Annotated in this window: 44 protein-coding genes and 4 pseudogenes (2 of these 48 only partly in view); 23 read left to right on the top strand and 25 right to left on the bottom strand. The window is 58.0% G+C overall.

From position 1 onward, the window contains the following. From BST95_RS12515 to BST95_RS12505, 3 genes are all read right to left on the bottom strand, one after another. Positions 1-717 carry the 5' portion of an HpcH/HpaI aldolase/citrate lyase family protein gene (locus BST95_RS12515; protein WP_169843932.1) on the bottom strand. The gene continues 159 nt to the left of window position 1, outside the view, so the window shows 717 of its 876 coding nt (coding positions 1-717); the start codon lies at positions 715-717; its stop codon lies off the left edge, out of view. Positions 718-847: 130 nt separating this feature from the next. Continuing rightward, positions 848-2,995, bottom strand: a complete 2,148-nt coding sequence (locus BST95_RS12510; RefSeq protein ID WP_084199858.1) for a 3-hydroxyacyl-CoA dehydrogenase NAD-binding domain-containing protein — start codon at positions 2,993-2,995, stop codon at positions 848-850. Between the two features lie 26 nt (positions 2,996-3,021). Beyond that, complete coding sequence (locus BST95_RS12505) at positions 3,022-4,230, bottom strand: acetyl-CoA C-acetyltransferase (RefSeq protein ID WP_084199856.1); 1,209 nt, start codon at positions 4,228-4,230, stop codon at positions 3,022-3,024. A 210-nt stretch (positions 4,231-4,440) separates the two neighbouring features. Here BST95_RS12505 and BST95_RS12500 point away from each other — a divergent pair, with 210 nt between their 5' ends. After that, complete coding sequence (locus tag BST95_RS12500) at positions 4,441-5,655, top strand: CaiB/BaiF CoA transferase family protein (protein WP_084199854.1); 1,215 nt, start codon at positions 4,441-4,443, stop codon at positions 5,653-5,655. Here BST95_RS12500 and BST95_RS12495 read toward each other — a convergent pair. Together BST95_RS12495 and BST95_RS12490 are read right to left on the bottom strand one after the other, a co-directional pair. Next, complete coding sequence (locus tag BST95_RS12495; RefSeq protein ID WP_084199852.1) at positions 5,652-6,929, bottom strand: AarF/UbiB family protein; 1,278 nt, start codon at positions 6,927-6,929, stop codon at positions 5,652-5,654. The genes BST95_RS12500 and BST95_RS12495 overlap by 4 nt on opposite strands. After that, on the bottom strand, positions 6,869-7,660 hold the full coding sequence (locus tag BST95_RS12490) for a hypothetical protein (RefSeq protein WP_084199850.1): 792 nt from the start codon (positions 7,658-7,660) through the stop codon (positions 6,869-6,871). The genes BST95_RS12495 and BST95_RS12490 overlap by 61 nt, the downstream gene beginning before the upstream one ends. A 272-nt stretch (positions 7,661-7,932) precedes the next feature. Between BST95_RS12490 and BST95_RS20155 the strand changes: the two genes are divergently transcribed. Continuing rightward, positions 7,933-9,501, top strand: a complete 1,569-nt coding sequence (locus tag BST95_RS20155) for a protein kinase domain-containing protein (protein WP_084199848.1) — start codon at positions 7,933-7,935, stop codon at positions 9,499-9,501. Continuing rightward, positions 9,423-9,950 (top strand): annotated as a pseudogene (locus BST95_RS21390) (tetratricopeptide repeat protein); the annotation flags it as partial. The gene BST95_RS20155 and the pseudogene BST95_RS21390, both read left to right, overlap by 79 nt. A gap of 144 nt (positions 9,951-10,094) precedes the next feature. Here the strand turns inward: BST95_RS21390 and BST95_RS21385 are convergent. Together BST95_RS21385 and BST95_RS20980 are read right to left on the bottom strand one after the other, a co-directional pair. Continuing rightward, the gene (locus BST95_RS21385) at positions 10,095-10,790 is read right to left on the bottom strand and encodes an enoyl-CoA hydratase-related protein (RefSeq protein ID WP_420866360.1); all 696 of its coding nucleotides are present in this window, start codon (positions 10,788-10,790) and stop codon (positions 10,095-10,097) included. Further along, complete coding sequence (locus tag BST95_RS20980; RefSeq protein ID WP_169843793.1) at positions 10,790-11,074, bottom strand: enoyl-CoA hydratase/isomerase family protein; 285 nt, start codon at positions 11,072-11,074, stop codon at positions 10,790-10,792. Before BST95_RS20980 ends, BST95_RS21385 begins: the two co-directional genes overlap by 1 nt. A gap of 126 nt (positions 11,075-11,200) precedes the next feature. Between BST95_RS20980 and BST95_RS12470 the strand changes: the two are divergent. From BST95_RS12470 to BST95_RS12440, 7 genes and pseudogenes are all read left to right on the top strand, one after another. Continuing rightward, positions 11,201-12,426, top strand: a pseudogene (locus tag BST95_RS12470) (acyl-CoA dehydrogenase family protein). Beyond that, entirely contained in the window at positions 12,426-13,205 is a 780-nt protein-coding gene (locus BST95_RS12465) for a glucose 1-dehydrogenase (protein WP_084199844.1), read from the top strand. Before BST95_RS12470 ends, BST95_RS12465 begins: the two are co-directional and overlap by 1 nt. A 62-nt stretch (positions 13,206-13,267) precedes the next feature. Next, the gene (locus BST95_RS12460) at positions 13,268-13,717 is read left to right on the top strand and encodes a hypothetical protein (protein WP_084199842.1); all 450 of its coding nucleotides are present in this window, start codon (positions 13,268-13,270) and stop codon (positions 13,715-13,717) included. A 427-nt stretch (positions 13,718-14,144) separates the two neighbouring features. Further along, positions 14,145-15,131, top strand: coding sequence for an FHA domain-containing protein (locus tag BST95_RS12455; RefSeq protein ID WP_084199840.1), 987 nt, complete (start codon positions 14,145-14,147; stop codon positions 15,129-15,131). A gap of 5 nt (positions 15,132-15,136) precedes the next feature. Further along, positions 15,137-17,515: a serine/threonine-protein kinase gene (locus BST95_RS12450; RefSeq protein ID WP_084199838.1), complete on the top strand. Its 2,379-nt coding sequence runs from the start codon at positions 15,137-15,139 to the stop codon at positions 17,513-17,515. Further along, the gene (locus BST95_RS12445) at positions 17,512-19,254 is read left to right on the top strand and encodes a SulP family inorganic anion transporter (protein ID WP_229801886.1); all 1,743 of its coding nucleotides are present in this window, start codon (positions 17,512-17,514) and stop codon (positions 19,252-19,254) included. The genes BST95_RS12450 and BST95_RS12445 overlap by 4 nt, the downstream gene beginning before the upstream one ends. 16 nt (positions 19,255-19,270) lie before the next feature. Beyond that, the gene (locus tag BST95_RS12440) at positions 19,271-19,477 is read left to right on the top strand and encodes a hypothetical protein (protein ID WP_084199836.1); all 207 of its coding nucleotides are present in this window, start codon (positions 19,271-19,273) and stop codon (positions 19,475-19,477) included. Between the two features lie 6 nt (positions 19,478-19,483). Here the strand turns inward: BST95_RS12440 and sohB are convergent, their stop codons facing one another. Both sohB and nudC read right to left on the bottom strand, forming a co-directional pair. Next, positions 19,484-20,539, bottom strand: coding sequence for a protease SohB (gene sohB / locus BST95_RS12435; RefSeq protein ID WP_084199834.1), 1,056 nt, complete (start codon positions 20,537-20,539; stop codon positions 19,484-19,486). 15 nt (positions 20,540-20,554) lie between these two features. Next, on the bottom strand, positions 20,555-21,370 hold the full coding sequence (nudC, locus tag BST95_RS12430; protein ID WP_084199832.1) for an NAD(+) diphosphatase: 816 nt from the start codon (positions 21,368-21,370) through the stop codon (positions 20,555-20,557). A 157-nt stretch (positions 21,371-21,527) separates the two neighbouring features. Between nudC and nhaB the strand changes: the two genes are divergently transcribed. Continuing rightward, positions 21,528-23,033 carry a sodium/proton antiporter NhaB gene (gene nhaB / locus BST95_RS12425; protein WP_066059068.1) on the top strand — a complete coding sequence of 502 codons (1,506 nt, stop codon included), beginning with the start codon at positions 21,528-21,530 and terminating at the stop codon, positions 23,031-23,033. An 18-nt stretch (positions 23,034-23,051) separates the two neighbouring features. Here the strand turns inward: nhaB and dnaQ are convergent, their stop codons facing one another. The 3 genes and pseudogenes from dnaQ to BST95_RS12410 form a co-directional block, all read right to left on the bottom strand. Continuing rightward, positions 23,052-23,768 carry a DNA polymerase III subunit epsilon gene (dnaQ, locus tag BST95_RS12420; protein ID WP_084199830.1) on the bottom strand — a complete coding sequence of 239 codons (717 nt, stop codon included), beginning with the start codon at positions 23,766-23,768 and terminating at the stop codon, positions 23,052-23,054. Positions 23,769-23,785: 17 nt separating this feature from the next. Then, positions 23,786-24,225: pseudogene (gene rnhA, locus BST95_RS12415) on the bottom strand (ribonuclease HI). Beyond that, positions 24,222-25,040: a class I SAM-dependent methyltransferase gene (locus BST95_RS12410; protein WP_084199828.1), complete on the bottom strand. Its 819-nt coding sequence runs from the start codon at positions 25,038-25,040 to the stop codon at positions 24,222-24,224. The pseudogene rnhA and the gene BST95_RS12410 overlap by 4 nt, the downstream one beginning before the upstream one ends. Before the next feature lie 83 nt (positions 25,041-25,123). On the opposite strand from BST95_RS12410, the gene gloB reads away from it, so the two are divergent. From gloB to BST95_RS12390, 4 genes are all read left to right on the top strand, one after another. After that, a complete protein-coding gene (gene gloB / locus BST95_RS12405; RefSeq protein ID WP_084199826.1) occupies positions 25,124-25,894 on the top strand; it encodes a hydroxyacylglutathione hydrolase in 771 nt (256 codons plus the stop codon). A 132-nt stretch (positions 25,895-26,026) separates the two neighbouring features. Beyond that, positions 26,027-27,334 carry a LysM peptidoglycan-binding domain-containing protein gene (locus BST95_RS12400; protein WP_229801887.1) on the top strand — a complete coding sequence of 436 codons (1,308 nt, stop codon included), beginning with the start codon at positions 26,027-26,029 and terminating at the stop codon, positions 27,332-27,334. Positions 27,335-27,339: 5 nt separating this feature from the next. Continuing rightward, the gene (locus tag BST95_RS12395; protein WP_146004167.1) at positions 27,340-28,452 is read left to right on the top strand and encodes a class I SAM-dependent methyltransferase; all 1,113 of its coding nucleotides are present in this window, start codon (positions 27,340-27,342) and stop codon (positions 28,450-28,452) included. Positions 28,453-28,538: 86 nt separating this feature from the next. Further along, positions 28,539-29,147: a hypothetical protein gene (locus BST95_RS12390; RefSeq protein ID WP_084199822.1), complete on the top strand. Its 609-nt coding sequence runs from the start codon at positions 28,539-28,541 to the stop codon at positions 29,145-29,147. A 25-nt stretch (positions 29,148-29,172) separates the two neighbouring features. Here BST95_RS12390 and BST95_RS12385 read toward each other — a convergent pair whose 3' ends face one another. Then, positions 29,173-29,895, bottom strand: coding sequence for an NAD-dependent deacylase (locus BST95_RS12385; protein ID WP_084199820.1), 723 nt, complete (start codon positions 29,893-29,895; stop codon positions 29,173-29,175). A 156-nt stretch (positions 29,896-30,051) separates the two neighbouring features. Here BST95_RS12385 and BST95_RS21380 point away from each other — a divergent pair. Next, positions 30,052-30,833 (top strand): annotated as a pseudogene (locus BST95_RS21380) (TIGR03619 family F420-dependent LLM class oxidoreductase). Here BST95_RS21380 and BST95_RS12375 read toward each other — a convergent pair. Further along, positions 30,826-34,179 carry a UvrD-helicase domain-containing protein gene (locus tag BST95_RS12375; protein ID WP_084199818.1) on the bottom strand — a complete coding sequence of 1,118 codons (3,354 nt, stop codon included), beginning with the start codon at positions 34,177-34,179 and terminating at the stop codon, positions 30,826-30,828. The pseudogene BST95_RS21380 and the gene BST95_RS12375 sit on opposite strands and share 8 nt — an antisense overlap. Next, complete coding sequence (locus tag BST95_RS12370; protein WP_084199816.1) at positions 34,176-36,857, bottom strand: PD-(D/E)XK nuclease family protein; 2,682 nt, start codon at positions 36,855-36,857, stop codon at positions 34,176-34,178. The genes BST95_RS12375 and BST95_RS12370 overlap by 4 nt, the downstream gene beginning before the upstream one ends. Positions 36,858-36,981: 124 nt before the next feature. Here BST95_RS12370 and BST95_RS12365 point away from each other — a divergent pair, with 124 nt between their 5' ends. After that, on the top strand, positions 36,982-38,058 hold the full coding sequence (locus BST95_RS12365) for a 3-deoxy-7-phosphoheptulonate synthase (RefSeq protein ID WP_084199814.1): 1,077 nt from the start codon (positions 36,982-36,984) through the stop codon (positions 38,056-38,058). 297 nt (positions 38,059-38,355) lie between these two features. On the opposite strand, the gene nfuA is transcribed toward BST95_RS12365, so the two are convergent. Further along, complete coding sequence (gene nfuA, locus BST95_RS12360; RefSeq protein WP_066059033.1) at positions 38,356-38,931, bottom strand: Fe-S biogenesis protein NfuA; 576 nt, start codon at positions 38,929-38,931, stop codon at positions 38,356-38,358. Between the two features lie 151 nt (positions 38,932-39,082). Here nfuA and metH point away from each other — a divergent pair, with 151 nt between their 5' ends. Continuing rightward, positions 39,083-42,769 (top strand): methionine synthase, encoded by a 3,687-nt coding sequence (gene metH / locus BST95_RS12355; RefSeq protein WP_084199812.1) that lies wholly within the window; start codon positions 39,083-39,085, stop codon positions 42,767-42,769. Positions 42,770-42,783: 14 nt separating this feature from the next. Further along, positions 42,784-43,014, top strand: coding sequence for a DUF2970 domain-containing protein (locus tag BST95_RS12350; protein WP_066059027.1), 231 nt, complete (start codon positions 42,784-42,786; stop codon positions 43,012-43,014). A gap of 28 nt (positions 43,015-43,042) precedes the next feature. Here BST95_RS12350 and BST95_RS20150 read toward each other — a convergent pair whose 3' ends face one another. Continuing rightward, positions 43,043-43,165, bottom strand: a complete 123-nt coding sequence (locus tag BST95_RS20150) for a methionine synthase (protein ID WP_189520390.1) — start codon at positions 43,163-43,165, stop codon at positions 43,043-43,045. Positions 43,166-43,372: 207 nt separating this feature from the next. Here BST95_RS20150 and BST95_RS12345 point away from each other — a divergent pair, with 207 nt between their 5' ends. The 3 genes from BST95_RS12345 (at position 43,373) to BST95_RS12335 (ending at position 46,734) form a co-directional block, all read left to right on the top strand. After that, positions 43,373-45,028: a nitrite/sulfite reductase gene (locus BST95_RS12345; protein WP_084199810.1), complete on the top strand. Its 1,656-nt coding sequence runs from the start codon at positions 43,373-43,375 to the stop codon at positions 45,026-45,028. Further along, the gene (locus BST95_RS12340) at positions 45,021-45,452 is read left to right on the top strand and encodes a DUF934 domain-containing protein (RefSeq protein WP_066059021.1); all 432 of its coding nucleotides are present in this window, start codon (positions 45,021-45,023) and stop codon (positions 45,450-45,452) included. Before BST95_RS12345 ends, BST95_RS12340 begins: the two co-directional genes overlap by 8 nt. Before the next feature lie 106 nt (positions 45,453-45,558). Continuing rightward, entirely contained in the window at positions 45,559-46,734 is a 1,176-nt protein-coding gene (locus BST95_RS12335) for a cation:proton antiporter domain-containing protein (RefSeq protein ID WP_084199808.1), read from the top strand. A gap of 240 nt (positions 46,735-46,974) precedes the next feature. On the opposite strand, the gene BST95_RS12330 is transcribed toward BST95_RS12335, so the two are convergent. Both BST95_RS12330 and BST95_RS12325 read right to left on the bottom strand, forming a co-directional pair. Beyond that, on the bottom strand, positions 46,975-47,904 hold the full coding sequence (locus tag BST95_RS12330) for an electron transfer flavoprotein subunit alpha/FixB family protein (RefSeq protein ID WP_084199806.1): 930 nt from the start codon (positions 47,902-47,904) through the stop codon (positions 46,975-46,977). Beyond that, positions 47,901-48,653 carry an electron transfer flavoprotein subunit beta/FixA family protein gene (locus BST95_RS12325; RefSeq protein ID WP_084199804.1) on the bottom strand — a complete coding sequence of 251 codons (753 nt, stop codon included), beginning with the start codon at positions 48,651-48,653 and terminating at the stop codon, positions 47,901-47,903. The genes BST95_RS12330 and BST95_RS12325 overlap by 4 nt, the downstream gene beginning before the upstream one ends. 326 nt (positions 48,654-48,979) lie before the next feature. Here BST95_RS12325 and BST95_RS12320 point away from each other — a divergent pair, with 326 nt between their 5' ends. Continuing rightward, a complete protein-coding gene (locus BST95_RS12320) occupies positions 48,980-50,635 on the top strand; it encodes an electron transfer flavoprotein-ubiquinone oxidoreductase (RefSeq protein ID WP_084199802.1) in 1,656 nt (551 codons plus the stop codon). A gap of 330 nt (positions 50,636-50,965) precedes the next feature. On the opposite strand, the gene cysG is transcribed toward BST95_RS12320, so the two are convergent. The 6 genes in view from cysG to BST95_RS12290 are tightly spaced (at most 32 nt apart) and all read right to left on the bottom strand, a layout consistent with a single transcriptional unit that may run on beyond the window. After that, positions 50,966-52,348, bottom strand: coding sequence for a siroheme synthase CysG (gene cysG, locus BST95_RS12315; protein ID WP_084199800.1), 1,383 nt, complete (start codon positions 52,346-52,348; stop codon positions 50,966-50,968). Then, positions 52,348-53,646, bottom strand: a complete 1,299-nt coding sequence (serS, locus tag BST95_RS12310; protein ID WP_084199798.1) for a serine--tRNA ligase — start codon at positions 53,644-53,646, stop codon at positions 52,348-52,350. Before serS ends, cysG begins: the two co-directional genes overlap by 1 nt. A 32-nt stretch (positions 53,647-53,678) precedes the next feature. Continuing rightward, on the bottom strand, positions 53,679-54,053 hold the full coding sequence (gene crcB / locus BST95_RS12305; protein ID WP_084199796.1) for a fluoride efflux transporter CrcB: 375 nt from the start codon (positions 54,051-54,053) through the stop codon (positions 53,679-53,681). An 18-nt stretch (positions 54,054-54,071) separates the two neighbouring features. Next, complete coding sequence (locus tag BST95_RS12300; protein WP_084199794.1) at positions 54,072-55,388, bottom strand: replication-associated recombination protein A; 1,317 nt, start codon at positions 55,386-55,388, stop codon at positions 54,072-54,074. Continuing rightward, complete coding sequence (gene lolA / locus BST95_RS12295; protein WP_084199793.1) at positions 55,378-56,007, bottom strand: outer membrane lipoprotein periplasmic chaperone LolA; 630 nt, start codon at positions 56,005-56,007, stop codon at positions 55,378-55,380. Before lolA ends, BST95_RS12300 begins: the two co-directional genes overlap by 11 nt. Before the next feature lie 3 nt (positions 56,008-56,010). Continuing rightward, a protein-coding gene (locus BST95_RS12290) for a DNA translocase FtsK (RefSeq protein ID WP_084201158.1) crosses the window boundary here: on the bottom strand, positions 56,011-57,671 show its 3' portion. The gene runs 625 nt beyond the window's last position; only the last 1,661 of its 2,286 coding nucleotides appear in the window; its start codon lies off the right edge, out of view; the stop codon is at positions 56,011-56,013.

Genomic DNA, 57,671 nt, shown 5'->3' with positions numbered 1-57,671 from the left:
TTCAGCATCGCTGGGTGCGAAAGCCGTGTTCGCTGCGGCCAGTTGTTTGGGGTGAATCAAACTCTTGCCATCAAAGCCGAGGTCTCGTCCCTGCTGACAGGCGAGCTGGAGTGCCTCATCGTTGTCGAGGTCCAGCGCAACGCCGTCGATCACATCCAGGCCATTCGCTCTGGCGGCATAAACACATAGATTCAGCGCGGCAATGAATCCCAGACGGTCCGGTGTGTGCCTGACCCTGGTGTCCTTGGCCAGATCAGAGGTGCCCAGCACAATACCCGCCAACCGCGGGTGCGCTGCAGCGACTTCACCTATATTCAGTATACAGGCAGGCGTTTCGGCCATTAGCCAGATGTCGATATTGCCATCACAACCGGCGCGGTCTACGGCTACAACGGCCTGTTCGACATCTGCAGCGGTAGATAGCTTGGGCAACAACAGACCTTGCGGTGGCGCACCACAGGCAGCAATCGCGGCGAGGTCATCAGCTGCCCAGGGCGAATCCATGGCATTGGTACGAGCAATGACTTCACGACAGCCGTAGCCACCCTCTTCCAGGGCCGCAACAACCTGTTCGCGAGCGACTTGCTTCGCTTCAGGAGCTACTGAATCTTCGAGGTCGAGAATTAGGCAGTCGGCTGGCAACTGGCGAGCCTTATCCAGAGCGCGCGGGTTGGAACCAGGCATATACAGCATGGATCGGCGGGGGCGTACAGGCATATTTTCTTCCAGGCTAGATAGACAATAGGCGCGAGTCCCGACGGCAACCAGTTCACTGTTGAACCGGCGCCGAAGGTCTGCGCGCGTACCATATCAAAGTAGCGTGTCGGGGACGAAGCCCCGCAGCGATCTATTCGAAAATTTCACCTGCAGCCAGCTTGTCCGCGACAATGGCGGGTGCTTTGAAGCGTTCGCCGTAGGCCGCTTCCAGCTCGGCGCAGCGGTCGATGAAGCGCTGCAAACCGTAGGTGTTCACGAACTGGATAAAGCCGCCGGTCCAGACCGGTGCGCCAATACCCATGATTGAGCCGATGTTGCCATCGGCCACACTGCGCAACACGCCTCCTTCCAGACACTTGAGCGACTCAATGACCTGGCGGAACAGCAGGCGATCCTTGATATCCTGGGCCGGAAGATCAGTTTCCGGCTTGTGGTAAAGGTCGAGTAGCGTTGGCCACAGCGAGCGACTGCCGTCCGCGGCGTACTCGTAAAAACCACCGCCGTGGTGGCGCCCGCCTCGTCCGTGATCATCGACCATAGTGGCAATGACTGCGCGGCCGACACTTCCGTCACCCCATTGATCGAGAACGCCCAGATCCGCGTGGGTTTGCCCTGCTTTTTTAGTGAGTTCCAGGCTGACTTCATCATGAACCTGCAATGGGCCTACAGGCATACCAATCGCCTTGCCAAGATTATCCACCTGGATGGGATGCACCCCGTCGACCAGCAGCTGCATACCCTCGTCGAGATAGGTGCCGAAAGTTCGGGAGGTGAAGAAGCCCAGTGAGTCGTTCACCACAATCGGTGTTTTGCGAATCTGTTTGCAGTAGTCAAACGCCTTGGCCAGGGTGACATCTCCGGTTTGCTCGCCACAGATGATTTCGACCAGTGGCATCTTGTCTACGGGTGAGAAAAAGTGAATGCCTATGAAGTTCTCAGGCTTGGTGGCGACCTCTGCCAACTGGGTAATGGGTAGCGTGGAGGTGTTGGAGCCCCAGATGCCGTCCTCGGCCATATATCCCTGCAGATCTTTGGTGATCGTGTGTTTGAGCTCCATGTTTTCGAACACCGCCTCAATCACAAGATCGCAGCCCTGCAAATCAGCATCCTCTGCGGTTGGCTTGATCAATGCGAGAATGGCGTCGGCCTTTGCCTGATCCATGCGTCCCTTGGCGACCCGTTTGGCCAGCAGCGTCTCGCTGTAAGCTTTACCCTGGTCTGCAGCTTCCTGACTAATGTCCTTGAGCACCACCTCGATTCCGGCCATGGCAGACACATAGGCGATGCCCTGCCCCATCATACCTGCGCCCAGTACGCCAACTTTAGTCGTCTTTTGAGGTTCGATATCTTGCGGTCTGCTGGCGCCTCCATTGACCTTGTTCATACCGAAGAAGAAGGTACTGATCTGGTTCTTGGCCTCAGGAGTGATGGCCAGCTCTGCCAGACCGCGGGATTCGACCACAAGGGCGGTATCGAGGTTGAGACGCGCTGCCTCTACCGCACAATCGAGAATTTTAATCGGTGCCGGCAGTAAGCCGCGGGTTTTCTGGAAAAGCATGGCTGGCGCGGCGGTAATCATCTGCGCATTGGCAGGGTGTGCCGCATTGCCACCGGGGATCTTGTGGCCTTTGACATCCCAGGGCTGTACCGCTGCAGCCTCATTGTCTTTATTTTCCAGTATCCACGCCTTGGCGCGGGGTACCAGTTCATCGACTGACGCTACCGTTTCATGAATCATGCCTGCCGCCAGAGCTTTTTCGGGGCTGACACGGGTTCCCTCCAGTAGGTATGGCAGTGCGGCCTGTAAGCCGAGCAAATTAACCATGCGAACCACGCCGCCACCGCCGGGGAGCAGGCCGAGGCTGACTTCGGGCAGACCTAACTGCACGGCCCGATTATCCCAGGCGATGCGATGATTACAGGCCAGGCAGATTTCAAAACCGCCACCCAGAGCAGCGCCGTTAATGGCCGCGACGACTGGCACGGGCAGTTTCTCCAGTGCCCGCAGCTGGCCCTTGGTGAGGTCCAGTTCCTGCATAAACTGAGGGATGTCCTCTTCCCGGGCGGCCAGCAGGTCGTACAAATTGCCGCCGGCGAAGAACACCTTTTTGGCCGAGGCCAGAACCACACCGGTCAGGCCCTCTTCTTCCTGCAGCCGGGTAATGGTATCCCCCATGAGCTGCCGATACTCTTCGTTCATTGAGTTGACGGGGCCGTTCATGTCCATGGTGACTGTAACGATGCCGTCTGCGTCTTTTTCGTAAATAAATCCGCTCATAATGTTTCCTAACTCCTCAGCCAGCTCTAGACGCGTTCAATAATGGTGGAAATACCCATGCCGCCACCGACACAAAGTGACAGCATGGCGCGCTTGAGATTGCGCCGCTCCAACTCGTCGAGCATGGTGCTGACCAGTATCGCGCCCGTTGCACCCAGTGGATGTCCCATGGCGATGGCACCGCCACAGACATTGGTGACATCGTGGCTGATATCCAGGTCTTGCATATAGCGCATCGCTACGGATGCAAACGCTTCGTTGATTTCCCACAAATCGATATCCGATTTATTGAGACCCGCTATCTTGAGGCACTTCTCTGCCGCAGGTCCGGGTCCGGTCAGCATGATGATTGGGTCGGTTGACAGGACGGTGGCGGCGACAATTTTACCCCTGGGCGTAAGCCCGAGATCCTTGCCGGCCTGCTCCGAGCCAATCAATACGGCGGACGCACCGTCGACAATGCCTGAGGAATTGCCCGGGGTGTGAACGTGGTCGATACGATCAAGCTGGCTGTATTTCTCGATGACCATGTCGTCAAAGCCCATGCCGCCGATCATTTCAAAAGACGGGCGAAGGCCTGCCAGGCCCTCCATGGTGGTGTCAGGCTTGATGAAGTCGTCCTTGGCGAGAATGACCTGACCATTGGCGTCTTTCACCGGAACCACGGAGCGATCAAAGTAGCCGTTATCCCGGGCGTGCGCCGCACGCTTCTGCGATTCCACGGCGTAGGCATCAACGTCTTCCCGGCCCCAGCCACCCAGCGTGGCTATGGTGTCGGCACCAATGCCCTGGGGGACAAATCGGGTCTTGGTGCTGAAGGCGGGATCGCCGCCCATGGCGCCGCCATTGCTACCCATGGGTACCCGTGACATGCATTCAACACCGCCGGCAACAATCATCTGGTGCCAGCCCGAAGCGACCTTGGCAGCGGCGCTATTGACAGCCTCCAGGCCAGATGCGCAGAAGCGATCCAATTGCACGCCGGCAACGGATTCGTCCCAGTCGGCGTTCTGCACAATCATTTTGGCAATATCAGAGCCCTGCTCCCCCACCGGGGCGACACACCCCATGATGACGTCGTCGACATAGGACGTGTCGAGGTCGTGGCGTTGTTGCAGCTCGCGCAGGAGCCCTGCACCGAGGTCGACGGGTTTGACTTCATTCAGGCTGCCACCAGCTTTGCCCTTGCTGCGGGGCGTTCTGACGGCATCGTAAATATAGGCGGTATTGCTCATCTCGCTTCCAGTTGAATGTGAATTGGGAGCGCCATCATGGTCAATGCTCCAGCGACTCTCAATGACCGCACCGCTGCAAATAATTGACCGCAGGTGACAGGCTGTTTTTTGTACAGCTGGCATCGATTGAGCGATGTTTTTGGCAGAGATGGTACTGTTGCCCGGCGATGTGGCGGCTACAATGGACTGAAAATAACAACGAGGTGCAGCATGGACATTAAACTGAATGAGACTCCCACCGGCCCACTGGCCGGGCTTACCGTACTCGATATCACCGGCATGATTACCGGTCCGCTGTGCAGCCAGATGCTCGGCGACCTCGGTGCTGACGTGATCAAAATCGAACCCATTCACGGCGAAGTGGCACGCTGGATGGTGCCTCCCCAGAAGAACGGATTGACCGGTTTTTACTGCCAGATGAACCGCAATAAGCGCAGCCTTGCACTGAACCTGCAGTCGCCAGAAGGCGTCGACATCCTCAAACGCCTGGCTGCCGACGCAGATATCCTCGTCGAAAACTTTCGCGCGGGTGTTGCCGATCGTCTCGGTATTGGCTACGACGACCTGAAATCACTCAATCCGCGCCTGATCTACGCCGCTATCACCGGATTCGGGCCCACAGGTCCCTACTCTGAACGCCCTGCCTATGATCCCATTGCTCAGGGGCTGGTGGGTATGATGCATATCCAGGGTGCGCCGTTTGGCGGCAAGCCTCAGCTTATCCAATCCGCTATCGTCGACAAGACGACGGCGACGACTGCTGCAGGTGTGGTGATGGCCGCCCTGTATGCCAGGGATCGCGAAGGCGGCACCGGTCGCGGGCAGCGCGTGGATGTGCCGATGATCGATGCCTACGCCGCCAATTCGCTCCCGGATATGCTGCCGGTAGACACATTCCAACCTTCCGATATGCCAGATGCCGAACCGCTGGCGGTGTTGCGCAGCTTTGCCACCCTGGATGGGCACGTGGTGGGTATGGCGCTACAAGACAATCACTTCGAGGGACTGTGCAAAGCACTCGAATGCGAATTTTTGCTGGAACGTGAGGGTATGCGCAATGTCGGCGAGAGGATTACGGATTTCGGCCCATGGCTGGATGCTATCGAAGTCGAAATTGCCAAATGGCCGACGGATGAATTACTGCGCCGCTTCGACGAAAATGGGGTGCCCTTTGGCAAGGTAAAAACCATTCGAGAATTCGCGGAAGATCCCCAGGCGCTGCACAATCGCACCCTGTTTGACGCAGAGCATCCCGACAACGGCACCATGCGCTATATCCGCTATCCGGGACACCTGTCCGAGACACCTGCGAGCCTGCATAAACACCCACCTACCCTGGGCCAGCACTCTGAAGAGATTCTCGCCGCTGCAGGATACAACGACACAGCTATTGCCAGCCTTAAAGAGGCCGGTGTCATCGGTTAAATAGCTTTTCTGCGCCCCACCGGCAGGTCCGCTGCGACCTGCCGCAGCAGGCGGCGGCGATAACCCCGAGCCTGCCGATAGCTTTCAAGTGCAGGAAACTCCAGCATAACGCGGGCGATATCCTGACTGATTGCCCAGCGTGAAACGCCCTTGTAAATGCCCAGATAAGAGCCGAGCATCGCCGTTACCGACCGGCTCAAATGCAGGTAATCGCTGTTAATCACAATACCCTGCCGCCCCATGACGGCAGCCAGTCCCATCGCCAGTTCCAGGCGTTTTACCAGCCCGTCTGTGCCCTCGCGATAAATCGTCAGGGCGAAATCCAGCCCCAGTGGCGTGACATCTGCCTCGATCAGCGCCTGCTCAACGAGGGTCAGAATCTCCGCGCGCTGGGATTCAAGGGCTGCAGAATCCATACCGAGCTCAATCATTGCCGTGGTGATGGCTTGTGGGTCGGCGGCAAAAATGGCCTGCAGGTAATTTACCGTCGGGCGCCAGATATGACTGATATCGACGCTGTTGCCCCAGTCGATAAAGTAGAGCTGCGAGCGCTCATCCACCAGCAGATTGCCCGGGTGCAGGTCGCCGTGGAATTCCTGGTACACCAGCATGTGTGATAACAGGGTATGCAGAAACGCCCTGCCCACCTTGCGCCGCGAACGCAGCGATTTGCGCCGCCCCAACTGTTTGAACGCGGTGCCAAGACTGGCACCGGTTTCGATGTATTCCATTTCAATAATACGCCGGGTCGTGGCGTAGACCTGCGGCACGTGCCAGCCCCCGGTGTGCCGGGCGCGCTCCTGGAAACGGGTCTGCACCGCCGCCTCCGCCTCGAAATCGAGTTCAGCGCGGAAGCCCTCTACAAAAATATCGACCTGGTCGAGCCAGGAGTTAAGAAACGGCGAGAGCTTGGAGTGCGGAGCCCAGTACTGGCTACTGAGAATGGCCAGCTTGATCACGGTTTTGCCGATCAGAAATTCGCGCTCGAGATTATGGCGACCCACTTTGACAACAACCGTTTGTAATTCCTGCCGGCCGCGGCGGTTGGTTACCGGCTTTTGCGCCACGTACACAGAGGCAATGGAACCGGATTTCAGCGGTTTACTGGCATCGAAATCGTAGTAGCGTTTCGAGGGCTCCTCGCCAAAGCACTCCTTGAAAGCCTGCTCGACCTCCCAGGGCGCCATGGGCTCAACGTCCTCCTGAAAAACCTCTAATGCTTCGCTGATTTCCTCAGGAAGGAAATCCGAACCAGAGGCCGCCACCTGTGCCATTTTAATGAAGAAGGGCCGAACTCGCGCACCATTTGCGCGACGACGCCTGCCTGAGCCTTGAAGTCGTCAGGATCGGTATCAAAAAACTCGCGGATATAGGCCAGCGCCCCCACCTGCCGACGAAACACATCGAGATCAGAGCGCAGTACGCCGGTCTGGTCGTAGAGCTCGCGCAGCTGGCGATTATTGCTGCTGCGCATCGCCTTGAGCTGATTGAGCACATCCACGATGAGCGGCTCATAGGCGCTGATCACGATGCGCGCCACATCGAGACTCACCTCGCCCAGACCCTGCAGCTCGGGTTCTGCCATGAGGTCGTTGAAGAAACTCCAGAATTCTTCAGTGACCTGTTCGGGAATGGGTATGACACTGCGTGCAGTGACCTGATCAATCAGAAACCGGATCAGGTTTTCGGTGCTTTCCTCATTGGGAAGTATGTTGTCTTCGCGCAGTCGCCGGGTGACATCGCGAATTTGTTCTGTCAGGGGATGGGTTCGCAGGGCCAGAAACAGCGCATCAATGGCGTCGTGCAGTTCCGCCTCGGTCACATCGGCGTGGCGATTGATGAGCGTGGCGAGCGGCCGCATGGCCACATAGATCTTGGCCAGACCGCCGGCAAAAGCGCCGGTGGCGCGCATCGCCGTACCGGTCCGCTCCCGAATCAGCGGCAGCCACTCTTCCAGGCGAGGCTGGGCGTCAGGAGTTGCGGCGGCTGCAGCGTTTTTCGGCAAAAGTACGTTCCGTGCCGGCATGTCACCAGCGCAATCTTCGAAAGGGAGTGAACGCGGGACGGGGATACCGGCTCCGGCGCGTCATGCTCTCATTGTGTACGAACAGGCAGCACTGGGCAAGCGCGGTGCGCGTGTACTGCCAGAGTCCGTCGTTGGTGGGCTATTACTCGACTTTCTCTCGATGCGAATTCCGGTTATTCTCTTGGCGCCTCGGGCACGTTGCGAATAAATACAAAAAGCCTCACAGGAAGTGATTGCATGGTAAGTTTCCCATGCTGAGTGACAGAATCGGACTGGTCGCTCAGCGCTACAGAATCGAGTCTACACTCGGCCGCGGCGGCATGGGTGAGGTCTATCTCGCCGACGACACCAGCCTCGATCGCAAGGTGGCCATCAAATATCTGCGCGGTGACTTACCTGATGGCAACTGGCGCGATCAGATGCGCGATGAGGCCCGCCTGCTGGCGCAATTGAGCCATCCCAACATCGTCCAGATTCACGACATCCTCGACGAAGGCGGTGTGCCCGCCATGGTCATGGAGTACATCGACGGTCGCAACCTCTTCATCTACCTGCGCGAGCATCGCACCGATGTCAGCCAGCGCCTGCATTGGCTGGCACAGATCTCCTCTGGCATTGCCGCCCTTCACGAAGCCGGCATCTGCCATCGCGACCTGAAAATGGAGAACGTGCTGATCGGTCCTGGCAAGATCGCCAAGGTCAGCGACTTTGGTATTGCCAGCGAGACCGCCGACCCACAGGCGGATGTGTCCGCCCTGGGCAATCTCGCCGAGGCGGTGCTCGGCGACAAGAAACACGAGCTAAGCCCCAGCATCCGCGAACTCCTGCAGCGTATGCTTGAGGAGCAGCCCGACCTGGGTGCCGCTGAGGCTGCGCATGAATTCCAACTCGCCTATTACGCCTCCACCCAGCAGGAGACACCGCTGCCGGATGCACTGACACGCCAGTCGCACAGCAGCCGCTACCTGTTCGGATCCATTTTAGTCATCGCTATAGCGGGATTCGCATACTGGTATGTCCTGGCCTCTGCGAACGTAACCAACGTCGCTGTTGTGCCCACTACTGTGACCGCCGCCGGTGCCGATGATCGCGAAGCACGCTGGTTGCGCACCGCCCTTAACCAATCCGTCAAACAAAGCGTCATCGATAGCACGGGGCTGGCCCTAGTGCAGTTTCGTCAGGAAGAACTGGCGGTAAATACGCCCGTCGAACTGTTGGCGACCCTGGGAGCAGACAGCCTGCTGGTATCGAGCCTGGATTGCGGTCAGCACACCTGTGAACTGTCTATGGCACGCCTGGAAGCGCCGGATGCCAGTGTGAGCCGTCAGTTTAACGCAACAGTACCATTGGACTCGGCACTGGACGCGGTCGAGCAAACCATGGCGCAATGGCCGCTGCTGTTCCCCGAAACGGGCGTTGAGGTGGCGAGTATCGCCAGCCAGATCAGTGAAGAGGACTATCGCGCTTATCTGGACATCTATCGTATCCACGAACAAGGTGGCAGTAACAGCGTAGACCTCTTCGCCAACCTGCAGACAGTAATTGAGCGCGCCCCGGGCTATGCCCCCGCCTACAAGTTATTGGCAGACATCGGCTACCAAGCATTCCAGACGATGGCCGCCCCCAGTACCTTGACGCGCTGGAGCAACAGCTGGGTGAAGGTAGCCGGCGGGTGGCGGATCCGGCACTGCTCGATACCGCCTGGTTTGAGCTCTACACCGGGCGCGGTGATATCGCCGAAATGCAACGGGTTCGCGATCAGATCATTGCCAACAACCCCGATCCGGCGATTGCGCACTATCTGCAGGGACGTATCTTAAGCAAAGACAAGGACTTCCCCGCGGCTGCCCAGAGCTATGCCCGTGCTTTAAGGTTGCAACCCACCAGCGAGCATTACTACGCGCTGGCACGCAGCCGGTATTTTGGGGGCGATGCGACAGCTGCCAGCGAGTCTCTTGAGCAGTCCCTCGAACGCTACCCGAATAGTGCCAAGGCCCTGAACTTGCTCGCGCTGATTGCCTTCGAACAGTGGTCGCTGGAGCGCGCAGTAAACCTTTGGGAGCGCAGCCTGGCGCTCAGTGATAATCCTGTGGTGCGCAGCAACCTGGGGAATGCTTATCTGTACACCGAGGATTACTCGACCGCAAGAATGCACTTTGCTCAGGCCTATGCTGCTGATAGCCAGGACGCCGTGCTCATTCTCAGCCTGGCCGATGTGGAATCGCTGTTGGGCAACACAGAGCGCGCGCGCGAGCTTTACACCGAACTCTTGGGGCGGCACAGCGCCGGAGATTCATTGGTGTTCGATGAAGCAGCAGCGCAAGCGGCTGCGCATATGGGTGAGTTTGAGCGCGCCCTCAAGCTGGTCAAGAATCAGACCTCTGACTTCCAGGGCAATCCGATGATCAGTTTTTCAAACGCGCTGGTGTATACGCTCGCCGGTCAGTCCCTGGCGGCCCTCGTAGAAGTCGACAGTGCGGTCTCTGGGGGCATGTCCGGTCATTTCTTCGATCTGCCCTGGTTCGACAGGTTGTGTGCGGAGAACCGTTTTACTGAAATCATGACCGCGGCCGGCAATACCGGCCGCTGCACGGGGGGCGTTACTTCCGGGCCGCGCCTTGAGGGTCGACAGGCGCTCCGCCATTCCCGAAACATCGATACTGCTGTTGTACGCATTGGACCGCTCGCCCTCCATCACCAGCGCATGCCCCAGCGTATCCTCCCAGCCTTCGTTCATCATAGCTTTAATCGCAAACAGTGCCTCAGGCAGTGCCGTGGCAATCTGATGGGCGGTATCCAGGGCCTCGGCAAGCAGGTCATTGTCTGAACAGACGCGGTTGACCAGCCCCCAGGCCTCAGCATCCGCTGCGCCGAAGTAATTGCCGGTAAAGCTAATCTCCCTGGCGCGGTTTATACCCACCAGACGGGGTAATTTCTGCGACAGCCCCCACCCTGGAATGAGCCCTACCCGGGCGTGGGTGTCAGCGAATCGGGCGGATTCCGCCGCGTAAAGGAAGTCACAGGCGAGCGCTATTTCGAAACCTCCTGTAACGGCAAAGCCATTCACCGCTCCAATAATCGGTTTCTGGCAGCCATTGAAGGCGCGCATCACACTGCCACCGGGCCGAGTTCGCCGCTTTCCATCAAGCCGTTGCCGCTGGCCAGTTCTTTCAGATCGACGCCGACGCTAAAGGCCTTGCCCCTGCCAGTCAGCACAATGGCGGACACGGTTGGGTCTTCGCTCAGGGTACTCAAGGCAGCAACCAACGCATCGAGCAGGCTGACACTGAGCGCGTTGAAGCTGTCCGGGCGATTGAGTTCCAGGAGCGCGACGCCCTCCCCCTGGCTCACGATCAGTTGTCCGTCGGCAATTTCCTCGACACGGTTAAACATCCAGACTTCTCCTGTACATAGGTATCATTTTTATCAATGGCCAAGCATTGTTGAAATTAATTTGTCGAACGATGGCGCCAACCATACCATCGCTGCATACCCATACACGAAAAAAGGCGAGAGATCATGTTTCAGTTCAGCGATCAGTCACTGGCGCTGCAGGCGCAACTGCAATCTTTCATGGACGAGCATATTTACCCCAATGAAGCGGCCTATCACGCCCAGTTAAACAGTGCAGACAACCGCTGGGCAGCACTGCCCCTCATGGACGAGCTCAAGGCCGCCGCTCGCGAAGCCGGGCTGTGGAATTTGTTCGTGCCCCCCTCGCTGTCCCAATTTGTCGATCACGATGGCATGAGCAACCTCGATTATGCCCCGTTGGCAGAAATGATGGGGCGGGTGCTGTGGAGCCCTGAGGTGTTTAACTGTAATGCGCCAGATACCGGCAACATGGAAGTATTCATGAAGTACGGCACTGAAGCACAGCAGGCCCAATGGTTGACGCCGCTGCTGAATGGCGAGATCCGCTCGTCCTACGCCATGACCGAGCCGCAGGTTGCCTCCTCGGACGCCACCAACGTGGAGTTGCGGATTGAGCGCGACGGCGACGAATGGGTGCTCAACGGCCGCAAGTGGTTTATCACCAACGCTATGTATGAGCGCACCAAGATCTTTATCGTTATGGGTAAATCTGACCCGGACAATGAAAATCGTCACAAGCAACAAAGCCAGGTGCTGGTACCCAAGGGCACCCCGGGGCTGGAAATTATTCGCCCGCTGACCACGCTTGGTTATGACGACGCGCCGATAGGTCACGCCGAACTGCGTTTCGACAATGTGCGGGTACCGGCAGAGAATATTCTGCTCGGCGAGGGTCGCGGGTTTGAAATCGCCCAGGGTCGCCTGGGGCCAGGCCGGATTCATCACTGTATGCGCCTTATCGGCATTGCCCAGCGTTCGCTTGAGCTGGCCTGTGCGCGCAGCGTCAGCCGCACCACCTTTGGCCGTACGCTGGATCGCCACCAATCGGTGCGCGAGGACATTTCGAAGTGCTATTCAGAAATTGAAATGGCGCGCCTGCTGGTATTGAAAACCTGCGCGAAAATGGATGAGGTGGGCCCCAAGGGAGCGATAGACCTGATTGCCGCCAGCAAGACCAGTGTGCCTATTATGATACAGCAGGTGATTGATCGCTGCATGCAGATGCACGGCGCCGGTGGCCTCACTGAAGACTACTGCATGGCAGAGGGCTTCAACTACGCGCGCTGGTGCCGCCAGGCAGACGGCCCGACCAGGTTCACCAGATGGCCCTCGGCAAGATGATTATTAAACGCTATACGGAGCAGTCCTGATGACCCAGAACGTGGACGCGATATTGTCCCTAGAGGGCAAAGTTGCCCTGGTCACCGGTGCATCCAGCGGTCTCGGGGCTCATTTCGGCCGCGTACTCGCCGCGGCGGGTGCCCAGGTTGTGCTCGCTGCCCGGCGCCAGGAGAAGCTCGAAGCCCTGGTGGACGATATTGCCGCAGGTGGCGGTCGCGCCATCGCGGTCAGCATGGATGTCACCGATCCGGACAGTGTCAGCGGTGCGCTGCAACACATTGAGGCATCCGTCGGGACAATCGACATACTCGTCAACAATGCCGGCGTCGCCGCGTCGCGCTATAGCCTCAAGGTTTCCGAAGAGGATTTCGATCACGTGATGAACGCCAATCTGAAAGGTGCCTGGCGTGTGGCCCAGGGCGTTGCCCGCTCGGCGGTCGCTGCCGGGCGCCCCTGCAGTATCGTGAATATTGCCTCCATCCTTGGGCTGCGGGTCGGTTTTGGGGAGAGTATCTACGCCATGTCCAAAGCTGCCGTGGTGCAAATGACCAAGGCCCTTGCACTGGAACTCGCCGGCAAGCAGATTCGGGTGAACGCCCTCGCCCCCGGCTACTTTGCCACCGAACTGAACAGTGATTACCTGTACTCAGAGGCAGGCCAGGCATATCTCAAGGACACCCCTGCCGGCCGCATGGGCGATCTCGACGAACTGACGGGGCCGCTGCTACTACTGGCCAGTGATGCCAGCACATTCATCAATGGCGCCATACTCCCCGTCGATGGGGGGCACCTGGTCAAAGCCCTGTAAGCTGGCGTAATTGCTGCAACGACCCCAAAACGAGATGCTGGCATCGTCGTCAGAGAACGGCGATGTCTAACAAAAACAGTATGGGGTTTGCCGTGATTCTCAGTCTCGACATACGCGATTATTCCGAAGTTCAGCACATGTTCCGCCGCTATCCACGCGCCATATTCGGGTTGGCTATGCCCTATACGCCCGAGAGTGATTTCGCGGACATACTGGCCCAGGGAGAGGACTTGTTCATTTCCGCGCATGGCTCGCCCAGCACCATTGGTCACCCCACTAGTGGCGTGCGTTTTTCAGCGGCCGAGTTGGCCAAGTGGCTCACCGAGCGGGTCGTGCCGTGCAATTTCTTCGGTAATATTTATATCGCCGCGCCCGGTGCCAATCAGCACTACATCAATGAGCTACTCGATGCGCTCGGCAGCGAATTTGAGAGCCGCGTACATGGCTTGTTCGATGTTGCCTATAGTCAAATCGTGCCTCCCGGTCGCAACAACTGGGTAAGGGCCGCCTGATAAGCTTTATTTAACAACAACTTATAAGCTTTTGTTAAATCTTTAACGAGATAGGATGGCCGCCCGTTATCACTCCTATCCCCCAGAAATTTCCTTGCGCTGCATTGCCACGCGCCCTATTACTCACTTTTTGAACCGGCCCAACTGAACTAAACCTCGGCGCGAGACAGCGCCTAAGCAAAAAAGCGAGCGAAAAAAAAGCGGCCATCCCTGGCCGCTAATTTCCGCGTGGTGTGCATTCCCATGCACTTGGTCATTGTGATTAAGGGCATCTTTAATTACGATTACGCACAATTACACGGTAAGCTTGCCTTTGGTTGCACTGGGCATGGAATTCGACTATTTTCGTCGGAATTATCGGGGACCTTCCTACCGTTTACAGCCAGATCACGGAAGATTGGCTAATAATTAATCAAGGCGTGCTCCCATGGCGCAATTGCGCGATACAGACAACAAACGAAGCTTCTTCCTTCGTACACATCACACCATCGGTCGCTGTGCAGAACGATCCGATACGGTGATGAGTAGCCCTATTACATCGCGAATCCACTTGTCCATGGAGTGGGACGGCGAACGCTGGAACGTGCGCGACTTGTCCAAAAATGGCACCTGGCTGGGTGCGACCCGGCTTCACCCCAATCAAAGTGTGCCCGTGCGCATCGGCGACACCATCCATATCGGTGCACCGGACATGCCGCCGCTGGAATTTATCGATGACACAGAGCCGAACTCCGGCCTACTGGGAATGACCGAGGACACCCAGGATCTGCCGCTCGAGCCCTTTGTATTCCTGCCTTCGCCGGACGATCCGCAGGCGGTACTCATTTACTCTTATCACCGTCACTGCTGGCTGTTGCAGCCGATGGAACAGGACAATATCCAGGGCAATGAGCGGGTCATTCATCACGGGGACACACTCCGCTACGATGGCCGCGAATGGCAGGTATTTCTGGCTGAAACCGAAAATGCCACCGAAATTTCGGTGTCACCCGAGCAGAAGCTCGAAGATATCGAGTTTGTATTCGACCTGAGCCAGGACGAGGAAAACACCGGCTTGCAGCTCAACTGCGGCAGCGACAAGGTCAATCTTGGCGAGCGCAGCCACCACTATCTGCTCATGCACCTGGCCAGAATTCGCGCTGCCGATGCAGGCAACGGCTATGACCAGAAAACCCAAGGTTGGATTGACAACGAACAGCTTAAGAAAGACCTGGGTATGGATATGCCCCACATTAACATTATGATTTTTCGTGCGCGCAAACAGATCTCGGAGAATCTGGAACACAGTCTCGATTCCGATCAACTTATCGAACGCGGCAAAGGACGCATGCGATTCGGCAGTCCGCGCTTCAAGATCTTCAAAGGCGAAAGCCTGGCCTACTCCCTGCCCAGCGCAGAAGCATCCGCTGGTTAAACCGCGTGCCCACCGAAGCCGGATCTGTTCTCGCCGGAAAGTATGAAATCATCCGCGCATTGGGCCGCGGAGGTATGGGCGAGGTCTATCTTGCCCAGGATTTGCGCCTGCAGCGCAGTGTCGCGGTTAAATACCTCCGGGCAGACCTGCCCGAAGGCAACTGGGGTGAGCACCTGAAGCGCGAAGCGCTGCTGCTTGCCCAACTCAACCATCCCAATGTCGTGCAGATCTACGATCTCATCGAAGACGAGGGCCGCCTGTCGCTGGTCATGGAATATGTGGAAGGCCGCAACCTGTTCCTGCACCTGCGCGAGCACCGGGTCGACCTTGGCGAGCGGCTGCGCTGGCTGGCAGAGATATCGGCAGGTCTCGCCGCTTCACATGAGGCAGGCGTGACCCACTGCGACCTCAAAGCAGAGAACGTGCTGATCAGCCCTGCTGGCACCGCCAAAGTCAACGATTTCGGCATCGCCAGCGAAAAGAGCGATTCAGCCGAAGATGTCCTCGCCCTGGGCCGACTGGCAGAGTCCATGCTCGTCGAGCACAGGCACAACCTCAGCCCGGACATGGAGGAATTACTGGCCGCGCTGATTAACGGCAAGGCTTCCCAGAGACCCACCGCAGCCCAGGCAGCGGAACGGTTCCGGTTTGCCTGGTACGAGTACTACCAGCAGGAAACACCACTGCCTGCGCAGCTCGCGCCCGCGCAGGAAGGTACTCGCAATCGGCGGTGGTTCGCGGTGTCGGCGATCTTGCTGATCGCACTTACGACTACGCTGGTGTACATGCGAGAGCCTTCGAAAGTACCGTATATCGCGATCGCTTCGACGGATATTGTTCGCTCCAACCGGCACGTTGAGGATCATATGTACGTCGCGCAGGCAGTGCACCAGGCACTGCAGGAAGCTGTTGAGGCGGCGGCTGGTATTGCACTGGTCAGCTACGAAGGTTCCGATCTCGGATCAGGCCTCGACGAAGCTGAGATCATCGAGCAGCTCAATGCCGATGCATTGGTAACCAGTCGACTGGATTGCAGCAGCAACCCCTGCCTACTGCAGATCGCCCGCTTCAATGGCAACCGCGCCGAAAGCGTGGCCTATCGTCAGATCGAGCTCGCGGACACCTCCACAATATCTGCTCGCAACCAGGCCCTCGACGAGTGGCCTTACCTTTTCCCGGAGGAAACGCAGCCCCAACCACTTGGGGCGATCGACGAGACCACTTATCGCAAGTACCTGGATCTTCGCCGTAGTTTGAAGACCCAACACTACCCAACCTCTGCGGCCGAATCACAGCTGCATGCGCTGTTTGAGCTGGCGCCCGGTTTTACACCGCTTTATCGCACCTACTCCGATGTGACATTACAGCTCTATCGAGAGACCGCCTCATCACCTCTGCTGGAGCGTCTCGAGCAGCGCCTGGCCGCAGCCGACTCCGCGCTAGACGATCCGGAACAGCTCGATTATCAACGCTTTTTGCTGGCCATTAGCCGCGAGGAGCTCGGGCGAGCGGATCAATACAAGATTGCGTTGATCGAACGCGGGACCGATCCGGGTCGTGCCAGCTATATGCAGGGCGAAATTCTCAACGGCAGTGGTCGTTACGATGAGGCGATGCCCTACTTTGCTGCAGCGTCTATCGTTCAGCCGTCGCCGCACTTTCTCACACGTCAGTCGAGCAACGCCTATAAAGCTGGAGAGCTTTATGACGCGCATAACGCGCTGATTGTATTGCAGGAGCGCTACCCGGGTAGCACCGTTGCTCTGGATGCACTGGCCGACTACCAAATCTCTACCGGGCAGCTCGACCTCGCGGTCGACACTATGGAGAGAAGCCTGGGGCTCTCTGCCGCGCCGCGAAAGTGGGCCTTGTTGGGAATCGCACAATTGCTCAACGGGGACTACAAAGCTGCTCAACACGCATTGACCGAGGCTGTCGCCCTCGACCCAGGCATGCCATTACGCGTGCTGCAACTGGGAGAAGCGGAAGAACTGTTGGGCAACACCGACAAAGCTCAAGCACTTTATGAGCAGGTGGCCAGCGATATGCAGGCTGGAAATCCCCTCTTGGCACCCCAGGCGGGCGCCGTCGCCTTCGCCCATCTCGGGCAGGTTGATCGTGCGGTTACGCTTGCACGCTCAACACTGCGCCAGCCCTATTCTGCCGGCGACGCCCGCGCAGCGGCCCTGGTCTACACGCTCTCCGATATGCAGCTCGATGCATTAGGCAAGGTTGAAGAAGCCATCGACAAGGGGTCGGCGGGGCACTACTTCAACCTGCCCTGGTTCGATGCCCTTTGCGAGCAGCCAAGATTCGAAGAGTTAATGCAATTGGTCGACAACGACGCCCGTTGTGAAACAACCGCAACAGGCGCGAAAGGGTGACGCGGTTGACTAAATGGTCGGACCAATTTCCCCCTCGCGCGTGGCTGGTCGGCTACACTCGTGCAGATGGCACCGCCGACCTGCTGGCGGGCCTTATCGTTGCTATCATGCTCATTCCCCAGTCACTGGCTTATGCGCTATTGGCAGGTCTTCCACCGGAAATGGGCCTGTATGCCTCTATACTCCCGCTAATGGTCTACTCCCTGCTCGGCACCAGTAGAACGCTATCGGTCGGCCCCGTAGCGGTGATCTCGTTAATGACCGCATCGGCACTGTCCCACGTAACTGCCAGCGGGGAAGTGGACTATGCCAGCGCGGCCATTTCGCTGGCGGCACTGTCGGGCCTGATGCTCATCGCCATGGGATTGTTGCGGTTTGGTTTTCTGGCGAATTTTTTATCGCACCCGGTGGTATCAGGTTTTATTACGGCGTCTGCCATCATCATCGCGGTCAGCCAGGTGCGCCACCTGCTTGGCATAGACGCCCAGGGCAGCAATCTTCCAGCGCTGTTTTCTGGAATATTGACAAACTTCAACACCCTGAATGGCTATGCGCTCGCCACAGGTACAGGCGCGCTGGCGTTTCTGTGGTGGGCACGGGGCCATCTTCAACCCCTCCTCCTACGGATTGGACTGCCCCTATCACTGGCCGCCATTCTGGCGCGCGCTGCACCTGTTGCAGCGATCTTCGCTACTGTGGCTTGCAGCTACTGGCTAGACTTTGAAGTGCAAGGCGTGAGCCTTGTGGGCGCTATTCCCGCAGGCCTGCCGGCGTTTTCTGCGCCACCTTTCAGCCTCGAACTATGGCGTGAACTAGCTGTATCCGCGTTATTAATATCACTTATTGGCTTTGTCGAGTCAGTCTCGGTCGGCCGCACGCTTGCTGCCAAACGACGCCAGCGTATAAATGCCAATCAGGAGTTGATTGCACTGGGAGGCGCCAATGTCGCGTCGAGCATAAGCGGTGGTTTTCCGGTCACCGGGGGGTTCTCACGCTCCATCGTCAATTACGATGCCGGCGCCCGCACCCAACTGGCGAGTGTTATTGCAGCTGCAGGTATTGCCCTGAGTTGCCTATTCCTAACACCGCTACTGTTTTTCCTACCCAAAGCTACCCTGGCTGCGATCATTATCGTCGCCGTGCTTGCGCTTATTGATTTCTCGATTATTCCCAAAGCATGGCGTTATTCACGCTCAGATTTTCTCGCGGCTGTTGTCACAATTTCGGTAACCCTGTTGACAGGGGTTGAAGTGGGCGTGATTTGCGGCATTGCCGCCTCAGTGCTGCTCCACCTGCACAAGACTTCTCAGCCCCACGTGGCGGTTGTGGGCGCTGTTGCGGGTACGGAACACTACCGCAATGTTGAACGGCACCAGGTCATTACCTACCCCAATCTGGTCTCTATTCGCATCGATGAAAGCCTGTATTTTGCAAACTCAGGATACCTCGAAGAATATATATACGGCCTGGTAGCGCAACGCCCGGAACTGCAGCATGTGGTTTTGCAGTGCACAGCGGTCAATGAGATTGATATGAGTGCCCTGGAGATGCTCGAGTCGGTTGATCACCGCCTGATGGAACTCGGTATGACGCTTAACCTCAGCGAGGTTAAAGGGCCTGTGATGGATGCGTTACAGGCAATTGCTTTCCTCGATCAGCTGTCAGGCAAGGTCTATTTGAGCCATCATCAGGCAGTTCGTGCGCTGCGCCTGGATGAGCCAGAACCCTATATCATGTAACGAATGAGCAATTGTCATGCCTAAAACGCTGCCGAAAATTTTGGGATTCGCCCTGGTGCTTATCGTTATTGCAGTACTGGCGATGCTCACACTGTACGAGGAAGACCCCTGCGCCAATCTGCAGAACAATGTCAGCGGCGCAGTGCTGGCCGACGACGAGGATCAGTCAGCGATGGTCAATCGCGCAATCGTCGAGCGCTCTGCCTGCGAAGAGCGCGAATAAAGCATCCTATACCGGGGGGCGTTGGCTGCGCTGCAAAACCTTGAGAAAACTGCGTTCCATGGCCACTTCTGCAGCCAGCCCGAGTTTTTCCTGCCAGTTTTTTTTGTGTACGAAACGCACTTCATAGACATCCCAGTCAGCCAGGTGTTGCTGCAGGAAACTATCGGAGGTCATGATGGCGTCTACCAGGCCTTTATCTACCGCCTGCTGCCCATACCAGACTTCGCCGGTGGCAACGGCGTCAATATTCAATTGCGGTCGATTGTCAGAAACAAACTGTTTGAACAAGCCGTGTGTGTCTTCCAGTTCCTGAGTAAACTTCTCGCGCCCCTTGTCCGTGTTCTCGCCAAACATAGTCAGTGTGCGTTTGTATTCACCGGCGGTAAAAAGCTCAAAATCAATGTCGTGCTTCTTCAGGAGGCGGTGAAAGTTCGGCAATTGTGCCAGCACACCAATAGAGCCGATCACGGCAAATGGTGCAGCCACAATGTGGTTGGCGACACAGGCCATCATGTAACCGCCACTGGCCGCCACCTTGTCGACCGCAATCGTTAGCGGTACGTCTGCTTCACGGAAGCGCTGTAACTGGCTGGCCGCCAGACCATAACCATGAACAAGTCCTCCCGGGCTTTCAACTTTGACCAGCACCTCATCACCTGTACGGATCTCGGTGAGAATGGCAGAAATTTCCTCGCGCAAATTGTCGGTGGCACTGGCCTTGATATCACCGTCAAAATCCAACACATACAGACGCTTGCGGTCCTGCTCGGGGCTCTCTTCCTTCTTGCGGTTCTTTTTTTCCTGCTTGGCTTTTTTCTTTTCAGCCTTTTTCTCTTCCTTACGTTGGTCCTTAAACGCATCTTCAGACTCGACGGTCTCTCGAATGGCTGAGCCAATGAGCTTGTATTTTTCGTTCAGGTTACGAATTTCAATATGCCCTTCCTGTAGCTCAGAACGCTGGCGCTGGCCAATACTGACCATTCCTGCGACCAGAATAAGAATGGCGGCAACGAGCGTGACCGCTTGTGCGAGAAACAAACCAAATTCGAACAGAAACTCCAAAATGTACTCCAGACGTTAAGGGTGACGAGAGGCAACGTAGTGCCGAATAAGCTGCCCAGCGACTGAGCTGGCAGGTGGAATAGCAGGCAGGTCGGTGTAGTGAAACCACTGCGCATCGGCGATTTCAGTGCGGTCAGGGGTAATCTCACCGCTGGCGTACTCCGCATAAAAGCCGAGCATTAACTGGTTGGGGAAAGGCCAGGCCTGAGACTGAAAATACTGTAACTGGTCAACCTCAACGCCCACCTCTTCACGCACTTCGCGGCGCAGCGTTTCTTCTGCGCTCTCCCCTGCTTCAATGAAACCCGCGAGCGTGCTGTACATCGGCCCGGGGAAATTGGCATTCCGCGCCAGTAGCAGTTCGTCACCTCGAGTGACCAGGGTAATAATGCAGGGCGCAATCCGTGGATAGAGGGTCGTGCCACAGGGAGGGCAACGCATCGCGCGCTCGGCCAGGTCGGTGTGCATAGCGCCTCCGCACCGTCCGCAAAACTGGTGGTCGCGCTCCCAGTCCAGCAGCTGTGCTGCCCGGCCTGCCGCAGCGAACAGTTGCTCATCCACCCTGCCCAGCAGTTGGTAGAGTGACCCGGAGGCGAATTGCAACGGATCGAGTTCGTCGCGCTCGTCGATTTCAACAGCAAACACCGGTTTCTCGCCCCACAGACCGATAAACTGCCGGCGGCGAACTTGCCAGCCCAAGATACGAGTCAGCTGCCCCTCGAGAAGGCAGAGCTCTGTCGAGCGCATGTCTGTGACCAGCTTGCCGCTTTGGAATACCACGTGCAGCTCGGGCAGGTCGCCTTGAGGAGGCGCGTTTTCGGGTCGAAACATATTGTGAATTATTGATCAGAAAGGACCGGCTATAGTATGCCCCGCGCGGGGTGTCGGCAAGAGGACGATTGCCGGTGACTTTTTGCCACCAAGAGCGCGCACAATGCGAAGATTTCCCGTATTATGCGGCCTTCGTGTATTTTAATAAGTCCGCTCAATGAACGAATCTACAGCAGCTTCTCTCTGGAAGAACTTCCTTGGTCCGTCGCCTGTCTGGTACAAGCAGACGATCGTCGCCTTTTTGCTTATCAACCCGATTCTCCTGCACACTCTGGGTCCCTTTGTGACTGGCTGGGTCCTGATTGGCGAGTTTATTTTCACCCTGGCGCTGGCCCTGCGCTGCTACCCGCTGCAGCCAGGCGGGCTACTAGCCATCCAGGCGGTTGTTCTGGGGATGACATCGCCCGATATGGTCTACCAGGAGACGCTGGCGAACTTTGAGGTGATTCTGCTGCTGATGTTCATGGTGGCTGGCATCTACTTCATGAAAGAAATGCTCCTGTTCGTGTTTACCAAGATTCTGCTCAAGGTGGAGTCCAAGGTTTTGCTGTCACTGCTTTTTTCACTGGTGGCCGCCGTACTGTCAGCGTTTCTCGATGCCCTGACTGTAACCGCTGTGTTAATCAGCGTGGGGGTTGGCTTCTTCTCGGTCTACCACAAGGTGGCTTCCGGCAAGGGTTTCGGCAGCGATAATCATGACCACACGCAAGACGACTCCGTCGAAGAGAGCAATCGCGAGGATCTGGAAGATTTCCGCGCTTTCCTGCGCAGCCTGCTCATGCACGGCGCCGTGGGCACTGCCCTCGGTGGCGTGTGCACCCTCGTTGGCGAACCGCAGAACCTGCTTATCGCCACAGTGGCTGGCTGGGACTTCATCACCTTTGTGAAAGTTATGGCGCCTGTAACCATGCCGGTACTCGCCTGCGGGCTTGTCACTTGTGTACTGCTGGAACTGTCCGGCAAATTTGGCTACGGCGCAAAACTGCCCCCGCGTGTACGTGAGGTGCTAGTGGAGTTTGAACGCAAGGAATCGTCGCAGCGCAACAGTCGCGCCCGCGCACGCCTGTTGATCCAGGCACTTGTCGCTGCACTGCTCGTAGCAGCGCTGGCCATGCACTGGGCGGCGGTTGGTCTGATCGGTCTGATGGTGATCGTACTGCTGACAGCATTCAATGGGGTTGTCGAGGAGCACCAGATTGGCCACGCCTTTGAAGAAGCCCTGCCTTTCACCGCACTGCTGGTCGTATTCTTCGCCATTGTAGCCGTTATCCACGATCAGCATCTGTTCTCGCCGGTGATTAACACAGTGCTGGCAATGGATGCCGAAATTCGTCCCGCCATGTTCTTTGTCGCCAATGGCGTGCTGTCGATGATCAGCGACAACGTGTTTGTCGCGACGGTATACATTAACGAAGTGAAGAATGCCTTCGATGCGGGCACTATTACCCGGGCGGAATTTGATCAACTGGCGATTGCCATTAACACGGGTACCAACCTGCCCAGTGTGGCCACACCGAACGGCCAGGCGGCCTTCCTGTTCCTGCTAACCTCAGCACTAGCGCCGCTTATCCGACTTTCCTATGGCCGTATGGTCATCATGGCCATTCCCTACACCGTGGTGCTTGGCGGTGTCGGTCTGGCGTGCGTAAGCGCCTTTGTCTAGCGCCTAGGGCTTAGCCAGCTAACCCTGTTCCCGCCATAACACCTTGCCGCCGTTCCCGGCGGCAATGGCTTCCAACTGCGCTTCATGTGCTGCCAATTCTTCCGCTGAAGGTTCGATCACCTTCAGCGGTCTACGCTCGACAGAGAGACGCTGAATACGCTCGCCACCCACAGAGCCCGCCGAATCACCGTCTGTGTCAGACAGCGTCAACGAGGTCTGCCCACCGGTCATCGTCAGGTAGACGTCAGCGAGAATTTCCGCGTCGAGCAATGCGCCATGAAGGTCGCGGCTGGAATTATCGACGCCGTAGCGTGAGCATAAGGCATCCAGGTTGTTACGTTGGCCGGGGTGCTTGGCCCGGGCGAGAATCAGGCTGTCGACAATACTGCAGCACTCGCTCAGCGGCGGATAGCCTTTGTCGAGTCGCTTGAGCTCGGCATCCAGAAAGCCAACATCGAAGGGGGCGTTATGGATAACCAGTTCCGCGCCCTTTACGAAGTCAAAAAATTCCTGTGCCACCCGCGCAAACAAGGGTTTGTCCGCCAGAAACTCATTGGTGATGCCGTGAACCTCAATCGCGCCCTGATCAACCTCACGCTGCGGGTTGATATACACGTGATAGTGATTGCCGGTCAGGCGTCGGTTGTCGAGTTCGACACAGCCTATTTCGATAATGCGGTGCCCCTGAGTGACTTCCAGGCCCGTGGTTTCTGTATCCAGTACGATTTGACGCATAGTCTGCTTGTATTCCGTTAGGGGGTTACCAACTCATCGATGCCTCGATTGGCGAGTTGATCTGCTATTTCGTTTTCGCGGTGGCCGCTGTGTCCCTTGACCCAGCGCCAATCGACCTGATGGCGCTGATTCTGCTCGTCCAGCGCCTGCCAGAGGTCGATATTTTTAACCGGCTTCTTGCCCGCGGTCTTCCAGCCTTTGCGCTTCCAGCCGTCCAGCCATTGAGTAATGCCATTTTTGACATACACCGAATCGGTGGTCAGAACGACACTGCAAGGCTCCTTCAGGGCCATCAGCCCTTCGATGGCCGCGCGCAACTCCATGCGGTTATTGGTTGTCTCCTGCTCGCCACCATAGAGTGACTTCTCGTTGCCCTGATAGCGCAACAGCGCGCCCCAACCACCTGGTCCGGGATTTCCCGGCAGGCCCCGTCGGTGAAAATCTCGACGTCTTTCAATGAATAATGTCTCCGTTCGGACGCCTGCGAATAGCGCCTGAGTGTCCTCTTGCGGGCCCGGCAGGCGCCGGGCTGGGCGTTGCGGCAGGTTTGGGCACAGCAAGCCCAATGAGTTTACCGCCGTGCTTGCGCAGATCGAGACGGCTGCCAGTAACTCCGGGCTGCTGTTTGATGGCGTGCACCACATACAGGCCGCCCAGTGGCAGATTGTAGCGCCCGCAGGCGTTATCCAGCCGCTCAAGCAGGTTGCGCACTCGACGCCCGCCTATGCCCGGCACTGCATGCAGAAAACTACTGCTGCCGGGATCACAGCCTACCAGGCGTAACCAATCGCAAAGGCGATCGCGTGAAACCGGGTGGTGCCGGCGCCAGGGCGAATACCGTCCAAAGCGCTTCAGCAGTAATCCCAGACCACGCAAACTGAAGGGATTGAAGCCGACGATGAACAGATGGCCCTGAGGGGTCAGCACGCGTTGCAATTCCCTGAGCACCTGGTGAGGATTGGTGCTGAACTCAAGACTATGGTGCGCGACAATCACATCGACACTGTCACTGGCCAGTGGCAATTCATCGCCCTCGCAAAGTAAACCGACCGCGCTGCCACCACGGGGGCCTGCATAAATGTGGTGATGGATGCGCCCCTGTTCTATCAGGGAGTGCTCGCGTACCGGCCCAATCTGCAGTATGTGGTAGCCGAAGGCGGTATCCAGATAGGTGGCGAGATGGGCGCGAACTTTGTCCAGCACGACCCGCCCCGCCTCCATGCCATACCAGGATTCCAGTTCGTCAAAAATCTCGCTAAACTGCCGGCTCATTACTCAATCCACGGGCGCGCTCTGCACCACCGCTACATAGAGCGCCATTTTACTGCATTTACCCGCTATTGAAACGATTTCCCATGCTCACAGTTAGACCTATTACCGCTTTTGACGACAACTATATCTGGCTGATAAGCGCAGATTCGACGGGCGATGCATTTGTAGTCGACCCCGGCGACCCGGCCCCCGTCCTTGCCCGGCTCGAAGAGGAAGGCCTGAACCTGACAGGCATTCTAATCACCCACCACCATTTCGACCATGTGGGCGGCATTGGCGCGCTGCGCGAGGCCTTTGCACCGACTGTCTATGGGCCGGACAATCCCGCCATTGATGAGCTAGATGTGGTCGTGCGGGCGGGCGACCGCGTCGACGTACTCGGCACCTATTTCGATGTGCTTGAAGTGCCGGGGCACACCCTCGATCATATTGCTTACCACAGCGCAGACAACGCCCAATTGTTCTGCGGCGACACCCTGTTCGCCGGCGGCTGCGGGCGGGTATTTGAGGGGACGCCCGGTATGATGCACGCCTCTCTCCAGCAACTGGCCACATTACCGGCAGATACCCAGGTATTCTGTGCCCACGAGTACACCCTGGCCAACCTTGACTTTGCCAGCGCTGTAGAACCCGACAACCAGGCCCTCGCCGAGCGAATTACCACGGCGAAGTCGACTCGCGCGGCGGGGCTGCCCACCGTCCCCTCGACCCTGGCGCTGGAGACGGCCACCAACCCCTTCATGCGCTGCGAAGCCCCCGAGTTGGTCGACGCCATGCGTCGCCATGGCAAGCTGTCCGGCACTACAGGGGCAGAAGTGTTTGCCGCAGTACGGGGCTGGAAGGACAACTTTTGACAATTATTCACTGGCATCATACGTCCCAGACGGGCCACAATTCGCTTGTAGCGGGGCTTTTTGGACCCAGAAAATAAAAACTGATTTGATCTATATTTCATAATGTTACGAAGACTTATTGCGGCCTTTTCGATGTCCGCTGCACTGGCGGCATGCCAACACAACCCCACCGATACGACGCATTCCGGTGAGCGGGAAACCTATACCGAACCCAGCCCCACAGAAATGTTCGCTGGCGACACCGAGGCCACTCCCCACAAACCACCGGCCGATCTGTGGGAGCGAATCCGCCGCCAGATGACCTGGCAAAAGATTCACAACGAACAGGTAGGCCATGCTCGCGACCACTACCTGCGGCAACCCAGCTATCTGCCTGTCGTATCTGAGCGCGCCTCTCTGTACCTGTATTACATTGTCGAGGAAGTGGAAAAGCGCGATATTCCCATCGAACTGGCGTTGTTGCCGCTGGTGGAAAGCACTCTCAATCCTTTTGCAGTGTCCTCGGAGCGAGCCGCCGGACTTTGGCAAATCATGCCTGCCACTGGCCGTTGGCTGGGCGTGCACAGCGACTGGTGGTACGACGGTCGTCGCGATCTGCGCGAATCCACGCGGATCGCCCTGGACTACCTCGAATCTCTGCACAAGGAGTTCGACGAGGATTGGATGCTCGCCCTTGCCGCCTATAACGCCGGTAAGGGACGCGTCGGTCGCGCACAACGGGCCAATACCAAGCAGGGCCTGGGCACGGATTACTGGTCATTGAAATTGCCCCGGGAGACACGTCATTACGTGCCCCGGCTTCTAGCCCTGAGCCAGATCATTGCCTTCCCCGAAGCCTTTGACGTGCAGATCCCCCCCGTGCCAAACTCACCGGCTTTCGACGTGGGCAACACTGGCGGACAGATAGAATTGGCACGGGCGGCATCACTGGCAGGCGTCGATTTGAGCATGATCCAGGCCCTGAACCCCGGTCAACTGCGATGGGCCACATCACCGGAAACTGCCCAGGAACTGCTTCTTCCCACCGGCACCGCTGATGCCTTCCACAGCGGCATTGCCCAGCTAACCGACGCTGACCGGGTGCGCTGGGAACACTACCGCATCCAGAACGGCGACAACCTGATCCGCATCGCCCGGAAATTCGACACCGAGGTGGAGCTGCTACGCCAGGTCAACGATATACGTGGCAGCATGATTCGCGCCGGCGACACACTCATGATTCCCCAGGGCAGCGATTGGGCCACCAGCCTGGCCATGGCCGACCGCTCACGCATTTCACCTACCAAGCGTGGCTACCGCGTTCGCCGCGGCGATTCGCTGTACAGGATAGCCGGTAAGTTCAAGGTGTCGGTGCACGATATCATTGCCTGGAACTCCCTCGACCCGAACGCCTACCTGCAGCCCGGTCAAAAGCTCACCTTGTATGTCAGTGGTGGTTGATTAACATGGCCGCCGCCAGTCGCCTGGAAACCGCCCATGGCAGCTGGCAGCTCCATCGCTACCCGCAACGCGCCGGCGAACAACTACAGGCCTGGTGCGGCGCCGATTTGTTACTCATGGATGCCGCCCTCGAACGCGGCGCGGCACCGTCCCTGGTCGTCAATGACGAACATGGCGCGCTGTGCGTGGCCCTGCAACCGCAGCAACTCTGGACTGACTCAGCGCTGGCGGCCCTGGCGACCGCCGCCAATCTGCAGGCCAATAGCTGCTTGCCGGTCGCCGTTATCTGGAGCACTCAAGCACCCAGCTGTGCAGAGGGGCCGGTAGTGCTACGGGTTCCAAAGCAAAGCGCCTACTTCGAGCACCAACTGGCCACCTTACACGCTGTTATGCCGGTGGGCGCTGAACTCATCTGCGCTGGCATGGATAAGCATCTTTCTCCCGCCACCGCCGCCACCATTGCCCGCTATTTTGGCCATGTCGAGCGCCATCGGGGAGCCCGTAAGGCGCGAGTTTTCACCGCCATACGCGAGGCAGGCAGCACCATTGATCCGCCGCTCAACCCAAGCTACTACTGCCCTCCTCTGGATTGTGAACTCACTGGCTCGCCAAATGTGTTCAGTGCCTCGAGCCTGGATATCGGCTCCCGCTTTCTGATTGAAAACCTGCCCGCACTCAATCCTGCGCATCGCGTGGCCGACCTCGCCTGTGGCAATGGCGTGCTGGGCCTTTGCGCAAAACAGTTGGGCCTTGCAAGCGAGGTACACTTCTTTGATGAATCTGCCATGGCAGTGGCTTCTGCTCGAGCCAACTGGCAAGCCCTGTACCCCGGGGAGACCGCACACTTTCTCCATGGCGACGGGTTGTTAAACAGCGAGACAAAATTCGACTTAATCCTCTGCAATCCCCCCTTCCACCTGGGCCACAGTGTCGACGACTTTGTGGGACGCAGGCTATTAATGCAGTGTCGGGAAAAACTGAGTGAAAACGGCATTCTGGTGCTGGTGGCCAATCGTCATCTTCCTTACGCCCGGCTACTCAACGCGCATTTTCGGAATACCGCCATTCTTGCCGAGAACCGCAAGTTCAGAATCTGGCAGGCTGAGTCAGTTGCCTGATACGCGTAGCGCGGCTATGTTGTAACAGTGTGCCGCCGACACGCGTTGTACGCACTCTTGATACCTCTCATACAAGGAACGCATAAATGAATAATATCCTCAGCCGCGCCTCGCGCGGGCTTGTTATCGCTCTCGCGGCGGTTTGCCTCCCAGCCATCGCCCAGGAAGCAGAATCAACTGCACAGGAAGCCAACGTGCGGGCCACCGCGGTAGAAGTCGAGGCCGTGATCACCGAAATCGATCTCGAGCACCGTCTGGTGACGCTCAAGGGCCCCCTCGGTAACAGCTTTACTGTGCACGCCAGAGAAGAACTGGTCAGCCTGGAGGATGTCACCGTTGGCGACAAGCTGCGTTTGACCTATCTGGCCGCCCTTGAAGGTGAAATTCGCGAGCCCACGGAAGAAGAAATGGCCAACCCCTGGGTTGTGATTGAAGATGGCGGCGAAGGTGTGGTTGATGGCGAGCCGGTGGCCGGCGGCGCCCGTCTAATCCGCGCGGTTTGCACCATAGAAGGCATGAACCGACTGCTCGGCACGGTCACGCTGCTCGATGCCAATGGCCGCGCTCATCTCATTGAAGATGTGGAACCGGAAAAAATGTCCGGCGTAGAGCTGGGCCAGACTATCGTAGTGATCTACCGCGAAGCGGTTGCTCTTTCACTGGACATGGTTAGCGCCGATATAGAGGCGAAATAACACACGCTCACCCCTGCTTCGCCGGTCACTGACCGGCGAGCATTTCCTCTACCCACTGTTTGACCTGCTCGGTCGCGGGCCCAAGCCGGTGCTCATCGAACACATCGGCCCGTTCACTGGACTCCAGATTAATTTCCAGCGTGTGGGCGCCACACCAGCGTGCCTCCTGCACAAAACCTGCTGCAGGGTATACCGTACCGGAGGTCCCGATCGCGACAAACAAATCTGCCGTGCTCAACTCACGCTCAATGGCCGCCATGTGATACGGCGTTTCACCGAACCAGACGATATCCGGACGCAACCCTCCCACCTCGCCACAGTGAACGCAGTGGCTGTCGCCGTCGAAAGCCGTGGCTGCAATTGAACGCTCACCGCAATGGGTGCACAGCGCAACCCGCAGCTCGCCGTGCATGTGGCAAACCTCAGAGCATCCGGCCTGCTCCAATAAATCATCGACATTCTGGGTCACCAGAAAAACCCGCCCCTGATATTCACGGCAAAGTCGCGCCAGGGCACGATGTGCAGCGTTGGGGGCAACATCGTCGAGTTGCTTGCGCCGCGCGTTATAAAACTCGTACACCAGCGACGGGTTGCGGGCAAAGCCTTCGGGCGTCGCCAAATCCATAGGGTCGTATTGCTGCCAGATGCCCTCGGGGTCGCGAAAGGTCGCCACACCGGACTCGGCGGACAGCCCCGCTCCGCTCAGTATGACAATGTGGTCGAATCGGCGACAAGTTGAATGACTCAAGGGACAGCAACCTTCACAGCGGCTAAAGTGAGCGCAAGATAATAACTTAGCGATAGGGGCATTCCTCCAGTGAAGTTTGTACTTTCGACCTCATTTAGTTCCGTCTCCCACCTCACTTCTCTTGCGCCTGTCGCAGACACCCATGGCTGGCACGCCATGTCATTCTCCGATCACGTGGTGAACCCGGAGACGATAAACACTCCCTACCCCTATACCGAGGACGGCAGCAGGCGCTGGGCACCCTTTACCGACTGGCCTGACCCCTGGGTAATGATTGGTGCTCTCGCTGCCATTACCGAGAACCTGCGCTTTACCAACAATGTGTTTGTGCTACCGATGCGCAACCCCTACCTGGTGGCCAAGGCCATCAGCACGGCGGCGATTATTTCCAATAATCGAATCACACCCGCCTTTGGCGTCGGATGGTCGCGGGATGAATTTGAGTTAATGGGGCAGGATTTTACCACCCGCGGCAAGCGCGCTGATGAGATGATCGAGATTATGCGCTTACTCTGGAGCGGCGAGATGGTCAGCTACGAAGGTCAGCACTACCAGTTTGCACCGATGGAAATGAACCCGCGCCGACTGAGCGCATTCCGCTGTGGATAGGCGGCATCTCCAATCCCGCTATGAAGCGTGCTGCCCGTCTTGGTGATGGCTGGGTGACCGACTTACAGAGCAGCGAAGACATCATCGAGTCGATTGCAAAAATTCAACAATGGCGCAGTGAGTTCGGCCGCGGCAATGAAGCTTTCGAGGTAATGGCGACCCCTAACGATGCCTGGGATGCCGATGGCTACCGGCGCCTTGAAGATGCCGGCGTCACTCATATCATGACTATGCCGTGGCCGTTTTATCACGGTAACAGCGAAGCACTGGAACACAAGGTGGACAGCATTAAGCGCTTCGCGGACGACGTGATCAGCCAGTTCAGCTAACCGCTTCAACCTCAACCAATTGCAGCCGCCCGAGGCCAGTGAAATACAGTGCACATTTGACCTGTTCAGCAGCTAGTTCACTGAAACACTGGCGGTAGCGCAACAACTGTGGGCGGTAGCGCACTGCCTCGTGTTCGAGGAAGTCATCGAGGCTTTCCTCGGCGGACGGCACACTGCTTTTGTAATCGATAATCCAGCGTACGCCGCTACGGCTGTCTACAAAGGTCCGGTCGATCACCAGTTCTGCCGTTCTACCCTCAGCATCTACAACGACCACCTCCAATTCACTGGCCGCGTCATTGTGGGCAGAGCTCAGTACCCATCGGCCAGTATCACTATCTGCAAGCGTCGTGTTAACGGCCTGTGTCGCTCTGTGCAGCGCATCCTCCAGCAGTTGTCCGCCTACCCCGAGTTCACGCAGGCGCAGGGCCATTCGCTCGATATTTTCTGATCCCAGCTGTTCAGGCAGGTCCTGTGCGGCACTGAGATATTCCAGCTGCTCGTGAATCACTGTCCCCACATGGCGATCAACGCGGTTAAAGGCGGGTTCCGGAATATTGGGGCCGTCTTCTCGCTCTGCCAGAGGCGGCGTGGGCAGTACAGGCGACGTAGTGACACGCTGCAATGCTACCGAGATCACAGGGCCTAAGGCGGCCTCCTCTACCGCTTCATGAATCTGCATCTGACTGGCAAAGGTGGGCCATATACAACTCAGCAACGATCCTTCAGAGGGTGGCTTGATCTCTGCGGACTCTCCCGGCGAGGCCTGTGCAGATTCTTTCAAAGCCGACGTCAGCGTCAATTTCTTCACGGCGCGAGTGGCACCAACATAGAGCAAGCGCGTGGATTCCAGCCTCGATTTTTCGCTGCGTTGGGATTTCAGGAAGTTGTACAGGCTCGGGGCTTTGGTATCGCCGTGGTCATCGGCGGCCAACAGGAAGCCGCGTTCTCCCGTGGGACTGATGTAGTCATCCCAAAGCAGGATATCGCGATTATCACCCCGTGTGCCCCGCCCCAGCGCCGGAATGATGACCCAATCAAATTCCAGCCCCTTGGATTTATGCAGTGTCATCACTTTTAATTTTGCACTGCCGCCTTCGCCGGAGGCGTAGAGCCTCGCGATGCGCTGCTCCAACCAGGCGATGTCCAGACGGCCACAGACCTCGCCGCACTCCTGCAAGAGTTCGAAAAAGCGCTGCGCATCTTCCAGGTAGGCCGGATTGGCAAGGGACTGTGGTCCGCCGAGCCGCAACCACAGCTGCTCAAGCCAAATCCGCAGCGCAAGACGGTCACGCTTGTGCCAGGCCCAGTCGAAGCACGCGGCGAGGCGCTCTAGCACAGTCTGTCCTCGCTCGGAGAAGGCTTCAGGCCACTGTCTGGCGCGCAGTAACGCAGGTAGATTCTGCCAGCGTGCATCTGCAGCTGCGCTGGCCAGGCAATGCAAATCCTGCAGATCGAGGCCTGCCCAGGGCGCACGTAACACGCCATACCAGGCGACCCGATCAGCCGGGTTGGCCAGCGCACGGCACAGGTTGAGCAGGTCAACAATGGCCGGGGAACCCGCCAGGGGATCCATATCTTCGGCGGCAAAACCCACGTTACGCAGTCGCAATTCTTCGATAATGGCCGCCAACTGCCCCCTCGAACGCGCCAGCAATGCGATTGACTCAAACTGCTCGTCGTCGAGACCGGCCACGATCTGATCAACAAGATACCGCGCCTCCTGCACTGCGGCGCTCTCGCCGCGAAAACCGTGCAGCTCTACTGCAGGCTCACACAACGGCGGTTTCACCGCTACCGCAGGCGTATAGCTCACTCGGGAGCGACGCACATCGTCCTCTGGCGGGAAGGCTTCCTCGAAGGTTGCATTCACCCAGTCGACCACCGAAGCGCTCGACCGAAAATTGCTTTTCAGGTCGATGGCCACCGGGATCACACCGTTAAAACCGGATTGTCGAGCGCGCAGGAACAGGCCCACATTGGCATTGCGGAATCCGTAAATCGACTGCATGCCATCGCCGACAATAAAAATGGTCCGCGGGGCCTGCGCATTCAGGCGATTGTGCTCGCCCCAGCCACGGGTCAGCCGCCCCAGCAGGCGATACTGGTTGATGGCGGTGTCCTGAAATTCATCGACAAGAATGTGCTCAATACTGTAGTCGAGCCGCAGCGCCAGCTCGGTGGGCTGCTCGTCGTCTCCCAGTGCATCCAGTGCCGACAGTGCCACCTGGGTATGGTCCACCTCGCCGCGCCGCTCGAACACCAGCAGCAGGCACGCTGCGACCAGAGGCAGCACATGGGCCAGGTGAACTACCAGTTGCCAGGAAGCGGCATGCCCTCCCATATCAGGGAGCGTCGTCACCGCCCGCAGGGCGGATAACAATTCGGCAACCTCTCCCATACGACCCAGCAGGTGCTTGAGATGGTCCTTGTGCTCCTGGGCCTCACCCTTGCCGGCAGGGAAGCCATTGCGGACGTTCACAGAGCGTCGGTACTTGCCGTCCTGGGTAAGCAACAATTGCACCAGGGCACGCCATTGCGCCAGGTTGTCACTCACAGGCGTGGGGAAGTTATCCGGTACCGGCTCCCCCAGATTGCCCTGCGCGTAGCAGAACAAGTCGAACAGCTCATCTTCAAACGGTGCCAAAACCGCCGCCAGCTCCGCGAGCTTTTCGTCGACCAATGCTGCCACCAGTGAGTGCAAACGTTGTTCAGATTCGGCCGGTGAGGCCCGCACGCCCATGTGTTCATGCCACTGATCGCGCTTGGCGAGCATGGCCATCAGCAGATCCGCAAGGCGCTCCCAGTTATTGTCGAAGTGCAGCAGCAACTGGCGCAGGTCTTCCGCTTCCGGCCTTGCGCTCTCCAGCAGCGAAAACAGCTCGGATACCGCCTCGCGATACAGAGGCACTGCATCATCCACCGCCTGGGCCGAACCGCCGAACTGGCTCAGAATCGGCAGCTGGCGCGTCAAGCCTGCACAGAACGAGTCGATGGTCTTGATATTCAGTCGTGAATTGTCGCGCGTGAGGTGCCAGCCGAGTTCGTCACTGCGTGCCAGGGCAGCCAATGCCAGCGCCCGGGTCGCCTGCTCGTGATCTCCCTGACAGGGAACGCCGTGGAGTGCGTCGGCCATAGCCTGTACCACACGCTCACGCATTTCCGCGGCCGCCTTACGCGTAAACGTAATGGCTAATACCTGCTCAGGGCGTTGTACACGACCCAGCAGCGCCAGAAAACGTTGTATCAACAGTTCTGTTTTACCTGAACCGGCTGGTGCCGACACGCAAAAGCTTTGGGTGACGTCCAATGCCTCGTGGCGCTCAGTGGCATCAACAATGCTCATAACGAGGCCTCCTGCACTGAGATACGGCACAGCGATTGCAGTCCACAGAAGTTACACGCCGTTGAAGTGGGATCGACGGCCGCCTCTCCCGCTACAAAGGCTTCCGCCAGCGCCGACAACTGCTCCCGCCAATGCGCGACGAGCGCCGGCCAATCCTCGATCTCAGGCTGCCAGCGTTTTATTGCAGTGCCAACATCACTCTTTATGCCCGGCACACCGTCAATCTCGCCGATACCGGTGAATTTGCAGTCTCGGGCCCTGATCTGCGCAAAACTCACGGCACTGACGCCGGTGGCGAGTCCATAAAGGGGCAACTGGGGCTGCGCAATACGCTCACCCAGCCAGTCGGCCAGACCGTTGCGACCGGATTTATAATCCAGCACCAACTGCTCACCGCCCTCCAGTGTGTCGATTCGATCCACGCGTAAATTCAGTGTAATACCCGCGAGTTCAAGTGCTATGGAGGATTCTCTTTCGCTGACCGTAAACGGCGCTCGCTGCGACTCTATGTCGAGCCACTCCTGCAACAGCCCTGCCAATCGCTGCTTCTCGAGATCGAGACAGTGCAGCCCGGCGACTTCCCGGGTGGTCTGTGGCACCTCGGTGACTGCGGCAGCACTGGCGCGCTCGGCCGCCAGTTTGCGTGCCGTTTTATCCATGCCCGCGAGCGTGGTGCTGTTATTTATTTCTCCCCACAAAATGAACAACGCGTTATGTAGCAAGGTACCGCGATCAGCGGCTGATAAACCCATTACCGGCTCGGCCAGGGGTTCGAGGCGCAAGCGATTGCGGGCGAAAGCGCGAAATGGACACGCGGCCTGGTTCTGCAAGATGCTGCTCCCGCCGGAGAGCTGGGCCAATTCCGCTGCCTGCGGCGCCGGTCCGTTATGGTCATCGACGGACTCTCGAATGGCCGCATTCTGGCGAGCTGTCCAGTCGGGGTCCACGGGATTGGTGGGCGGCAGTGATTCATTGGTGAACGGCTCCAGCAACGCACTGGGCAACTCCGGCACCCCGTCAATTTCCTCCGCGTAAGAAATCACCATCTCGCGACAGGTGGCGCGATACAGGCGCATCAGGTCAGCCGCGTACTGCCATTCGCGTTCGGCACTCGAGTGTGGCATCTGGTGCTGGCGCTGCAGGGCGAGCGGTACAAAGGGGTTTGGTCGCGCCGGTGCCGGCCAGCGAGTGCCCTGAAACCCACACAGACATAAGGTGTCGAATTGCAGACCCGCCGCCTCCAGTGGCCCCAACACCTGGATCACGCTATCTGCGGTCTGGGGTTGTGAGATCTGGTCGCGACAACAATCGCGCAACAGGCTAAGTGCCGCGGTGAGAGAAAGCTCGCCGCAGACATCGTCAAAGCCCGCAAATTCTTCCAGCAGCCGATACCAGTGCTCTACCTGCTGATACTCAAGTGAATCTAGCGGACCGCTGCCGGGCCATTGCCAGCAGGCAAGAACGTCTGAAAAGCTCTGCACCCACGCAGAGGGTAACTGGCGCAGGTGGCGCAGGCGCAGCTCATCTGTGCGACGCAGTGCCTCTCCGAAGGCCGTGCCCCGCTCTTCCTCCACCTGGACCTGCTGGGCAAGGTAGCGCAAGCGCCCGAGGTCAATGGCCGCAGCGCCATCGTCGGCAATACGGCGCAACAGGCTCACAAGGTTCTCCCCGCGCATATCACTGGGAGCGATAAAGCGGGAACGGACCAGCATCAGGAGGTCGTCGTAAGGGAGTTCGCCGCGATTGATATCGAGCAAGCCGAGCGCATCTCTGACCACTGGCGCACGATCGAGCGGGATACCCGTGGAAAAATTAACCGGCAGCGAAGTGTAGTTATCGCCGAGACAGTCAAACGCACGGCGCAGCGCATACTCCATTGCCGCCCTGTCGCCCTGCATATCCGACAGCACAATACCCAGGGTCATATCCGGGGCTGCGCGATACTGGGCCAGCGCCCGCTCCGCGACCGCATCGAGTTCACTGCGACGATCTGGATAGGCAAAAACCCGGGGCATCACCGGCGCTGCATCACTGTGCGCTTCCTCGCAGCGAAAGCTCAGCCGCTCCAGAACGTCCCGGTACAGGCGCGGCACATCGTCGAAATCCAGCAGCGTGATATCGTCTTTCGCCACAATGGTTGGCGCCGATAACACGTCTATCAAAGCGTCGGATAGCGTCCCTGCAGACATCTGCTGCAGCTCGCCGTCAAAGGCATCCAGCCACCGCAGATAGCAGCTGCAGTCGGGATCCAGACGAAACTGGGAGCGGACCGCACTGTCCTTCACATCCACCCTCGTGCGCAGCAAATTCTCTCTTGCCTGTTGGGCCAGGGCCACAGCGCCTTCAGTTTGCAGCAAGTGGTAGTCGCCGTGGCCAGCCTGGTCCTTATCAATGACCCGCTGCCAGATTTGCCTCAGGTGTATCGCCGACAACAATCGGCGTGGGGCCACTTCCCCGCCCGCCACCGCAGCGCGCCAGCGACGATCCAGATAGGATTCCAGAGAGTAGACCCGTGCCTGTGGCCAGCTCTGCAGGCCGCTCTGTGCCTGATGCGCGTTCCATGCGGCGATAATACGACGGCCAAGTCGCAGGTTAGGGGTGAGAATGACGCCGCCCCGCTCCAGTATGGGCGCAAGAACGGTTAAATCGTAAGTGCCGGGATGTGCCTGCTGCGGCAACGTTGCCTCCTGCTCGCCCTTGAAGAGCGCCTATCCAAACCTGCCTCGCTACTATAGAATGGCGCGCCGCCGTGGCGCTATTTTTTGCGGCAGGGAAAGCGTTTTACTCTATCAGGTAACATCCATGAGCAACAACGAAGTACACAATATTAACGTCGACTCGCAGGGCGTTCTGATCACACCGGAGCAACTGTGGGAAGCACTGCCTATGTCTGACGCAGTGCGCCAGACCGTGGCCGACAGCCGCCAGGTCATCTGGGATATTCTCGACCGCAAGGACCACCGCCTGTTTGTGGTTGTGGGCCCCTGCTCTATCCACGACACCGAAGCCGCTATGGACTATGCCCGCCGTCTCAAGGCGCTGGCAGACGAACTCGACGATACCCTGTACATCGTTATGCGTGTGTATTTCGAAAAGCCCCGCACCACGGTGGGCTGGAAAGGTCTCATTAACGACCCGCATCTGGACGACTCGTTTAAAATCGAGGAAGGCCTGCACATTGGCCGCAAGCTATTGCTGGACATACTTGAGCTAGGCCTACCGACCTCCACCGAGGCACTGGACCCGATTTCACCCCAGTACCTGCAGGACCTGATCAGTTGGAGCGCCATTGGCGCCCGCACCACAGAATCCCAGACCCACCGCGAAATGGCCTCCGGCCTCTCCTCTGCTGTGGGCTTCAAAAACGGCACCGATGGCGGCTTGACGGTAGCCACCAACGCACTGAACTCGGTTTCCAAGCCGCACCGCTTCCTGGGTATTAACCGCCAGGGACAGGTATCAGTGTTCACCACCAAGGGCAATGCCTACGGCCATATCGTACTGCGCGGTGGTAGCGCCGGCCCGAACTACGATTCAGTCCATATTCGCCTGTGCGAAGAGGCACTGGAAAAAGCCAACCTGGCCACCAACATCATGGTCGACTGCTCACACGCCAACTCCAACAAGCAGCCTGAGTTGCAGCCGCTGGTGGTTGAGAATGTGGGCAACCAGGTGGTGGAAGGCAACGACTCCATTCTGGGCCTGATGATTGAATCCAACATCAATGCGGGCAACCAGTCTATCCCCGACAACCTCGACGACCTGCAGTACGGTGTTTCTGTGACCGATGGCTGTATTGACTGGGAGACTACCGAAGCGACTCTGCGCAAGCTGCGCGATACGGTTAAGGATGCTCTTAAGGAGCGACAGGCTGGCTGACGGTCTGATCTTTCTGCAAAGAAGCCGGGCAATGTCCCGGCTTTTTTGTGTGCGCTGCTCAACACGCCGGCACAGAGATAACTCAGGTGGTTTCAAGACCGCTACGAGCCCGTCCATGGGGTCGCTTCGGCGTCCGGCACCCATGCCTCCCGACGATCTTGAAACCACCTGAGCTATCCCTGAGCCTGGGTCGGGCATCAATTGGCAGTGTGTGGCACTCCCGAACCGGCTCTTCAAGAACTAAGCCACAAAAAAGCCGGGACATTGCCCGGCTCCAGAATCCCTCGATCGTCTAAATCAGTAATAGGCCTGAGAGCGATCAGAGTGATCCGTCGTATCGCGAACCCCCGACAGCTCCGGCAGTTGCTCGAGCAGCGTTTTCTCAACGCCACCCTTAAGCGTCTGGTCCACCGCAGAACACCCCTGGCAACCGCCGCCAAACTGCAGCACCGCGAACATATCATCGGTAATTTCGACCAGGCTCACTTCGCCACCGTGGGCTGCAAGTGCAGGGTTTACTTCGTTGTAGAGCACATAGTTAATGCGATCTTCCAACGGGCTATCCTCGTTGACACGCGGCATCTTGGCATTGGGTGCCTTGATCGTGAGCTGGCCGCCCATGCGATCCTTGTTGTAATCCACCAGAGCGTCTTCCAGGAACGGCAGCGAGCGACCCTCGAAGTAAGCTGTGAACTTGTCGTACTTGCGCTCTTCGTCTTCTTCCTTGACGTCGCCATCGCGGCAGTAGGCAATACAGGTCTCAGCGCGTGGGGTGCCCGGCTGATTGATAAACACGCGAACGCCGAGGGCGTCTTCCTGCTTGGAGAGCAATTCAGCGAGATAATCCTGAGCGGCTTCGGTAATGGTGATCATTTACAACAATCCAGAGTAATTTAGTCGGGTATGGTATGTGAATTGGGGCCCGGAGGCTAACATTCAAGCCCTTAATCTATATCAAATTATTTTGATATAGCTATCAAGACCTGCTAGGATGCGCCCTTTTTTGACAATTGTCAGGTTGATCATGAGCTGTACCCGCAAAGAAACCCTCCTCAAGGCACTCCAGCAGCGCATTCTGGTGATTGACGGTGCCATGGGCACCATGATCCAGGGCGAAGGCCTCGAGGAGCACGATTACCGCGGAGAGCGCTTTGCCGACCACGACACCGATCTGAAGGGCAATAACGATATTCTGTGCATGACCCGCCCCGAGGTGGTCGGCAAGATCCACCGCGCCTACCTGCAGGCCGGTGCTGACATTATCGAGACCAACAATTTCAACGCCACATCAGTCGGCCAGGAAGACTACGACCTGAGCAGCATTGCCTATGAGCTTAACCTTGCCGCGGCACAGGTGGCCCGCAAAGTCGCTGACGAGGTGACCACAGAGACTCCGGACAAGCCCCGCTTCGTGGCCGGCGTGCTCGGCCCTACCCCCAAAACCGCTTCTATCTCTCCCGACGTCAACGACCCCGGCGCCCGCAGCATTACCTTCGAGCAACTGCGCGAGAGCTATGTTGAGGCGGCTCTGGCGCTGATTGAGGGTGATGTCGACATTATCCTCATTGAAACCATTTTCGATACATTGAACGCAAAAGCTGCTGTATTCGCGGTTAAGGATGCGTTTGCCCAGAGCGGCATTGAACTGCCCATTATGATTTCGGTGACCTTCCCCGACGTCAGTGGCCGGGTACTGTCCGGACACAACCCGGAAGCGTTCTACAATGCGGTGGCACACGCCAAGCCGCTGATTATTGGCAGTAACTGTGGACGTCGCTACAAGGAGATCCGCCCCTTCCTGGAAGAACTGGCGAATGCGGCGGAGTGCTATTTCAGCGCCCACCTGAATGCCGGCCTGCCCAACGCATTCGGCGAGTTCGATGAAACGCCCGAAATCATGCACGATGACTTCGCTGACTTTGCCGAACGCGGTTTCCTGAACCTTGCTGGCGGCTGCTGCGGTACCACGCCTGAACACATTAACGCCATTAGTCGCGCCGTCGACGGCAGGGCACCGAGGGTCATTCCCCGGCGCGAACGCGCCGCCCGTCTGTCTGGCCTGGAACCCTTTAACATCACGGCAGACAGCTTGTTCGTTAACGTGGGTGAACGCTGCAACGTGACCGGCTCCGCCCGTTTTAAACGCCTGATTCTGGAAGGTGACTACGAAACCGCCCTCGACGTTGCCCGCACCCAGGTGGAAGATGGCGCGCAGATCATCGACATCAACATGGATGAAGGCATGCTCGATGCCAAGGAAGCCATGGTGACCTTCCTCAACCTGGTGGCCTCCGAGCCTGACATCGCCCGGGTTCCTATCATGGTGGACTCCTCCAAGTGGGACGTCATCGAGGCCGGCCTGCAATGTATTGCGGGCAAAGCGGTCGTGAACTCTATCAGCCTGAAAGCCGGTGAAGATGAGTTCCTGGAGCAAGCCCGCCTGTGCCTGAGGTATGGCGCTGCTGTTGTAGTTATGGCCTTTGACGAACAGGGTCAGGCCGACAATCTCGAGCGCCGCAAGGAAATCTGTAAACGCTCCTATGACCTGCTGGTCGAAGAAGTAGGCTTTCCGCCCCAGGACATTATTTTCGACCCCAACATTTTCGCGGTTGCTACCGGCATTGAAGAGCACAACAACTACGCTGTCGATTTCATTGAAGCAACCCGCTACATCAAGGAATCACTGCCCGGTGCACTCGTTTCCGGCGGCGTCTCTAACGTGTCTTTCTCGTTCCGCGGTAACAACCCGGTACGTGAAGCGATTCACTCCGTGTTCCTCTACCACGCCATTCGCGCTGGAATGGACATGGGCATCGTCAACGCGGGTCAGCTCGCGGTTTACGATGAACTGCCCGAAGATTTGCGAGAAGCCGTCGAAGACGTGGTACTTAACCGTCGCGACGATGGCACTGAGCGCCTGCTGGACATTGCCGAGCAATACCGCGACAGCGGTGGCAGCGGCGCCCGCACCGAAGACCTCAGCTGGCGTGAGCAGGACGTGGCCAAGCGCCTCGAATATGCGCTTGTGAAAGGCATTAACACCTATATTGAAGAAGATGCGGAAGCCGCGCGCCAGGCTTTCGACCGCCCGATCCAGGTGATCGAAGGGCCGCTTATGGACGGCATGAACGTGGTTGGCGACCTCTTTGGTGAAGGCAAGATGTTCCTGCCTCAAGTGGTAAAAAGCGCCCGCGTCATGAAACAGGCCGTTGCCTATCTGCAACCCTACATCGAAGACGAGAAAGACGGTGCCGCCAGCAGTAACGGCAAAATTCTCATGGCGACGGTAAAAGGCGATGTCCACGATATCGGCAAAAACATTGTCGGCGTTGTTCTGCAGTGCAACAACTTTGAGGTTATCGACCTCGGCGTGATGGTGCCCTGCGAGGAAATCTTGCGAGTGGCCAACGACGAAAACGTCGACATCATTGGCCTGAGCGGCCTGATCACACCCTCACTGGATGAAATGGTGCATGTCGCCTCTGAAATGCAGCGCCAGGACTTTAATGTGCCGCTGCTCATCGGTGGTGCCACTACCTCCAACGCCCATACCGCGGTCAAAATCGAGCCGAACTACGACCGCGATATTGTCGCCTATGTTCCGGACGCATCGCGCAGTGTGTCGGTTGCAACGCAATTAATGGGTGAAGCCAAGACCGCCTTTACCGAAGAGCGCCGCGCCAACTATGAGCAGGTGCGCGAGCGTATTGCCAATCGCGAGCCACGCAGCAAGCGACTAAGCTACGACGCTGCCATTGCGCGCGCACCACAGCTGGATTGGGACAGCTACCAGCCACCGAAACCTGCTTTCACGGGTGTGCGCGTATTCGACGACTTCCCGCTGGATGAACTGGTCGACACCATCGACTGGACGCCTTTCTTCATCACCTGGGAACTGGCCGGTAAATTCCCGGCCATTCTGGAAGATGAGATAGTCGGTGAACAGGCCAGCGATTTGTTCCGCGATGCCCAGGCCATGCTCAAGCGCATTGTCGACGAGAAGTTGCTCACCGCCCGTGCAGTGATCGGCTTCTGGCCGGCGCAGCGCAACGGTGCGGACGACATCACCCTGTACCGCGATGAAGCGCGCAGCGAAGTGCTGACTACCCTGCACCACCTGCGCCAGCAGACCGAAAAGCCCGGCGCCAAGCCCAACCTGAGCCTGGCCGACTATGTCGCCCCCGAGGGCAGCGGCGTCGAAGACTACGTGGGCGGCTTCTGTGTCACCACCGGTCTCGGCGTGGACGAACTGGCGGCACAGTATGAAGCCGATCACGACGACTACAACAGCATTCTCCTCAAGGCGCTGGCGGACCGTCTGGCGGAGTCTTTCGCCGAGTACATGCACCGCAAGGTGCGCACCGAATTCTGGGGCTACGCCCCTGAAGAGCAGCTGAGCAACGAAGAGCTGATCCGCGAGCGCTACCAGGGCATTCGCCCCGCCCCGGGCTACCCGGCCTGCCCGGACCACACTGAGAAGGCCACGCTGTTCGAGATTCTGGATGCGGAGAACAACACTGGGGTGGGCCTGTCCGAAAGCTATGCGATGACGCCTGCCTCTTCGGTCAGCGGTTTTTACTACGCTCACCCCGAGGCGCGCTACTTTGCCGTGGGAAAAATTGGCAAAGACCAGGTTGAAAACATTGCAGCTCGCAAGGGAGAATCGGTGGAGACCATGGAGCGCTGGCTGCGCCCTAACCTGAGCTACTGAGGAACCGAACGTCGATGACAGAGCAACCCGATGATACGTCAGGCGAAAAGGAATCCCTGAAACCGTGGCAGGTGGTATCGAGTGTGTTTGCCGCCGGGCTAGGCGTTCAAAGCAGCAAGAACCGGGAACGGGACTTCCAACAGGGTCGGGCGGGAACATTCATCGCTGCAGGCATCATTTTTACGTTGTTGTTCATCGCGGTAATGATTGCGATTGTGCAGCTGGTGCTGAAAGGAGCGGGCTAAACCACCACCCGCCCCATTCATCGATGGCTTAGGAAGGCATTCCTGACAGCCACAGGTACATGAACAGTACCACGATGGAAATAACGGCGGTGGCTGCAACCGCGTCGGCTGCGCCGTCACCTGCGTCTTTTGATGGTGTCTCTTCGGACATGTTTTGCTCCTTATGTTGGTCCCGAGTGCGGGCCATTATAGCAGCAGTTCAGACAATCCCAAGGGTATGGGCAGCAGCTGATTAAACCGTTCTAACCTTATGAATATTCTTACTATTTGCACAGCGGTAAGACGCTGCGATATCTGCTAAGCTCGCTGTCCTTTTGCAAGCGGCGAAAAGTCCGATAATCCACACGGGAAACACTAGATGTACGTTTACGACCAGTACGACCAGAAAATTCTCGACGAACGGGTGGCCCAGTACCGCGGCCAGACCGAGCGTTACCTGGCCGGCGACCTCAGCGAAGAGGAATTCCTGCCACTGCGGTTGCAGAACGGCTTGTATGTACAGCGTCTTGCTCCGATGCTGCGTGTGGCCGTGCCCTACGGCCTGATGAACAGCACCCAGCTGCGCACCGTAGCCCGCCTGTCGCGCGACTTTGACAAGGGCTATGTGCATATCAGCACCCGCCAGAACATTCAGTTCAACTGGCCGGAGCTCGCCGAAGTGCCTGACATGCTCGCGGAGCTGGCCAAGGTTCAGATGCATGCCATCCAAACTTCGGGTAACTGTATTCGCAACACCACCACCGACCAGTTTGCCGGCGTCGCTCGCGACGAGCTCGTCGACCCCCGCCCCTACTGCGAAATTATCCGTCAGTGGTCTACCCTGCACCCGGAATTTGCTTTCCTGCCTCGCAAGTTCAAAATCGCTGTCTGCGGTACCGAAGAAGATCGTGCCGCGGTTCGTGCTCACGATATCGGCATTGAACTGGTCAAAAACGCCGCCGGCGAAGTTGGCTATAAAGTACTCGTGGGCGGCGGCCTCGGCCGTACCCCGGTTATCGGCGTAGAGATTTGCGACTACCTCGAAAAGCAGCACCTGCTCAGCTACCTGGAAGCCATCCTGCGGGTATACAACCAGCACGGCCGCCGCGACAACAAGTACAAGGCGCGGATCAAGATCCTGGTAAAAGCCATGGGTATCGACGCCTTCCGTGAGGCGGTTGAAGCGGAATGGGCACACCTGAAAGATGGCCCCACCACGCTGACTGACGCCGAGATCGAGCGCGCCAGCTCCTTCTTCACTGAACCGGAGTACGCCCAGATCGACGCTGCAGCAGCGGAAGCCGCCCTCGCCGAGCAAGGCGCAAGCGATCCTATCTTCGCTAACTGGGTGAAGCGCAATACTGTCGCTCACCGCGTTGATGGCTACCGCATCGTCAATATCTCCCTCAAAGCCACAGGCTATGCGCCGGGCGATATTACCGATCAACAACTGGAACTCGTTGCCGATCTGGCCGACCGTTTCTCCTTCGGCGAACTGCGCAGCACCCACCAGCAGAACCTGGTGCTGGCAGACGTGCCCATGGCGGACCTCTACGAGCTCTGGCAAACACTGCAAAAATCGGGCCTGGCCACCGCGAACATTGGCTACCTCACCGACATGATCTGCTGCCCCGGCGGCGACTACTGCGCCCTGGCGAACGCCAAGTCGATTCCCGTGGCCGAATCCATCCAGGCCCGCTTCGACGACATGGACTATGTTTACGACCTGGGCCCACTGGAACTGAACATCAGCGGCTGCATGAACGCCTGCGGCCACCACCACATTGGTCACATCGGTATTCTCGGCGTCGACAAAAAAGGCGAAGAGTTCTACCAGGTCTGCCTCGGCGGCAGCCAGTCCAAGGATGCCTCCATCGGCAAAATCCTCGGCCCGTCCTTCAAACAGGAAGACATGGCGGATGTGATGGAGAAAATCCTCGGCACCTATGTCGACCTGCGCACCGAAGAGGAAAACTTCCTCGACACCTACCGCCGTGTAGGCATCGCCCCCTTCAAGGAGAAAGTTTATGCCTAAGCTGATCAAGAACGGCGCTATTGTCGAAGACACCAGCCCCGAAGTGCTGGACCTGGAGCAGTGGCTGGAATGTGAAGAGCGCGCCAGCCGCGCTGTGATCCTGGAGCCAGGTGAAATACTGGCACCGCTGATCGATCACATCGATGAGATCCCGCTGGTAATGGTGAACTTCCCGACGTTCATGGACGGCCGCGGTTTCTCCTACGCTCGCGAGCTGCGCGATCGTGGCTATACCGGCGAAATCCGTGCGGTGGGTCACTTCATCCGCGACCAGCTGACTTACCTCGGCCGCTGCGGTTTTGACGCTTTCCAGTTCGACGACGAAAGCCTGCTGGAACCCTCGCTGGCCAGCCTGGCCGATTTCAGCGAGTACTACCAGGCCTCGGCAAATCAGGCCGATCCGCTGTTCCGTCGCCGCGCCTGAACATCCTGGCGCTGCTCCCATCCGCGGAGCAGCGCCATATTCCGCCAGCAAGCCACTGTTTATAAAACTATTTCCTATCCACGGGCGGCTTGATTACACTGCCTGAATGGATGTCTCAATCACTTTTTCATTCTTCCTGATTTTTAGCGGCGCGGCACTCTTCGCTTCGCTAGCACTGGCCACTCGTCAACCACTGATCATCGCCTACATTGCGTTGGGCGCCTTCATCGGTCCTTACGGACTGTCACTGGTCACCGACACCAAACTCCTTGCCGACATCGGCCATATTGGCATTATCTTCCTGCTATTCCTGCTCGGCCTGGATATGCAGCCCCAGGCGCTATGGGCCACGCTCAGAAAGTCCACAGTGGTGGCGCTGTTCAGCTCGGCGATTTTCCTGGCCATGGGCTTTGGCGTTGCCTATGCCTTCGGCTACGCCACCACAGACGCCCTGGTCGTCGGCGCAGCCATGATGTTCTCCTCCACCATTATCGGTATCAAGCTGTTGCCGACCACGGTGTTACACCACCGCCACATCGGCGAGTTGATGATCGGCCTGCTGCTCATTCAGGATTTGCTGGCCATCATCGTGCTAATGGTGCTGTTCAGTGCGGCCGCCGGCGATGGCGGCGAGAGCATGGGCCAGACCCTGGCGATATCGCTGCTGGGTTTGCCGGTGCTGGGCGGCCTCGCCCTGCTCTGCGTGCGCTATGTCTTACTCCCACTCATCGCCCGCTTCGATCGCTTTCACGAGTACATCTTCCTGCTCGCCCTGGGCTGGTGTCTGGGCATGGCTGAAGCCGCCAAAGCCTTGGGTTTATCCGAGGAAATCGGGGCCTTCATCGCAGGCATCACTATTGCCACCAGTCCGATCTCGCAGTACATCGCAGTCAATCTCAAACCGCTGCGCGACTTTTTCCTGATCCTGTTCTTCTTCTCGGTGGGCGCCCGCTTTGACCTGGCCATGCTGCAAACGGTGTGGATACCGGCGCTGGTGCTGGCTGTACTGGTTCTGGGGCTCAAGCCCTTGGTCTATCGCTTTTTACTCAAGGGCGTCAGCGAAAAGCGCGTATTGGCGTGGGACCTGGGCTTTCGGTTGGGCCAAGCCTCGGAGTTCTCGCTACTCATTGCCTACGTGGCAGTCGGCGCTGCACTGATCAGCGAACAGGCCTCACTGTTGATCCAGGCAACAACGATTATCACCCTGCTTGCGTCTAGTTATATCGTGGTGTTCAACTACCCGACGCCGATCGCTATTTCTGATCGTTTGCGGCGGGACTAGGTACGACTCTGGCTAGCCGGAACGATCAAGGACACACCCAACCACTTCCGTTAGATTCTCAACGTACGCGACCGAACAAGGGTCGAGATCGACAGTCATTCATCTGAGATCGTCGGGAGCCATGGATGGCCTTGCAGCGGTCTCAGAAGGATGACTGGCGATCTCGAACCAGATAGACCTGCCAGAAACAAAAAACCGGCCACAAGGGCCGGTTCTTCGCAGATTCAAAAAGCAGCTGAATTACAGCTTACTTTCGAACTCAGGCAGCGCGTCAAACAGGTCCGCTACGAGGCCGTAGTCGGCAACCTGGAAGATCGGAGCGTCTTCGTCCTTGTTGATAGCAACAATGACTTTAGAGTCCTTCATACCAGCAAGGTGCTGGATCGCGCCGGAGATGCCCACGGCGATGTAGAGGTCAGGAGCGACAATTTTACCTGTCTGACCAACCTGCATGTCGTTGGGAACGAAGCCAGCGTCAACCGCTGCGCGAGATGCGCCGATAGCGGCACCCAGCTTGTCGGCAATACCTTCCAGCAGCTTGAAGTTTTCGCCGTTCTGCATGCCGCGACCACCGGAGATAACAATGGGAGCAGAAGTCAGTTCGGGACGATCTGAAACAGCCACTTCTTCACCAACGAAGGCAGAGATGCCTGCATCGTGAGCTGCGCCTACAGCTTCAACAGCCGCAGAACCGCCTTCGGCGGAGGCAGCGTCAAATGCTGTGGTACGTACGGTGATGACTTTCTTCGCATCGCTGCTCTTAACAGTAGCGATAACGTTACCGGCATAGATAGGACGCTTGAAAGTGTCAGCAGATTCTACCGAGATGATTTCGGAGATCTGGGCCACGTCCAGCAGCGCCGCAACGCGCGGCATGCTGTTCTTGGCGTTGGCGGTGGCCGGAGCAACGACGTTGTCGTAGCCAGCACCAACTTCAGCGATCAGCAGGCTGACGTTCTCTGCCAGCTGGTGCTCGTAGGCAGCGTTGTCAGCTACCAGTACCTTGGAAACGCCAGCAACAGCGGCAGCAGCCTGGGCTGCGCCATCACAATCAGCACCTGCTACCAGGATGTCGATGTCGCCACCCAGCGCCTGGGCAGCAGTTACCGCGTTCAGAGTAGCGCCCTTCAGGGAGCCATTGTCGTGTTCTGCAATTACCAGAGTGCTCATGAGATCACCTTCGCCTCGTTCTTCAGTTTATCCATCAGCTGATCAACATCTTCAACCTTGATACCGGCCTGACGCTCGGCGGGCGGCTCAACACTCACCTGAGCCAGGTGGGAAGTGACTTCTACGCCGAGATCGGCGGGAGTCATGACGTCCAGCGGCTTCTTCTTGGCCTTCATGATGTTAGGCAGAGAAGCGTAGCGCGGCTCGTTCAGACGCAGGTCAGTAGTGACGATGGCAGGCAGGTTCAATGCAACTGTTTGCAGACCGCCGTCAACTTCACGAGTTACGTTCACTTTGTCGCCATCAATAACGACTTCAGAAGCGAAAGTACCCTGGGGCATACCCGCCAGGGCGCCCAGCATCTGCCCAGTCTGGTTGTTGTCACCATCGATGGACTGCTTGCCCAGGATGACCAGCTGGGGCTCTTCTTTATCTACGACACCCTTGAGCAGCTTGGCTACTACGAGGGGCTCTACAGAGCCTTCAGTCTCAACCTGGATGCCGCGATCTGCGCCCAGTGCGAGTGCGGTGCGGATCTGCTCCTGGCAAGACTTGTCGCCGATAGATACGGCAACAACTTCGGTTGCTGTGCCCGCTTCCTTGAGGCGTACAGCCTCTTCTACAGCGATTTCACAGAAGGGGTTGATAGCCATCTTGACGTTATTCAGGTCAACATCACTACCATCGGCTTTGGCGCGCACTTTGACGTTGTAGTCAACGACGCGCTTAACGGCGACAAGAACCTTCATGGATTCTCCAATACGATTGTTAAGGGTGGGTTTGCGGTGCCAGGGCGATCAAAAAGCGCCCGGTACATGGTGTTTCGGCGGGGTATCTTGCCCATATTGCCCCCTCGGGTCAAGGGCGATAAACGACACGAAAGTAGACTAAATGCGCCATATTGATGATTCTCGCCATCACCCTGATTTATAGTCATTTATCCCTAAAAATTATATACTTGCGCACCTTTGGGGAGACGGGCTCGAACTTACAAGAGGCCCGCTGCTACACACGAAAGCATCTCCCGGGGCTGGCAGCTCCCCGGGCAGGCGCCACACATTACGAGGAACACACCGTGGAAAGAGAATCGATGGAATTTGATGTCGTCATCGTCGGCGCCGGCCCTGCTGGCCTGTCCGCCGCTTGTCGCATCATGCAGCTGGCTCAGGAGAAAGAGCAGGAAATCACTGTCTGCGTCGTGGAAAAAGGCTCCGAGGTCGGCGCTCACACCCTGTCTGGTGCTGTATTAGAGCCCCGCGCCCTGAACGAGTTGTTCCCCAACTGGGAGGAACTGGGTGCCCCACTAAACACCAAGGTGAAAGGTGACAAGTTCTACTTCTATACCAGCGCTACCGGCGCTATCACCCTGCCCAACTTCTTTATTCCCAAGCCCACCCACAACGACGGTAACTACATCGTCTCCATGGGTAATGTCTGCCGCTGGCTCGCCGAGCAGGCCGAAGGACTGGGTGTTGAGGTCTACCCGGGCTTTGCCGCCTCTGAAGTGCTGTTCAACGAAGATGGCAGCGTCAAAGGTATCGCCACCGGCGATATGGGCATTGCCGAAGACGGCAGCCACAAGGACTCCTACATGCCCGGCATGGAGCTGCACGCCAAGTACACCCTGTTCGCCGAAGGCTGCCGCGGCCACCTGGGCAAGCAGCTGATCGAGAAGTTCGGCCTGGATGCGGGCAAAGACCCCCAGCATTACGGCATCGGCATCAAGGAAATCTGGGAAATCGACCCCGCCAAGCACGATGAAGGCACCGTAGAACACGGCCTGGGCTGGCCCCTGTCCGAAAACAGCGCCACCGGCGGCGGCTTCCTGTACCACGCCGAGAACAACCAGGTATTCCTGGGCCTGATCACCGACCTAAACTATTCCAACCCGCACCTGAGCCCCTTCGAGGAATTCCAGCGCTGGAAGCACCACCCCACCGTGAGCAAGGTGATCGAAGGCGGTTCTCGCCTCACCTACGGCGCCCGCGCCATCACCAAGGGCGGCTACAACTCGCTTCCCAAGATGCACTTTCCCGGAGGCCTGATCATTGGCTGTGATGCCGGCACCCTGAACTCAGTGAAGATCAAGGGTAACCACACTGCCATGAAGAGCGGTATGGTTGCGGCTGAAGCCGTAGTCGAAGCGATTGGCCAGGGCGAAGAACGCAAATCTGACCTGGACAGCTTTGCAACGGCCTTCGAAGCCTCCTGGGCCTACGCAGAGCTGTACACCACCCGTAACTTCTCCGGCTTCATGCACAAGTTCGGTTTCCTGATTGGCTCCGCCATGGTCTGGCTCGATCAGAACATCTTCGGCGGCAAACTGCCCTTCACCCTGAATGACGACAAGCCTGACTACGCGACCATGAAGCCCGCGGCTGAAGCCAAGCAGATCGAGTACCCCAAGCCGGACAACAAGATCAGCTTCGACCGTCTCTCCTCGGTATTCCTCTCGAACACCAACCACGAGGAAGATCAGCCCTGCCACCTCACCCTGAAGGACGCTTCCATTCCAATGGATGTGAACTATCCGAAGTGGGATGAGCCGGCGCAGCGCTACTGCCCTGCAGGTGTTTACGAGATCGTTGAAGAGGAAGATGGCAGCAAGCGTTTCCAGATCAACGGCCAGAACTGTGTTCACTGTAAGACCTGTGACATCAAGGACCCCTCCCAGAACATCACCTGGGTGACCCCAGAAGGTTTCGGCGGTCCGAACTACCCGAACATGTAAGCCTCCTGTTCGGTACTGAAAAGGCGGGCTTCGGCTCGCCTTTTTTGTGTCTGTAGGTTTTATTCTGGCTAGCCTGCCCGGGCCTGCCTGAAGCTTCTCGGAAACCGCCACAAGCACATCCATGCGGTCGCTTTGGCGTCCCGTGGATGGGCTTGAAGTGGTCCCGGAAGGGCTAATGCCGTGCCTGTGCGGGCTATTCAGAACAGGCCCATTGACCACGGAACCAAGCGGAACCATCGTGCAGTGACATCAAACAGGCACACATAGATAAAAACGAATAGCGCCGACAATATCTAGCCGCACCTCTGTCGGGTGAGCTCGAGAGAAAACCTAACGCCCGCCAAACCAGGCAAGATCATCGTGCAACAAAACCACACTGCCCACAATGATCAGCGTAGGAGCTCGAGGCTTTTCACGCTCAACGATCTCTACAATCGTCGACAAGGTACCCGTCAGCACGCGCTGCTCTTTGGTCGTCGCCCGTTCAATCAGTGCGATCGGCGTATCGGCTCGTCGACCATGGACTACAAGTTGTTCGCAGATGACCGGCAGACCCACCAGCCCCATGTAGAACACCAGCGTCTCCGTCTCTGACTGAAACTGCTCCCAGTCCAGATTAATGCTGCCATCCCTGAGATGCCCCGTGGCAAAACGCACCGACTGGGCGTGGTCGCGATGGGTTAGCGGTATGCCCGAGTAGCAGGCCGCGCCGTTGCCTGCGGTAATGCCGGGCACGACCTGGAAAGGTACCTGGTGCTGGGCCAGAAGTTCGATTTCTTCGCCGCCGCGGCCAAATACAAAGGGGTCGCCACCCTTGAGGCGCACTACCCGCTTGCCCTCTTTCGCCAGGTCTACCAGCAATTGGTTGATCTCGTTTTGTGGCACCGCGTGATCATCGCGGCGCTTGCCAACGTAAATGCGTTCCGCATCGCGGCGCGCCATTTCCAGAATCGGTTCCGATACCAGGCGGTCGTAGAGCACCACGTCGGCCGTCTGTAACAGGCGCGCGGCCTTGAATGTCATCAGGTCCGGATCGCCCGGGCCTGCACCGATGAGATATACCTCACCGACATAATGAGCTTCAGTGTTAGCCAGTTGCTCTTCCAGGAGCTCCTCGGCGCGGCTTTCACGGCCGCCCATGACCTGTTCCGCAACTGTGCCCTCCATCACCTGCTCCCAGAACAAGCGCCGTGGCGTCTCCTCAGGAATGGCCTGCTTCACTCGATCGCGATAGCGACCTGCAAATTCTGCCAATGCGCCGTAGGCGCCGGGCACCATGGCCTCGATCTTGCGGCGCAGTTGACGCGCCAGCACCGGGCTGCGGCCGCTACTGCTAATGGCGATGATAAGCGGATCGCGGTCGACGATGGAGGGAAAGATAAACGTGCACAAATCCGGCGAATCGACCACATTCACCGGCAGGTTCAAAGCCGTTGCGTCGGCGTGAATCTGCTCGTTCACAGCGCGATTGGGCGTAGCGGCCACCACCAGGCGCTTGTGATGCAAATCGGTCTCTGTGTACTCCGCGCGCTGCCAGATACCGCCGTGCTCTGCGAGCAGGCCCTCGAGTTCATCGCTGATCTCGGGGGCAACCACCGTCAGGTTTGCACCTGCCCTGAGCAGCAGACGCGCCTTGCGGGTGCCGACGGTGCCCCCGCCCACTAATACAACTGGCGCGTCCTTGAGGCGGAAGCAGACCGGTAGGTATTGCATCAGGCGCTGAGCACCTCGGCGCCACCCATGTAGGGTCGCAGTGCCTCGGGCACTTCGATGCTGCCGTCGTCGCGCTGATAGTTCTCCATAATCGCGACAAGTGTGCGGCCTACAGCCAGGCCAGAGCCATTGAGGGTGTGCAGCAACTCCGGCTTGCCCGTTTCCGGGTTGCGCCAGCGCGCCTGCATGCGGCGGGCCTGGTAATCACCGAAGTTGGAGCAGGAGGAAATCTCACGGTAGGTGTTCTGCGCCGGCAGCCACACTTCCAGGTCGTAGGTTTTGCGGGCGGAGAAACCGATGTCACCGCCACACAGAATCACCTTGCGGTACGGCAGGTTCAGCCGTTGCAGCACCTTCTCCGCGTGACCGGTGAGCTGTTCGAGGGCGTCGTCAGACTGTGTTGGGCGTACAAACTGCACGAGTTCGACCTTTTCAAACTGGTGCTGGCGAATGATACCGCGGGTGTCACGTCCGTAGCTGCCGGCTTCGCTGCGAAAACACGGCGTGTGGCAGGCGAACTTTACGCCCTGCTCACCCAGTTCCGCATCGTCAAATATACGATCGCGGCCCACATTGGTCACAGGCACCTCGGCCGTGGGGATCAGGTAGTAGCCCTGATCCGTCTCCAGCTTGAACAGGTCCTCTTCAAACTTGGGCAGCTGTCCGGTGCCACGCAGGGAATCGCGATTCACAATGTAGGGGACGTAGATCTCGCTATAACCATGCTCGCCGGTGTGCAGGTTGAGCATGAACTGAATGAGCGCGCGATGCATGCGGGCGACATTGCCGTACATCACGTTGAAACGTGAGCCGGTGATTTTGCCCGCCGTCTCAAAGTCCATCTCGCCCAGTGCTTCACCGAGCTCCACATGATCTTTGGCTTCGAACGCCAGTGCAGTAGGTTCTCCCCAGCTGGCGACCTCTACGTTGTCGTCTTCCGAGGCTCCCTCGGGAACCTCGTCTGCAGGGATATTGGGCACGGCCAGCAACAGGTCTTCCAGCTCGGCCTGTACCTGCTTGGCTTCGCCGGTCAGATCGTCGATCTGGGCAGCAATTTTCTCCAGTGTTTCGTTCACCTGGGCCTTGGCGTCATCTACGCTCATACCCTGGCCGATTAACGCACCAATCTGCTTCGATGCAGCCTTGCGCTCTGCCAACAGATTCTGGGATTCCACGTCGGCCTGCTTGCGACGCGCGTCCAGGGCAACAAACCCGGCCACGTCAAATTCAAATCCGCGTTTCTTCAGTGCGTCGGCAACCGCTTGTGGGTCCTGCCGAACGACCTTGATATCCAACATAATGTGTTTCCTAAACTAACCAGTCAGCGGGTTCAGACAATCGCCCGCGTCAATTGAATCGATATTCCAGCCATCAGAACGCACAAAACGGCGCTAGCAGCCATATAACCTAGGGCGTGCGCCGTGTGTCCGTTCTCGAACATGGCTATGGTTTCCAGGGAGAACGTCGAGAACGTCGTAAACGCTCCCAGAAAGCCCACCATAAGCACTCCGCGCCAATCCGGGTGAACCACCTGTCGCTCGACGAGGACAAATACGACCCCGATAGCGAAGGAGCCTGCCATATTGACCAGCAGCGTTCCCACGGGCCAGCGGCCTTCCCACAGCTGGTGAATCCAGCCTGCAAGCAGATAGCGTGACACGGCACCGGCAGCGCCGCCGAGGGCAATAAACAGCAGGTATTTCATGAGATCAGGCGGAGTGGCTTAATCGTAGCGGCGTATTGTACTGCTTTTGTCTCGCGCGCGCAGGTAGTCTAGTTTTTCCTGAATTTTCTTTTCCAGACCCCGATCGACAGGGAAATAGTACTGGCGATCGCGCAGGAACTCAGGGAAGTAATTCTCCCCCGCGGCATAGCCGCCCTCCTCATCGTGGGCGTAGCGATACTCCGCACCGTAATCCATGTCTTTCATAAGGTTGGTGGAGGCGTTGCGCAGGTGCAGCGGCACCTCCTCGCTGTCGCCGGCGCCGATCTCGCTGCGGGCCGCGTTATAGGCGTTATACACTGCATTGCTTTTGGCAGCGCAGGATAGATAGACAATGGCCTGGGCGACAGCCAACTCGCCCTCAGGGCTGCCAAGACGTTCCTGTACCTGCCAGGCGTCCAGGCTGATTGTCAGGGCGCGAGGGTCGGCATTGCCGATGTCTTCACTGGCCATACGCACCACGCGCCGAGCCACATATAAAGGATCACAGCCGCCGTCGAGCATTCGGCAGAACCAGTACAGTGCCGCGTCGGGTGCACTGCCCCGCACCGACTTGTGCAACGCGCTGATCTGGTCGTAAAAAAGGTCGCCGCCCTTGTCGAAACGCCGCAGCGAGGCCTGTAGCACCTCCGCCAGGGTTTCCTCGGTAATAACCCCGTTATCGGCCAGATCAGCGGCCAGCTCCAGCAGATTGAGGGCCCGGCGGGCGTCGCCGTCCGCCTGGGCTGCAATGAGCTCGAGACAGGCTTGCGACACCTGGATGTCGTCACCGAGTAGCGCAGCACCTCGCTGCAGCACACCGAGCAATTCGCCACTGTCCAGGGAGCGCAGCTTGTAGACCCGCGAGCGCGATAGCAGTGCATTGTTGAGTTCAAAGGAAGGGTTTTCCGTTGTTGCACCGATAAAAATAACGGTGCCGTCCTCCACATAGGGCAAAAACGCATCCTGTTGGGACTTGTTGAAGCGGTGCACCTCATCGACAAACAGCACCGTGTCTTTGCCGGAGGCCTTGTGCTGCCTCGCCTGGGCAATCGCCTCGCGAATTTCCTTAACGCCGGATAACACCGCCGAAATCTGCAGGAAGTGCGCATCTGCCTGCTGGGCAGCAATACGCGCCAAGGTGGTTTTACCCACGCCCGGCGGGCCCCAGAAGATGCAGGAGTGAAGGTGGCGCTGATCGATGGCCCGCCGCAGCGGTTTACCTGGCGCAAGCACGTGGGTCTGCCCGGCGTAGGTCTCGAGATCAACAGGCCTCAGTCGTGCGGCCAGAGGCTGATAGCCGGGATCCTCGGTTGCAGCAAACAGGTCATTGCTCATGATAGAAAAGGTCTACGCCCTCAGGCGGCGTGAACGCGAAATCTGCCGGTGTCAGGCCAGCTTCGGTAGTGAGCTCGCTAAAGCGGATATCCAGCCGCTGGCCGAGGCCATCGATGACCTCCATGCCCTGGAGCGCGCCTCCTGTCAGACTCAGGGTTAACGCCTTGAATCCTGCCTGATCGCCCCGGGGAACGAGGCGAAACACGCCGCCAGGGAGCGATGCAATGCTGTAATTCTGGCGCAGCGTTTCTATATCGCCACCGAGGACCTGCAGCGGTGAAGCGGTAGTGCCGGTGTCCACCGGTCTGCGGGTGACCGTTTCCAGATCCCGATCGTAATGCCAGACGTAGTCCAGATCGGCAATGATCAACTGGCTGTCGGGCGATTGAATATCCCAGGCAAAGTAACCTGGCCGCAACAAGCTGAAGCTGCCTTTGCTAACACTGATCAACTCGTCTGAGTCCGGGCCGTACTGGTCCTGGACAAATTGACCGGTCATCTGGGTAAGCCCCTGTAACTGGGCAGTGAGCGCCGCAGCGGGATCTTCCTCGGAACGAACAATGCCTGCTACAAAGCACAGGCCCAATACGGCAATTGCCAGAACGCGTGTGGCTATCATGTCTTAGTCTTCTACTGGCGGCGGCGCGAGCACTTCGCGCTGACCGTTGGTACCCATTTCACTCACGACACCCGCGGCCTCCATGGACTCAATCAGGCGTGCAGCGCGGTTATAGCCAATGCGCAGCTTGCGCTGAACGCTGGATATCGAGGCGCGACGACTCTGGGTCACGTAATGAACCGCCTCGTCGTAAAGCGCGTCACCCTCGTTATCTTCGTCTGACGAATTGGCCTGGAGTTCCCCGGCGGTGACCGGCGTCTGGCCACCCTCATCGAGCAGTCCATCGATATACAGCGGCTCACCGCGCTTCTTCCAGTCCGCGACGACCCGGTGCACTTCTTCATCGGAACAGAATGCCCCGTGGACGCGATTGGGCACACCGGAACCCGGCGGCAGGTACAGCATGTCACCGTGACCCAGCAACTGCTCTGCCCCGCCCTGGTCGAGAATGGTGCGCGAATCCACTTTCGAGGACACCTGGAAAGCGATACGCGTGGGCACGTTAGCCTTAATCAGGCCGGTAATCACATCCACTGAGGGGCGTTGCGTGGCGAGAATCAAATGGATGCCGGCCGCCCTTGCCTTCTGGGCAATTCGCGCGATCAGTTCTTCAACTTTTTTACCGACGATCATCATCATGTCGGCGAATTCATCAATCACCACCACAATCGAGGGCAGACGATCGAGGTTCGGCGGTGTTTGCTCTTCGTCGGTTTCGGCAAAAATGGGATCCGGGGTCCACAGCGGATCGGGGATTTCGGTGCCGGCTTTCTTGGCGTCATCTATTTTGCGGTTATAGCCGCCGAGGTTGCGCACCCCAAGGGCCGCCATCAGCTTATAACGGCGCTCCATTTCAGCCACACACCAGCGCAGACCATTGGCCGCATCTTTCATGTCAGTAATCACCGGTGTCAGCAGGTGTGGAATACCGTCATAAACCGAGAGTTCGAGCATCTTCGGGTCGACCAGAATCAGCCGTACGTCCTCGGGACCCGACTTGTACAGCAGGCTGAGCAGCATGGCATTGACGCCCACAGATTTACCCGAACCGGTGGTGCCCGCCACCAGCAGGTGCGGCATCTTGGCCAGGTCGGCACAGACCGGTTGCCCGGAAATATCATGCCCCAGCGCCAGGGTGAGCGGCGATTTGGACTGATCAAAGGCCTTGGAAGACAGCACCTCGCGGAAATTCACAACCTCGCGGTCTTCGTTGGGGATTTCAATACCCACCACGGACTTGCCGGGAATCACTTCCACTACCCGCACTGATATAACCGCCAGCGAACGCGCCAGGTCCTTGGCCAGATTGGAGATGCGCGACACCTTTACGCCGGGTGCCGGCTGGATTTCAAAGCGTGTAATCACTGGCCCAGGGTATACCGCCGTCACCTCTGCGGTGACACCGAAATCGGCGAGCTTGAGTTCGAGCAGCTTCGACAGTGCCTCCAGCGCCTCTTTTGAATAGCCCTTGTTCGGGTCTTTGATCTCTGCGTCGAGCAGTTCCAGGTGCGGCAATTCGCCGGTGGCGGGCGCATCAAACAGGGGTTGCTGCTTTTCCTTCTCAAGTCGTTCGGACTTTTCGGCCTTGGGCTTGAGCGGCTTGATCTTGGGCGGTTTGCGCTTTTTCTCTTTTTCGACGTGCTCTTCAATGACGACCTTGCGCG

It is taken from the genome of Halioglobus japonicus (assembly GCF_001983995.1).
In the GTDB taxonomy this organism is placed as follows: domain Bacteria; phylum Pseudomonadota; class Gammaproteobacteria; order Pseudomonadales; family Halieaceae; genus Halioglobus; species Halioglobus japonicus.
This window is presented reverse-complemented; position numbering and strand designations above follow the sequence as displayed.

Excerpts from the sequence above, each read along its gene's own strand:
- BST95_RS12375 (WP_084199818.1), bottom strand. The coding sequence starts at position 34,179 with ATGAGCATTGTTGATGCCACTGAGCGCCACGAGGCATTGGACGTCACC.
- BST95_RS12345 (WP_084199810.1), top strand. The coding sequence starts at position 43,373 with ATGTACGTTTACGACCAGTACGACCAGAAAATTCTCGACGAACGGGTG.
- BST95_RS12335 (WP_084199808.1), top strand. The coding sequence starts at position 45,559 with ATGGATGTCTCAATCACTTTTTCATTCTTCCTGATTTTTAGCGGCGCG.
- BST95_RS12460 (WP_084199842.1), top strand. The coding sequence starts at position 13,268 with ATGTCTAACAAAAACAGTATGGGGTTTGCCGTGATTCTCAGTCTCGAC.
- nhaB (WP_066059068.1), top strand. The coding sequence starts at position 21,528 with ATGAACGAATCTACAGCAGCTTCTCTCTGGAAGAACTTCCTTGGTCCG.
- BST95_RS12410 (WP_084199828.1), bottom strand. The coding sequence starts at position 25,040 with ATGAGCCGGCAGTTTAGCGAGATTTTTGACGAACTGGAATCCTGGTAT.
- BST95_RS12495 (WP_084199852.1), bottom strand. The coding sequence starts at position 6,929 with ATGGCACAGGTGGCGGCCTCTGGTTCGGATTTCCTTCCTGAGGAAATC.
- BST95_RS12400 (WP_229801887.1), top strand. The coding sequence starts at position 26,027 with ATGTCCGCTGCACTGGCGGCATGCCAACACAACCCCACCGATACGACG.
- BST95_RS12350 (WP_066059027.1), top strand. The coding sequence starts at position 42,784 with ATGACAGAGCAACCCGATGATACGTCAGGCGAAAAGGAATCCCTGAAA.
- nudC (WP_084199832.1), bottom strand. The coding sequence starts at position 21,370 with ATGTTTCGACCCGAAAACGCGCCTCCTCAAGGCGACCTGCCCGAGCTG.
- BST95_RS12390 (WP_084199822.1), top strand. The coding sequence starts at position 28,539 with ATGAATAATATCCTCAGCCGCGCCTCGCGCGGGCTTGTTATCGCTCTC.
- crcB (WP_084199796.1), bottom strand. The coding sequence starts at position 54,053 with ATGAAATACCTGCTGTTTATTGCCCTCGGCGGCGCTGCCGGTGCCGTG.
- metH (WP_084199812.1), top strand. The coding sequence starts at position 39,083 with ATGAGCTGTACCCGCAAAGAAACCCTCCTCAAGGCACTCCAGCAGCGC.
- BST95_RS12365 (WP_084199814.1), top strand. The coding sequence starts at position 36,982 with ATGAGCAACAACGAAGTACACAATATTAACGTCGACTCGCAGGGCGTT.
- BST95_RS12325 (WP_084199804.1), bottom strand. The coding sequence starts at position 48,653 with ATGAAGGTTCTTGTCGCCGTTAAGCGCGTCGTTGACTACAACGTCAAA.
- BST95_RS12330 (WP_084199806.1), bottom strand. The coding sequence starts at position 47,904 with ATGAGCACTCTGGTAATTGCAGAACACGACAATGGCTCCCTGAAGGGC.
- BST95_RS20980 (WP_169843793.1), bottom strand. The coding sequence starts at position 11,074 with ATGTTTAACCGTGTCGAGGAAATTGCCGACGGACAACTGATCGTGAGC.
- BST95_RS20155 (WP_084199848.1), top strand. The coding sequence starts at position 7,933 with ATGCTGAGTGACAGAATCGGACTGGTCGCTCAGCGCTACAGAATCGAG.
- BST95_RS12300 (WP_084199794.1), bottom strand. The coding sequence starts at position 55,388 with ATGAGCAATGACCTGTTTGCTGCAACCGAGGATCCCGGCTATCAGCCT.
- BST95_RS12340 (WP_066059021.1), top strand. The coding sequence starts at position 45,021 with ATGCCTAAGCTGATCAAGAACGGCGCTATTGTCGAAGACACCAGCCCC.
- lolA (WP_084199793.1), bottom strand. The coding sequence starts at position 56,007 with ATGATAGCCACACGCGTTCTGGCAATTGCCGTATTGGGCCTGTGCTTT.
- BST95_RS12505 (WP_084199856.1), bottom strand. The coding sequence starts at position 4,230 with ATGAGCAATACCGCCTATATTTACGATGCCGTCAGAACGCCCCGCAGC.
- BST95_RS12510 (WP_084199858.1), bottom strand. The coding sequence starts at position 2,995 with ATGAGCGGATTTATTTACGAAAAAGACGCAGACGGCATCGTTACAGTC.
- BST95_RS12465 (WP_084199844.1), top strand. The coding sequence starts at position 12,426 with ATGACCCAGAACGTGGACGCGATATTGTCCCTAGAGGGCAAAGTTGCC.
- gloB (WP_084199826.1), top strand. The coding sequence starts at position 25,124 with ATGCTCACAGTTAGACCTATTACCGCTTTTGACGACAACTATATCTGG.
- nfuA (WP_066059033.1), bottom strand. The coding sequence starts at position 38,931 with ATGATCACCATTACCGAAGCCGCTCAGGATTATCTCGCTGAATTGCTC.
- BST95_RS12455 (WP_084199840.1), top strand. The coding sequence starts at position 14,145 with ATGGCGCAATTGCGCGATACAGACAACAAACGAAGCTTCTTCCTTCGT.
- BST95_RS21385 (WP_420866360.1), bottom strand. The coding sequence starts at position 10,790 with ATGCGCGCCTTCAATGGCTGCCAGAAACCGATTATTGGAGCGGTGAAT.
- BST95_RS12395 (WP_146004167.1), top strand. The coding sequence starts at position 27,340 with ATGGCCGCCGCCAGTCGCCTGGAAACCGCCCATGGCAGCTGGCAGCTC.
- BST95_RS12500 (WP_084199854.1), top strand. The coding sequence starts at position 4,441 with ATGGACATTAAACTGAATGAGACTCCCACCGGCCCACTGGCCGGGCTT.
- BST95_RS20150 (WP_189520390.1), bottom strand. The coding sequence starts at position 43,165 with ATGTCCGAAGAGACACCATCAAAAGACGCAGGTGACGGCGCAGCCGAC.
- serS (WP_084199798.1), bottom strand. The coding sequence starts at position 53,646 with ATGTTGGATATCAAGGTCGTTCGGCAGGACCCACAAGCGGTTGCCGAC.
- BST95_RS12440 (WP_084199836.1), top strand. The coding sequence starts at position 19,271 with ATGCCTAAAACGCTGCCGAAAATTTTGGGATTCGCCCTGGTGCTTATC.
- dnaQ (WP_084199830.1), bottom strand. The coding sequence starts at position 23,768 with ATGCGTCAAATCGTACTGGATACAGAAACCACGGGCCTGGAAGTCACT.
- cysG (WP_084199800.1), bottom strand. The coding sequence starts at position 52,348 with ATGCAATACCTACCGGTCTGCTTCCGCCTCAAGGACGCGCCAGTTGTA.